Origin of the sequence: Kribbella sp. NPDC000426 (genome assembly GCF_040300265.1) — a bacterium.
Taxonomy (GTDB): Bacteria; Actinomycetota; Actinomycetes; order Propionibacteriales; family Kribbellaceae; genus Kribbella.
The window spans coordinates 496,219-553,889 of the sequence record NZ_JBEPDK010000004.1 but is presented as its reverse complement, the minus strand read 5'-3'; the positions used below and the strand labels follow the sequence as shown (position 1 = coordinate 553,889).

The 57,671-nt window shown below is 69.0% G+C and carries 50 protein-coding genes and 1 pseudogene (1 of these 51 running past the window's edge); 28 read left to right on the top strand and 23 right to left on the bottom strand.

Annotated elements, in window-relative coordinates:
• Window positions 1-6 precede the first annotated feature (6 nt).
• Window positions 7-480: a DUF456 domain-containing protein gene (locus ABT313_RS21855; protein ID WP_350856630.1), complete on the bottom strand. Its 474-nt coding sequence runs from the start codon at window positions 478-480 to the stop codon at window positions 7-9.
• Window positions 481-533: 53 nt separating this feature from the next.
• Between ABT313_RS21855 and ABT313_RS21850 the strand changes: the two genes are divergently transcribed.
• The gene (locus ABT313_RS21850; protein WP_350856627.1) at window positions 534-2,549 is read left to right on the top strand and encodes an amylo-alpha-1,6-glucosidase; all 2,016 of its coding nucleotides are present in this window, start codon (window positions 534-536) and stop codon (window positions 2,547-2,549) included.
• On the opposite strand, the gene ABT313_RS21845 is transcribed toward ABT313_RS21850, so the two are convergent.
• Window positions 2,507-3,130, bottom strand: a complete 624-nt coding sequence (locus tag ABT313_RS21845) for a LysE family translocator (RefSeq protein WP_350856625.1) — start codon at window positions 3,128-3,130, stop codon at window positions 2,507-2,509. The two genes, ABT313_RS21850 and ABT313_RS21845, sit on opposite strands and share 43 nt — an antisense overlap.
• Before the next feature lie 54 nt (window positions 3,131-3,184).
• Here ABT313_RS21845 and ABT313_RS21840 point away from each other — a divergent pair, with 54 nt between their 5' ends.
• A complete protein-coding gene (locus tag ABT313_RS21840) occupies window positions 3,185-4,660 on the top strand; it encodes an aminotransferase-like domain-containing protein (protein WP_350856622.1) in 1,476 nt (491 codons plus the stop codon).
• A gap of 93 nt (window positions 4,661-4,753) precedes the next feature.
• On the opposite strand, the gene ABT313_RS21835 is transcribed toward ABT313_RS21840, so the two are convergent.
• Entirely contained in the window at window positions 4,754-4,984 is a 231-nt protein-coding gene (locus ABT313_RS21835) for a DUF7455 domain-containing protein (RefSeq protein WP_350856619.1), read from the bottom strand.
• 382 nt (window positions 4,985-5,366) lie between these two features.
• Here ABT313_RS21835 and ABT313_RS21830 point away from each other — a divergent pair, with 382 nt between their 5' ends.
• Genes ABT313_RS21830 through ABT313_RS21810 form a run of 5 tightly spaced genes read left to right on the top strand, consistent with a single transcriptional unit; the run spans window position 5,367 to window position 10,787 of the window.
• Window positions 5,367-7,451: a DNA gyrase/topoisomerase IV subunit B gene (locus ABT313_RS21830; protein ID WP_350856617.1), complete on the top strand. Its 2,085-nt coding sequence runs from the start codon at window positions 5,367-5,369 to the stop codon at window positions 7,449-7,451.
• A 38-nt stretch (window positions 7,452-7,489) separates the two neighbouring features.
• Complete coding sequence (locus tag ABT313_RS21825; RefSeq protein ID WP_350857810.1) at window positions 7,490-8,416, top strand: RNA polymerase sigma factor; 927 nt, start codon at window positions 7,490-7,492, stop codon at window positions 8,414-8,416.
• 55 nt (window positions 8,417-8,471) lie between these two features.
• Window positions 8,472-9,329, top strand: a complete 858-nt coding sequence (locus ABT313_RS21820; RefSeq protein WP_350856614.1) for an alpha/beta fold hydrolase — start codon at window positions 8,472-8,474, stop codon at window positions 9,327-9,329.
• Complete coding sequence (locus tag ABT313_RS21815) at window positions 9,326-10,147, top strand: GNAT family N-acetyltransferase (RefSeq protein ID WP_350856611.1); 822 nt, start codon at window positions 9,326-9,328, stop codon at window positions 10,145-10,147. Before ABT313_RS21820 ends, ABT313_RS21815 begins: the two co-directional genes overlap by 4 nt.
• 10 nt (window positions 10,148-10,157) lie before the next feature.
• Window positions 10,158-10,787 (top strand): HAD family hydrolase, encoded by a 630-nt coding sequence (locus tag ABT313_RS21810; protein ID WP_350856608.1) that lies wholly within the window; start codon window positions 10,158-10,160, stop codon window positions 10,785-10,787.
• Here ABT313_RS21810 and ABT313_RS21805 read toward each other — a convergent pair.
• Together ABT313_RS21805 and ABT313_RS21800 are read right to left on the bottom strand one after the other, a co-directional pair.
• Window positions 10,780-12,891 (bottom strand): Xaa-Pro dipeptidyl-peptidase, encoded by a 2,112-nt coding sequence (locus ABT313_RS21805; protein WP_350856606.1) that lies wholly within the window; start codon window positions 12,889-12,891, stop codon window positions 10,780-10,782. The two genes, ABT313_RS21810 and ABT313_RS21805, sit on opposite strands and share 8 nt — an antisense overlap.
• A gap of 45 nt (window positions 12,892-12,936) precedes the next feature.
• The gene (locus ABT313_RS21800; protein ID WP_350856603.1) at window positions 12,937-14,913 is read right to left on the bottom strand and encodes an MGH1-like glycoside hydrolase domain-containing protein; all 1,977 of its coding nucleotides are present in this window, start codon (window positions 14,911-14,913) and stop codon (window positions 12,937-12,939) included.
• Window positions 14,914-15,190: 277 nt separating this feature from the next.
• Here ABT313_RS21800 and ABT313_RS21795 point away from each other — a divergent pair, with 277 nt between their 5' ends.
• From ABT313_RS21795 to ABT313_RS21770, 6 genes are all read left to right on the top strand, one after another.
• Window positions 15,191-16,303: a LacI family DNA-binding transcriptional regulator gene (locus tag ABT313_RS21795; protein WP_350856601.1), complete on the top strand. Its 1,113-nt coding sequence runs from the start codon at window positions 15,191-15,193 to the stop codon at window positions 16,301-16,303.
• A 106-nt stretch (window positions 16,304-16,409) separates the two neighbouring features.
• Complete coding sequence (locus ABT313_RS21790) at window positions 16,410-19,511, top strand: endo-1,4-beta-xylanase (protein ID WP_350856598.1); 3,102 nt, start codon at window positions 16,410-16,412, stop codon at window positions 19,509-19,511.
• An 18-nt stretch (window positions 19,512-19,529) separates the two neighbouring features.
• On the top strand, window positions 19,530-21,002 hold the full coding sequence (locus ABT313_RS21785) for an ABC transporter substrate-binding protein (protein ID WP_350856595.1): 1,473 nt from the start codon (window positions 19,530-19,532) through the stop codon (window positions 21,000-21,002).
• Complete coding sequence (locus ABT313_RS21780; RefSeq protein WP_350856592.1) at window positions 21,002-21,985, top strand: carbohydrate ABC transporter permease; 984 nt, start codon at window positions 21,002-21,004, stop codon at window positions 21,983-21,985. The genes ABT313_RS21785 and ABT313_RS21780 overlap by 1 nt, the downstream gene beginning before the upstream one ends.
• Window positions 21,982-22,812, top strand: coding sequence for a carbohydrate ABC transporter permease (locus ABT313_RS21775; protein ID WP_137255284.1), 831 nt, complete (start codon window positions 21,982-21,984; stop codon window positions 22,810-22,812). The genes ABT313_RS21780 and ABT313_RS21775 overlap by 4 nt, the downstream gene beginning before the upstream one ends.
• Window positions 22,813-22,822: 10 nt before the next feature.
• Entirely contained in the window at window positions 22,823-24,118 is a 1,296-nt protein-coding gene (locus ABT313_RS21770) for a Gfo/Idh/MocA family protein (RefSeq protein ID WP_350856589.1), read from the top strand.
• 49 nt (window positions 24,119-24,167) lie between these two features.
• Here ABT313_RS21770 and ABT313_RS44745 read toward each other — a convergent pair whose 3' ends face one another.
• Window positions 24,168-24,509, bottom strand: coding sequence for a PA0049 C-terminal domain-containing protein (locus tag ABT313_RS44745; protein WP_502884015.1), 342 nt, complete (start codon window positions 24,507-24,509; stop codon window positions 24,168-24,170).
• A gap of 159 nt (window positions 24,510-24,668) precedes the next feature.
• Window positions 24,669-25,405: pseudogene (locus tag ABT313_RS44740) on the bottom strand (PA0049 family protein); the annotation flags it as partial.
• A gap of 225 nt (window positions 25,406-25,630) precedes the next feature.
• On the opposite strand from ABT313_RS44740, the gene ABT313_RS21760 reads away from it, so the two are divergent.
• Window positions 25,631-26,431 carry a carbonic anhydrase gene (locus tag ABT313_RS21760; RefSeq protein WP_350856583.1) on the top strand — a complete coding sequence of 267 codons (801 nt, stop codon included), beginning with the start codon at window positions 25,631-25,633 and terminating at the stop codon, window positions 26,429-26,431.
• Here the strand turns inward: ABT313_RS21760 and ABT313_RS21755 are convergent.
• From ABT313_RS21755 to ABT313_RS21720, 8 genes are all read right to left on the bottom strand, one after another.
• Window positions 26,428-27,030 carry a hypothetical protein gene (locus ABT313_RS21755; protein WP_350856580.1) on the bottom strand — a complete coding sequence of 201 codons (603 nt, stop codon included), beginning with the start codon at window positions 27,028-27,030 and terminating at the stop codon, window positions 26,428-26,430. The two genes, ABT313_RS21760 and ABT313_RS21755, sit on opposite strands and share 4 nt — an antisense overlap.
• A 26-nt stretch (window positions 27,031-27,056) precedes the next feature.
• On the bottom strand, window positions 27,057-27,554 hold the full coding sequence (locus ABT313_RS21750; protein ID WP_350856578.1) for a beta-class carbonic anhydrase: 498 nt from the start codon (window positions 27,552-27,554) through the stop codon (window positions 27,057-27,059).
• Window positions 27,551-27,997, bottom strand: a complete 447-nt coding sequence (locus ABT313_RS21745) for a hypothetical protein (RefSeq protein WP_350856575.1) — start codon at window positions 27,995-27,997, stop codon at window positions 27,551-27,553. Before ABT313_RS21745 ends, ABT313_RS21750 begins: the two co-directional genes overlap by 4 nt.
• Window positions 27,998-28,546: 549 nt before the next feature.
• A complete protein-coding gene (locus tag ABT313_RS21740; RefSeq protein ID WP_350856572.1) occupies window positions 28,547-30,214 on the bottom strand; it encodes an MFS transporter in 1,668 nt (555 codons plus the stop codon).
• Window positions 30,211-30,915, bottom strand: a complete 705-nt coding sequence (locus ABT313_RS21735; RefSeq protein WP_350856569.1) for an LppX_LprAFG lipoprotein — start codon at window positions 30,913-30,915, stop codon at window positions 30,211-30,213. Before ABT313_RS21735 ends, ABT313_RS21740 begins: the two co-directional genes overlap by 4 nt.
• Window positions 30,916-30,919: 4 nt before the next feature.
• Window positions 30,920-33,367, bottom strand: coding sequence for a DNA gyrase/topoisomerase IV subunit A (locus ABT313_RS21730; RefSeq protein WP_350856565.1), 2,448 nt, complete (start codon window positions 33,365-33,367; stop codon window positions 30,920-30,922).
• Window positions 33,368-33,498: 131 nt separating this feature from the next.
• On the bottom strand, window positions 33,499-35,445 hold the full coding sequence (locus ABT313_RS21725; RefSeq protein ID WP_350856562.1) for an FtsX-like permease family protein: 1,947 nt from the start codon (window positions 35,443-35,445) through the stop codon (window positions 33,499-33,501).
• Window positions 35,445-36,215 carry an ABC transporter ATP-binding protein gene (locus tag ABT313_RS21720; protein ID WP_350856559.1) on the bottom strand — a complete coding sequence of 257 codons (771 nt, stop codon included), beginning with the start codon at window positions 36,213-36,215 and terminating at the stop codon, window positions 35,445-35,447. Before ABT313_RS21720 ends, ABT313_RS21725 begins: the two co-directional genes overlap by 1 nt.
• Window positions 36,216-36,324: 109 nt before the next feature.
• Between ABT313_RS21720 and ABT313_RS21715 the strand changes: the two genes are divergently transcribed.
• From ABT313_RS21715 to ABT313_RS21700, 4 genes are read left to right on the top strand one after another with little or no spacing between them, the layout of a single operon-like run.
• Complete coding sequence (locus ABT313_RS21715; RefSeq protein ID WP_350856556.1) at window positions 36,325-37,596, top strand: sensor histidine kinase; 1,272 nt, start codon at window positions 36,325-36,327, stop codon at window positions 37,594-37,596.
• Complete coding sequence (locus ABT313_RS21710; protein ID WP_350856553.1) at window positions 37,578-38,243, top strand: LuxR C-terminal-related transcriptional regulator; 666 nt, start codon at window positions 37,578-37,580, stop codon at window positions 38,241-38,243. The genes ABT313_RS21715 and ABT313_RS21710 overlap by 19 nt, the downstream gene beginning before the upstream one ends.
• 2 nt (window positions 38,244-38,245) lie before the next feature.
• Entirely contained in the window at window positions 38,246-38,650 is a 405-nt protein-coding gene (locus ABT313_RS21705; RefSeq protein ID WP_350856550.1) for a CoA-binding protein, read from the top strand.
• A 9-nt stretch (window positions 38,651-38,659) separates the two neighbouring features.
• The gene (locus ABT313_RS21700) at window positions 38,660-39,082 is read left to right on the top strand and encodes a TIGR03667 family PPOX class F420-dependent oxidoreductase (protein WP_350856547.1); all 423 of its coding nucleotides are present in this window, start codon (window positions 38,660-38,662) and stop codon (window positions 39,080-39,082) included.
• A gap of 9 nt (window positions 39,083-39,091) precedes the next feature.
• On the opposite strand, the gene ABT313_RS21695 is transcribed toward ABT313_RS21700, so the two are convergent.
• From ABT313_RS21695 to ABT313_RS21685, 3 genes are read right to left on the bottom strand one after another with little or no spacing between them, the layout of a single operon-like run.
• Window positions 39,092-39,340 carry a DUF2630 family protein gene (locus tag ABT313_RS21695; protein ID WP_350856544.1) on the bottom strand — a complete coding sequence of 83 codons (249 nt, stop codon included), beginning with the start codon at window positions 39,338-39,340 and terminating at the stop codon, window positions 39,092-39,094.
• Window positions 39,341-39,383: 43 nt separating this feature from the next.
• Window positions 39,384-41,081, bottom strand: a complete 1,698-nt coding sequence (locus tag ABT313_RS21690) for an AMP-binding protein (RefSeq protein WP_350856541.1) — start codon at window positions 41,079-41,081, stop codon at window positions 39,384-39,386.
• Between the two features lie 10 nt (window positions 41,082-41,091).
• Window positions 41,092-42,138 (bottom strand): ArsB/NhaD family transporter, encoded by a 1,047-nt coding sequence (locus ABT313_RS21685; protein WP_350856538.1) that lies wholly within the window; start codon window positions 42,136-42,138, stop codon window positions 41,092-41,094.
• 161 nt (window positions 42,139-42,299) lie between these two features.
• Here ABT313_RS21685 and ABT313_RS21680 point away from each other — a divergent pair, with 161 nt between their 5' ends.
• The gene (locus ABT313_RS21680; RefSeq protein ID WP_350856536.1) at window positions 42,300-44,999 is read left to right on the top strand and encodes a bifunctional acetate--CoA ligase family protein/GNAT family N-acetyltransferase; all 2,700 of its coding nucleotides are present in this window, start codon (window positions 42,300-42,302) and stop codon (window positions 44,997-44,999) included.
• A gap of 179 nt (window positions 45,000-45,178) precedes the next feature.
• Here ABT313_RS21680 and ABT313_RS21675 read toward each other — a convergent pair whose 3' ends face one another.
• A complete protein-coding gene (locus ABT313_RS21675; protein ID WP_350856533.1) occupies window positions 45,179-45,694 on the bottom strand; it encodes a DUF2087 domain-containing protein in 516 nt (171 codons plus the stop codon).
• Window positions 45,695-45,739: 45 nt separating this feature from the next.
• Between ABT313_RS21675 and ABT313_RS21670 the strand changes: the two genes are divergently transcribed.
• The 5 genes from ABT313_RS21670 (at window position 45,740) to ABT313_RS21650 (ending at window position 51,096) form a co-directional block, all read left to right on the top strand.
• Complete coding sequence (locus ABT313_RS21670) at window positions 45,740-46,795, top strand: P1 family peptidase (protein ID WP_350856530.1); 1,056 nt, start codon at window positions 45,740-45,742, stop codon at window positions 46,793-46,795.
• A gap of 108 nt (window positions 46,796-46,903) precedes the next feature.
• Window positions 46,904-47,641, top strand: a complete 738-nt coding sequence (locus ABT313_RS21665; RefSeq protein ID WP_350856527.1) for an ABC transporter ATP-binding protein — start codon at window positions 46,904-46,906, stop codon at window positions 47,639-47,641.
• A complete protein-coding gene (locus tag ABT313_RS21660; RefSeq protein ID WP_350856524.1) occupies window positions 47,638-49,287 on the top strand; it encodes an FtsX-like permease family protein in 1,650 nt (549 codons plus the stop codon). Before ABT313_RS21665 ends, ABT313_RS21660 begins: the two co-directional genes overlap by 4 nt.
• 57 nt (window positions 49,288-49,344) lie before the next feature.
• Window positions 49,345-49,956: a DUF5998 family protein gene (locus ABT313_RS21655; RefSeq protein WP_350856521.1), complete on the top strand. Its 612-nt coding sequence runs from the start codon at window positions 49,345-49,347 to the stop codon at window positions 49,954-49,956.
• A gap of 15 nt (window positions 49,957-49,971) precedes the next feature.
• Complete coding sequence (locus ABT313_RS21650; RefSeq protein ID WP_350856518.1) at window positions 49,972-51,096, top strand: alkaline phosphatase family protein; 1,125 nt, start codon at window positions 49,972-49,974, stop codon at window positions 51,094-51,096.
• On the opposite strand, the gene ABT313_RS21645 is transcribed toward ABT313_RS21650, so the two are convergent.
• Window positions 51,097-52,740: a S8 family peptidase gene (locus ABT313_RS21645; RefSeq protein WP_350856515.1), complete on the bottom strand. Its 1,644-nt coding sequence runs from the start codon at window positions 52,738-52,740 to the stop codon at window positions 51,097-51,099.
• Window positions 52,741-52,838: 98 nt separating this feature from the next.
• Between ABT313_RS21645 and ABT313_RS21640 the strand changes: the two genes are divergently transcribed.
• Together ABT313_RS21640 and ABT313_RS21635 are read left to right on the top strand one after the other, a co-directional pair.
• Window positions 52,839-53,492 (top strand): thymidine kinase, encoded by a 654-nt coding sequence (locus ABT313_RS21640; RefSeq protein ID WP_350856512.1) that lies wholly within the window; start codon window positions 52,839-52,841, stop codon window positions 53,490-53,492.
• The gene (locus tag ABT313_RS21635; protein WP_350856509.1) at window positions 53,489-54,307 is read left to right on the top strand and encodes a sulfurtransferase; all 819 of its coding nucleotides are present in this window, start codon (window positions 53,489-53,491) and stop codon (window positions 54,305-54,307) included. The genes ABT313_RS21640 and ABT313_RS21635 overlap by 4 nt, the downstream gene beginning before the upstream one ends.
• On the opposite strand, the gene ABT313_RS21630 is transcribed toward ABT313_RS21635, so the two are convergent.
• The gene (locus tag ABT313_RS21630) at window positions 54,296-55,219 is read right to left on the bottom strand and encodes a zinc-binding dehydrogenase (RefSeq protein ID WP_350856507.1); all 924 of its coding nucleotides are present in this window, start codon (window positions 55,217-55,219) and stop codon (window positions 54,296-54,298) included. The two genes, ABT313_RS21635 and ABT313_RS21630, sit on opposite strands and share 12 nt — an antisense overlap.
• An 85-nt stretch (window positions 55,220-55,304) precedes the next feature.
• Between ABT313_RS21630 and ABT313_RS21625 the strand changes: the two genes are divergently transcribed.
• Window positions 55,305-55,703: a MarR family winged helix-turn-helix transcriptional regulator gene (locus ABT313_RS21625; RefSeq protein WP_350856504.1), complete on the top strand. Its 399-nt coding sequence runs from the start codon at window positions 55,305-55,307 to the stop codon at window positions 55,701-55,703.
• Between the two features lie 70 nt (window positions 55,704-55,773).
• Window positions 55,774-56,829, top strand: coding sequence for a glycoside hydrolase family 183 protein (locus ABT313_RS21620; RefSeq protein ID WP_350856501.1), 1,056 nt, complete (start codon window positions 55,774-55,776; stop codon window positions 56,827-56,829).
• Here the strand turns inward: ABT313_RS21620 and ABT313_RS21615 are convergent.
• The gene (locus tag ABT313_RS21615; protein WP_350856498.1) at window positions 56,826-57,290 is read right to left on the bottom strand and encodes a GNAT family N-acetyltransferase; all 465 of its coding nucleotides are present in this window, start codon (window positions 57,288-57,290) and stop codon (window positions 56,826-56,828) included. The two genes, ABT313_RS21620 and ABT313_RS21615, sit on opposite strands and share 4 nt — an antisense overlap.
• Before the next feature lie 25 nt (window positions 57,291-57,315).
• Window positions 57,316-57,671, bottom strand: the 3' portion of a protein-coding gene (locus tag ABT313_RS21610; protein ID WP_350856496.1) for a VOC family protein. It continues 16 nt past the right edge of the window; 356 of the gene's 372 nt are visible here — the last part of the coding sequence; its start codon lies off the right edge, out of view; its stop codon occupies window positions 57,316-57,318.

The window sequence follows — 57,671 nt, the reverse complement described above, 5'->3', positions numbered from 1 at the left end:
TGGCAGTCAGATAACGAAGAGCACGGCGGCCAGCCAGACGGCCGCGGCCAGCGAGGTGCCGATCAGCTCGATCAGGATCGAGACGCCGGTCTCCCTCAGCGCGTGCTTGGTGGAGGTCCAGGCGGCGGCGTGGGTGCGCAGCCGCTGCAGCTCGGAGACGTAGACGCCGACCGGGAAGCCGATGAACATGCCGATCACCGGGATCACGAAGAACCCGACGATGCCGAGCAGGACCCCGACGATCATCGAGCGGCGCGGTACGCCGGCCTCCCGGAGCCGCCGCTCCGGTACGACGTACTTGACCACCTGACTGGCACCGATCAGGACCACGGTGATCGCGAACACGATCCACCCGGTCGCGCTGTGTTCGACGATCGCCCAGACCAGGATCGCCGCCAGGCTGAGGATGGCCCCGGGCAGGATCGGCACCACGATGCCCACGATCCCGACGAAGATCGCGATCCCGACCAGAACGGTCACACCTGTCTCCACACCCCCACTCTGCCGCAAAAGCAGGGCCTTAGGGTGGAGGCATGTCGTCTCCGCTGCACGAACTGGTCACCGCGCTCGCCGCCCCGTGGGTGGTGCTCTCGCCGCGATCCGGTCAGCTGACCGGCACCGGCGCCGAGGGGGTGTACGCGCGGGACCGGCGGATCCTGTCCCGGCTGAGCGTCACCGTCGACGGCCGGGAGCCGGTCCCGGTCCACGTCGACGAGCGCGACGCGGCCACCCATCAGTACGTCGCGATGGTCGAGGGCCTCGGCGACACCCGGCACGACCCGACCGTGATGCTGTACCGGACCCGGACGGTCGGCGACGACGGCCTGACCGAGCAGATCACGCTGGTGAACCGTTCCCGCGCGGCGATCGAGGGCCGGCTGGATGTTGCCCTAGGCACCGATCTGGCCGGTACGGCGGCGGTCCGCAGCGGCGCCGCGGCGAGCCTGCCGCAGCTCGCCCCGCTGCCGGACGGACCCGGCCGCACGCGCTGGGAGAGCGACGACACGCGCGTCGTCGTCACCGCCGACCCCGGCGTCACGGCGACACCCCGGCTCGAGCCGGGGGAGGAGTTCACGATCACCCTCCGCGTCACCGCCGACTTCCCGAAGTCGACCACCGGCTTCTCGATCGAGCCGCCCGCCGAGCGCACGCCGTACGACGTCACCGTCCACTGCGACGACAAGCGTGTCGAGCGCTGGTTCGACCGCTCACTCGAAGACGTCGCCGCACTCCAGCTGGCCGCCGGTGACGACCGGTACCTCGGTGCCGGCCCGCCCTGGTACCTCACGCTCTTCGGCCGCGACTCGCTGATCTCGTCCGGCATGCTCATCCCGGTCGACCCGGCCCTCGCCGCCGGCACTCTCCGCGCGCTGGCCGCCTGGCAAGGCACGAAGGTCGACGCCGAGTCGGCCGAGCAGCCCGGCAAGATCCCGCACGAGCTGCGCGCCGAGGTGGCCGATCACGGCGGCGGTCTGGTCCTCCCTGCGGCGTACTACGGCACGCACGACGCGACCCAGCTGTGGATCATGACACTGCACAAGGCCTGGCGCTGGGGCATGCCCGCCGACCAGGTTCGCGACCTACTGCCGAACCTGCACCGCGCCCTCACCTGGATGAAGGAGTACGCCGACCCGGACGGCGACGGCTTCCTCGAGTACGTCGACGAGTCCGGCCACGGCCTGGCCAACCAGGGCTGGAAGGACTCCGTCGACGCGGTGCAGTGGCCCGACGGCACGCTCGCCACTGCGCCGATCGCGTTGTGCGAAGTACAGGGCTACGCGTACGCCGCCGCCGTGAAGGGCGCCGAACTGCTCGAGGCGCACGGCGAGTCCGGTGACGAGTGGCGCGAATGGGCGGTCGCACTCCAGGAACGCTTCCGCAAGACGTTCTGGATCGACGGCTACCCGGCGATCGCGCTGGACGGTGCGAAGAACCCGGTCGCCGGCCGCGCTTCGAACATGGGCCACCTGCTCGGCACCGGCCTGCTCGACGCCGACGAGGAGCAGGTCGTGGCGGAGGTCCTCGCCGGCGACGATCTGAACAGCGGCTTCGGGCTGCGAACGTTGTCCACGGCAATGACCCGCTTCAACCCGCTCGGCTATCACACCGGCAGCGTCTGGCCGCACGACACCGCGATGACGGTCCAGGGCCTGTTCGCGACCGGCCAGTCCGACGTTGCGGCGTCGTACGTCGAGGGCCTGATCCGCGCGGCGGACGCGTTCGGCTACCGGCTCCCGGAGTTGTACGGCGGCCGCGGGACGAGCGAGGAGCACACGCCGACGCCGTACCCGCTGTCGTGCCGCCCGCAGGCCTGGGCGGCTGCGTCCGCGGTCGCCGTACTCGTGGCCGCGCTCGGCATCGAGCCGGACGTCCCCGGCGGGACGCTGGTCATCAATCCCGCGGAGTCGATGCCCTGGAATGCCCTTGAGATAAGGGGTTTGCGTGTCGGCACGGACACGTTGTCCGTGCGCCTCGACGGGGCCGAGCTCACGGTGCTCGAGGCGCCTCAGAGCGCGGTGATCAGCGCGAACGCCGACAGCCCGAGGTAGATCGTCGCGACGACCAGGTTTCGCGCGCGTCCCGTCGTACGAGCCGAGCGGAAGCGGCGGCCGATCGCGTCGGCGCCGACCGCGTACGAGAGGTCGAGGACGAGGCCGATCAGCATCGCGCCGACGCCGAGCAGCAGCATCTCGGTGCGGAGCTGATCCGGTCCCGCGCCGCGGGTCGTGAACTGCGGCAGGAACGCGAGGAAGAACAGGGCGGCCTTCGGGTTCAACAGGTTGACGACGACACCGTCGCGGAACACGCGTCCCAGCGACGCGGGCGCGACGCCGTTGAGCTCGGACGCCGAGGCCGTGAGCGTCTTGATGCCGAGGTAGGCGAGATACAGCGCGCCGGTGACGGTGATCGCGGTGAACAGCGTGGGGGAGGCCTGCACCAGTGCGGCCAGGCCGAGGGCTGTGACGATGATGTAGACCAGCGTCCCGGTCTCGACGGCGAGCGCCGACACGACGCCGGCGCGGCGTCCCTGCGTGAGGCTGCGGAGCGAGATGTAGAGGTTGTTCGGCCCCGGCATCCCGACCAGCACGACTGTCGCGCCGGTGAACCCCAGCACCTGACCGATTCCCATACGGACTAGCCTGGCGGCGCGCGAAGCAGTCCACCCGAGCCAATTGGGGGAGAAGTGGACCGTTCTGGAGACCCCTTGGCCCTGGCTCACCTGATCGGCCACCGACTGACGGGTCGCTCCGGCGGCCTGTACCGGCGACTGGCCGACGAGATCGCCGCGCTGATCGGCTCCGACGAGCTCCCGGTCGGCGCGCGGCTGCCGGCCGAACGCCGGTTGGCCGAGTCGCTCGCGATCAGCCGCTCGACGGTGGTCGCGGCGTACGACGAACTCCGCGCCCGCGGCCTGGTCGAAAGCCGCCGCGGCAGCGGTACGACGGTGGCCCGGACCGCCGGACGCGGTCGTTCACGAGCGGACAAGCACATCCCCACGGGGTACGGCGAGTCGCTGTTCCACCGCATCACCGTCGGCCCCGGCGAAGTCATCTCGCTCACGTACGCCGTCGACCCCGGCCTGCCCGAACTCTCGTCGGAGCTCATCGACCTGGCCTCCACCGAGCTGCCCGCGCTCCTCGGCGACGTCGGCTACCACCCGCGCGGTCTCCCGGTCCTGCGGGAACGCATCGCAGACCACTTCACCGACACTGGACTGCCCACCTCGGCCGACGAGATCGTGGTGACGACCGGAGCGCATCAAGCGATCGCACTGGTGACGCAGATGTACCTGCGCAACGGCGCCGCGGTCGCGATCGAGCAGCCCAGTTGGCCCGGCTGCTTCGACGTGTTCGGCGCGGCCGGCGGACGAGTGGTCGGCGTACCGCTGGACGATGCCGGGATCCGGCCGGACCTGCTGGAGGCGGCGTTCGCGGAGCACCAGCCGGCGATGTTGTTCGTGATGCCGACGTTCCACAATCCGACCGGCCGGCTGATGTCGGCGAACCGGCGCCTGCAGGTCGCCCAGCTCGCCGCGCGGTACGGCGTCGTGGTGGTCGAGGACAACGCGTACTCGGCGTGGGATCCGTCCGGGCCGTCGATCCCACCGCCGCTGGCGGCGTACGCGCCGGATGATGCCGAGGTGCTCACGATCGGGTCGGTGTCGAAGGCCGTGTGGGGCGGCCTGCGGATCGGCTGGATCCGGGCGTCGCGCCCGTTGGCCGAGCGGCTGGCCAGGCACAAGGCGCTGGCCGACCTCGGGAGTCCGCTCATCGATCAGGCGCTGACAGCGCGACTACTGCCGCGACTCGGCGAGCTCACGGCGACCAGGGCTCAGATGGCGACGGCGCGGAAGAAGCTGATGGGGGAGCTGCTGACCCGACGACTGCCCGAATGGGAATGGAGCACGCCGGTCGGCGGGTCCGCGCTGTGGATCCGGCTGCCGGACACGGACGCGCGAGTCTTCGCGCAGGTGGCGTTGCGGCACGGTGTCGAGGTGGTGGCGGGGCAGGCGATGGATCCGTCCGGTTCGCACGACGACTACTTACGGGTGCCGTTCGCCTACTCCGAGCAAGTGCTTGATGATGCGGTCACCCGGTTGGCGCGGGCCTGGCAAGAACTGCGGCGACACGGCCCTGCGCCCGGAGTACCTGTCGTGTAAAGGAAGGATGGCGGTCACCCTTCCGGGTGACCGCCATCGAAGCCTGTATGACTTTGGCGCCGCCGTTGGCGCGTTTGGAAAAGCCTTCGGGGTTTACCGCTCGTCTTCCGCAGCGATCGTCGGCGTGGCTTGGAGCCGGCCGGTCTCGTCGTGGATCGTGATAGCGATGTCGCGCAGCTTCTCCGAGTGCTCGCGGCCGTGGTGGGCGCAGAAGAGTAGCTCCCCACCGCTGGTCAGGGTGACTCGGACGTAGGCCTGCGCACCGCAGCGGTCACAACGATCCGCGGCCGACAGGGCCGAACTCGGGGCGAGTGCTGTAGTCATTGAGGCCTCATCTCATCTAGTTCCGTACTCACCAGATAGCAACATCCTGACATGCGGATCGCTTCCCGGTGGGGACAACGTGTCCGTATGTGAGACGAACCACCTGTCTCCGTATGACGCTTGCTGACGCGGAATCGTTTCGTGGGAGGGGAGATTTCCGGTGAGCCACGGCGGCGGAGTGCTTCTTCTCTCACTGTGCGCCATGGAACCGTCACCGTGTGCTGAGAATCGGAGTGTCGTACGCCACTTCGAATCGAGTCCGGATCGATACCTGTCGCATCACCTATCTCCGGTTCCCGCGCGCATGCCCCGCCTGCCGCGTTTTGGGGGTGCGGCCGCATAGGCTGTGGGCAGTAAGTGTGTGAACCAGTGAAGGAGCCCTGTGGCCGCCCCGACGCCTCGCAGTACCGAGATCGACCCGGCGTACAACGCCCGCCATCTGCTCGTCCTCGAGGGTCTCGAGGCGGTCCGGAAGCGGCCCGGTATGTACATCGGGTCGACCGACAGCCGCGGTCTGATGCACTGCCTGTGGGAGATCATCGACAACGCCGTCGACGAGGCCCTGGCCGGCTTCGGCGAGCAGATCGACGTCGTCCTGCACAAGGACGGCTCGGTCGAGGTGAAGGACCGCGCCCGCGGCATCCCGGTCGACATCGAGCCGAAGACCAAGCTCAGCGGTGTCGAGGTGGTGTTCACCAAGCTGCACGCCGGCGGCAAGTTCGGCGGCGGGTCGTACAACGCGTCCGGCGGTCTGCACGGTGTCGGCGCCTCGGTGGTGAACGCGCTGTCCGCGCGGCTGGACGTCGAGGTCGACCGCGGCGGGACGGTCTGGACGACCTCCTTCCGGCGCGGCGTGGCCGGCGAGTTCGACAGCGAGGGCGCGACCGCGGCGTTCACCCCGGCGAAGGGGCTGCGGAAGGCTGGCCGGGCGAAGAAGGGTGTCACCGGCACCCGGATCCGGTACTGGGCGGACCGGCAGATCTTCACCAAGGACGCGACCTTCAACTACGACGAGCTGGTCACCCGGGCGCGGCAGACGTCGTTCCTGGTGCCGGGCCTGTTGCTGGTGATCCGCGACGAGCGCGGCGACGAGGTCACCGAGGAGCACTTCAAGCACGACGGCGGCATCAGCGAGTTCACCGAGTTCCTGGCCACCGACCAGAAGGTCACCGACGTCGTCCGCCTGACCGGGACGGGTCACTTCACCGAGACCGTGCCGATGCTCGACGACGCCGGCCACATGACGCCGTCCGACGTCGAGCGCGATCTCGACGTCGACATCGCCGTCCGCTGGGGCGACGGGTACGAGACCGAGCTGCGGTCGTTCGTCAACATCGTGGCCACGCCGAAGGGCGGCACCCACGTCAACGGGTTCGAGCGCGCGCTGTCGAAGAGTTTCACGAACGCACTTGACGGCACCCGGCTGCTGAAGAGCGGCGAGGAGATCATCAAGGACGACGTGCTCGAGGGCATGACCGCGGTCGTCACGGTCCGGCTGGCCGAGCCGCAGTTCGACGGCCAGACCAAGGAAGTTCTCGGCACGCCGGCGGCGTCGCGGATCGTGGCGAAGGTCGTGCAGTCGGAGCTCGAGGCGTTCCTGACCTCGACGAAGCGCGAGCACAAGGCGCAGGCTCGGGCGGTGCTGGAGAAGGTTGTCGCCGCGTCGCGGACGCGGGTCGCGGCCCGTCAGCACCGCGAGCTGCAGCGGCGCAAGACCGCGCTGGAGTCGTCGGCGCTGCCGGCGAAGCTGGCCGACTGCCGCAGCAACGACGTCGACCGGTCCGAGCTGTTCATCGTCGAGGGCGATTCGGCCCTCGGTACGGCGAAGCTCGCGCGCAGCTCGGAGTTCCAGGCGCTGCTGCCGATCCGGGGCAAGATCCTCAACGTGCAGAAGGCGTCGGTCGGCGACATGCTGAAGAACGTCGAGTGCGCGTCGATCATCCAGGTCGTCGGCGCCGGCTCCGGCCGGACGTTCGACCTGGAGCAAGCGCGGTACGGGAAGATCATCTTCATGGCCGACGCCGACTCCGACGGCGCCCACATCCGCTGCCTGCTCGCGACGCTGTTCTTCCGGTACATGCGACCGCTGGTCGAGGCGGGCCGCGTCTACACCGCCGTGCCGCCGCTGCACCGGTTCGAGCTGACGAACCCGAAGAAGGGTCAGGACAAGTACCTGTACACCTACAGCGACGCGGAGTACCAGCGGAAGACGGCCGAGCTGATGAAGAAGGGCGTCCGCTGGAAGGAGCCGCCGCAGCGCTACAAGGGTCTCGGTGAGATGGACGCCGACCAGCTGGCGGAGACCACGATGGACCCGCGGCACCGCACGCTGCGCCGGATCACGGTCGACCACGCGGAGGAGGCGGCCAAGGTCTTCGACCTGCTGATGGGCAACGACGTTGCTCCGCGCAAGGAGTTCCTGGTCCAGGGCGCCTACGAGCTGGACGAGAACCGCATCGACGTCTGATCCTTTGCGGTTGCACTTAGGGTTTCTGCGTGATCGACATGGTGAGCGGCGCGCCGCAGGACTCCGAGCTGCTCCGCGCCGCCAACTCGGGCGACGCGGGCGCTCTCGGCCTGCTGCTCGCCAGGCACCGGGCGGCGATGCAGGCGGTCGCGGTGTCGGTCCTCGGTCACAGCCACGACGCCGAGGACGCCGTACAAGAGGCAGTGATGATTGCGCTGCGCCGGGTCGGCGACGTCCGCGACCCGGATGCTGTCGGCCCGTGGCTGAAGATGGTGGTGCGGAACGTCTGTCGTGCCCGCCTCCGCAAGATGTCAGCGGTTCCGATGGCCGAGCCGGCGACGGTCGCGCGGATGGACGTGGTGCCTGATCCCGCCGAGATCCTCGACCGGCACGCGATGCGTGACTGGGTCTGGACGGCGCTCGAGGACCTGACACCGGGGTTGCGGCTGGTGACGCTGTTGCGGTACTTCACCGACGTGGCGTCGTACGAAGAGATCGCGGCGCTCTGCGACCTGCCGGTCGGGACGGTCCGAAGCCGGCTCCATCAGGCCCGCGCGAAGCTGACGGACGCGCTGCTGAACTCGGCAGACGGGGTGTACGAGGACGTTGCCGCGGCGACGGCGCTGCACCGCGAGCTCGCCGAGGACTTCATGGAGTCCGGTCGACGAGGTCAGCTCGCATCCACTCTCGCGGACGGGTGGTCGTCGGAGGCGCAGGTGCTGTGGCCGACCGGCAAGCGTACGGACATCGACTACCTGCGGGAGGCGTTCGACCGGGACGTGTCGGACGGCGTACGCCAAGAGGTCGTGAACGTGGTGGCCAGCCGCGAGGTCGTCATCTGGGAGGCGGCCCTGATCAGCCCTCCTGAGGACCCGACACACTGCCCGCCGAGCGTCGTGTGGGTCCATCAACTGGACAAGAACCTCGTCGGCAAGGTGCGTCTCTACCACCCGCGTAAACGCTGAGAAGAAGTCCGCGTCGCGATCGAACTTTCCCGCACCCTCACCGCGTCCTGCGGGTATGAATGGAAAACACACCGTCGTCGTGGACGGCATCCGGCAGGTCTACGAAGTAGCGGGCACCGGACCGGTCTGCCTCGTGCACTCGGGTGGACCCGGCGTGGATCCGGCCTATCTCCGGATCCCGGAGCTGGAGACCTCGCTGACGATGGTCTACCTGCACCCGGTCGGTTCGGGCGAGAGCGACCTGCTTCCCGACGGCGACTACTCCCTGTCCCGCTACGGCGACTTCGCGGCGGCCGTGCTCGACGACCTCGGCGCGGAGACCGGCTACTTCCTGGGGCACTCGCACGGAGGGTTCGTCGGGCTCCAGTTCGGCCTCGACCACCCGGACCGGCTCCGCGGACTGATCCTGTACGACACCGCGGCCGTCTACGGACCCGAGTTGTTCGCGACGGCGACCGAGGAGATGGCGGCGTTCGTGAAGCGCTGGCCGGATCGCCCGGAAGCGGTCAAGGCCGGACAGGTCTGGGACGCGGCCACAGTGTCGAAGACGCTCGAGATCACCGACGACGAGTCGCATCGGCAGTACCTGAGCGACATCCTGCCCGCGTACTTCGCCGACTACCGGGCGACGATCGCACGGGTCGGTGAGCTGACGCTACGGACGAGGCACGACCCGAACCGGCTGCCGGTCGAGTGGGACGTCCGCGACCGGCTCGGTACGATCACCGTGCCCGCGCTGGTGATCGTCGGCAGCTACGACTTCATCTGTGCGCCGCGGTTCGCGTACGAGATCGACGCCGGGATGCCCGACGTACGGCTGTGTGAGCTGACGAACAGCGGCCACTTCGGGCACCTCGAGCAGACCGACGAGTTCGTCGCCGCCGTACTGGACTTCGTGAAGGAGTCGGCATGACGGTACCGGTCGGTCTGGCCGAGCAGACCGAGATCGCCGCGTACGTCGACTTCGTGGCCGGCGCGCCGTCGTCGGTGCGGGAAACGCTGGGGATCAGCTCGCGGCGCATCGGCGACGTACAGGCGCTGGTGCTTCGCGAGGACCCGAGCGGGTTCTTCAACCGGGCGGGCGGATTCGCCAGCACCGAGTCGGTCACCGTCGAGACGCTGACGGAGGTGTGCGAGTTCTTCCGCGCCGAGGGACTGTCTGCCGGTGGGTTCGCGATCGCGCCCTCGCTGCTGCCCTCGGACTGGTCGGCGACGGCCGCGAAGGTGAACCTGAGCGAGGGCACCCGCTACGTCAAACTGGGCTGCGAGATCGAGACCGCCCTCGCAGGGGCCGACTCCGACTCAGGGCTGCGCGTCGACCTCGTCGAGCCAGACCAGGCGCAGGAGTTCGCGACCGTGATGATGGACACCTTCGGCTTCACCACACCTGCGATGGTCGACCTGACCGCGTCCTGCGTCGGCCGGACGAACTGGCAGCAGTACGCCGCGTGGGACGGTGACGAGATCGTTGCCGTCGGCAGCATCTTCGTCAACGGGGACTGCGCCGATATGTTCGGCGGCGCCACCGTGCCGGGCGCTCGTGGCCGTGGCGCCCAGTCGGCGCTCCTCGCCGCGCGCCTCCGCGGCGCACAGGCAGCCGGCTGTCGCTGGATGGTCGCCGAGACCGGCGCGGAAGCACCGGGGGTGCACAACACGTCGCTGCACAACATGCAACGAGCTGGCTTCGAGCGCCTGTACGACCGGGTCACGTGGGTGTGGCGCGCTGTGTAAGGGTTGGGCCATGGCGCCACGACTGGTCTGTTTCGACCTCGACAACACGTTGATCGATCGGGACGGAGCGTTCGTGGCGTGGGCGCGCTGGTGGGTCGACCGCGCCGGACTCGGTCCGGACGCGGTCGACTGGTTGCTTGCCCACGACAACGGCGGCTTCACGCCACGCAGCGAGCTGTTCGACGGATTCGAGCGGCGCTTCGGCGTTGGCATCTCGGTCGACGACTACGACCGTGAGCATCCGCCGTTCACCTCGGTGGACGCCGAGGTGCTCGACGGGCTGGCGGCTCTGCGTACGGCGGGCTGGCGGGTCGCCGTGGTGACGAACGGGAACGTCGCCCAGCAGTCCGCCAAGCTCGCGCACACCGGCATCGACCGCGCCGTCGACTACTGCTGCATCTCCGGCGCGGTCGGCGTACGGAAGCCCGACGCCCGGATCTTCGAGATTGCCGCGGAGGGCGCCGGCGCGGGGCTCGAGGGCGGGTGGATGGTCGGCGATCATCCGGCGTACGACATCGCAGGGGGTATCAACGCCGGCCTGCGCACGATCCGGATCGGGAGCCACCATGCGGTGGACTCGCCGATCGCGGATCATCACTTCGAGTCGGTGCTCGAAGCCTTCGCTGTGCTGACTACTTGATGGCGTCGGCCAGTGCCTTGCGGCCGCCGACCACCGGGATGTCGATCGAGCTGTGGGACAGATCGAGGGTCAGTCGCGTGCCCGGAGCAGGGCGGACGGTGAAGTCGCGGTCGCTCGACACGATCATCAGGGCCAGCCGGTTCCCGGCCGGTACGACGGTGTCCTTCGGCTGCAGGTCGACGTCCATCCGGTACATCTTGCCGGGCTTGACCGGGGCGTCGATCCAATCGGACACCCGGTTGGCCGGGTCCATCCAGCCGCGGGTGAGGATCGTGCCGTTGCCGGTCGGCGGGTAGCTGACCAGCGCGGCGGTCACATTCGCCTTCGATGCGCTGAAGGCGAGTTGCAGCGGGGCGGACGGCATACCGCTGATACGGACGGGCTTGGTGAGCGGTGCTGTCTGGTACACCAGCCGCACTCCCGAGGACGGCGCGTTCGCCGAGGTGATCGCCGGGATCGACGAGTCGTCGGTGAGAGTCTCCGTGCCTGCCTTGGTCGGTGCGAAGGTCAGTCCACCGCGCTCCGGTGCTCCCGGCGTGAGGTGCAGCCCTGCGTCGCCAGCGGCCGGGTCGGGCCACTCGGCGTACGGCGTCGGGTTGGCGTTGCCGCACTGCAGGCTGACAGTCGCACCGTCAGCGACCTTCTGTCCGTCAGCCGTCGCCACGGCGGAGGCCAGGACCAGGTGGGTCGAGTCGGGGATCTTAGCGATCAGCCGGGTCGTATTGGTGATCGTGCCGTCAGCGTTGGTCTGCGGCACGGTCAACGAGAACCCGATCCGGAACGGCTTCGTATCCGCCACCGCGAGCGTCGCCGTGTTGGACTGCTCTCCGGCCACCGTCGTCAGACGCGGTGGGCATGACGCGGCCTCGCGGACGACCCACGATCGCGGCAGCTGCTCGACCCCGTTCTGTACGCCGTACAGGTAGCGGGTGAACCAGTAGTTGACGAGAACGTCGGGCGGGGCGCCGCCGTGGCCGCCCTGGTGGAAGTAGAACATGTGCGGCACATGCTGCTTCTTCAGAGCCGCATAGAACTGCGCCGCGTTCTTCGTCATCACGTTGAAGTCGTTATTGCCATGGGCAAGCAAGGTCGCGGCCCGGACGTTGCGGACGTCCTTCATGTAGTCGCGTTCCTGCCAGAACTTGTTGCGGTTGCCGGTGGCGCGGTCGATATTGCGCTCGATGTCGTCGATCACCGGCTGGCAGATCGTCCGCGCGCCGGTCTCGTCGAGCCGCGAGTAGACGACGTCGGCCAGTACGTCGAGGTCCTCGCCCTGGAACGCGTTGTTGTTGCCGGACGGGTTGGACGACGAGTGCGGCGCCCGGACCATGCCGTTCGCGCGGTAGTAGTCGTACCAGTCCGAGATCGCCGAGATCGGCACGATCGCCTTCAGCCCGGCCACCCCGGTCGTCGCAACCGCCTCCGGCAGGGTCCCGTTGTACGACGTGCCGATCATGCCGACGTTCCCGGTCGTCCAGCCGGCCACCGCCCGGGTGTTGCCGTCCTTGGTCGTGTACGCACGGGCTCGACCGTTGAGCCAGTCGATCACGGCCTTCGCGGCCAAGGTCTCGTTCGTGCCGCCCGAAGTCGGACAACCGTCCGAATGACCAGTGCCCGGCGATTCCGCGTGGACGACGGCGAAGCCGCGTGGCACCCAGGTCGATTCGTAGACCGTGCTGATCACCGGGCTGGTGTCGAATGCCGACCAGAACGGTGCGCGCGGACGCGACGCCGGCGGGGCGCCGAGCTCGTGGTCGACACCCCAGTTGCTGTAGTCGTCCGCCGTACCCGCGTAGTACGGACTGTCCTCGAAGATGACCGGCACCTTCAGTCCCTGGGTGAGGACCTCCGAGGGTGCGGTGAAGTCGGCGTGGATCCGGTCGGGCGCGCCGTCGTGGTCGCTGTCGAACGGCGCCTGGACCCACACCTCACCGCTGTACCAATCGGCCGGGTTGGTCGAGAAGACAGCCTGGGCGAGGCCGTCGACGAAGGTCGGAACCGCCGGCGCGGCGATCGCCTCCGGTGACGCCTGAGCCGGACTTGCCACTGCTGCTGCCACCAGAGCGGTCGCTGCGGCAGCACTCACCAGAAGTCGGATCCTCATGCGTGGGCCCCTCCCAGCATTCGACGGGCGGATCGAACCTCTGAATCATCCGGTGCTGGTGCCCGAACCGCAACCGCTGACCGCGGGGCGTACGGCGACCACGGTGCCGCCGCGGTCAGGGGATTGCGGCCGGCCGTCGACTGAGACCTCGAAGCCGTCGGGCCCGATCGTGATGTCGATCGTGTGCCCGCGGTAACCGAGACCACTCAGCGTGATGTTGCCAGCGGCAACCAGGTTCGGCGTGATGTGCAGCGAGCCGTCGGGGTTGGGGCGGATACCGGCGAGCCCGGTGAGGATCGCTTCGGCTCCGGTCAGGCCGGCGATGATGTTGATGCGGCGGCCGGAGGCGGGTGCGCCGGGTTTGTCGGAGTAGTGGTCCTGGGGGAAGTACGGGTAGTGCTCGCCCATCCAGAACAGCCGGCGCAGCACGTCCCAGGCGAGCTCGGGACGGCCTTGCTGCCACAGCGTCAGCGCGAGTTGCGGCGCTTCGCCGGTGTAGGCGCCGCCGCCCGACCAGTCGATGTCGGCGGTCTCGTAGTGCAGTTCGTCCTCGGCGCTGACGCTGCTCACGCCGTACTCGCCGAGGAACGCGCCGGGGCGGAGGTGGCTGATCAACGCGTTCGCGATCTCCGGCGGGCAGGAGCTCAGTGCGTCGAACGCCTGGACGGAGTACGCGAGCTCGGTGTGGCCGTCGGGGTAGCGGCTGCGGAACCATCCCGCATCCTCGTCCCACAGTTGCCTGACTACTTCCTCGCGGATCTGCCGTGCGGAGCGTCTGAGCTCGTCGGACGGGAGTGCTGCGCCGGTGAGATCGGAGAGTTCGGCGAGGGTCTCGAGGGTCCAGGCGCGTTCGGCGTTGGGGCTCGCGACGACATGCTCCCAGCCGGATCCGCGCATCTCGAGCAGATTGCTCTGGTCGCCGTAGTCCCGCAGTACGCCGGTCTGGTCGTCCGGCTGGAACCGCTTGTCGAGAGTCATGAGTACGTCGTACAGCCGGCCGATCATCGCCGGATCGAGCCGACGACCTGCCGCGGCCGCGCGAGTGAGAGCGACGAGTGACCAGCCGCTGTACGCGTAGGCGACGCCGAGGCCGGTGCCGTCGGGGGCGATGGCGTACCGGTCGGTGAGGTCGGCGTCGAGGAAGGACTGGATGACGTCGAGGACGCCGTCGCCGAGCATCAGACTCAGCAGGGTCGGCGCGTAGCCGCCGGTGTCCCAGGCGTAGGAACAGAGGGCGCCGCCGTCGAGACCGGAGGTTGCGATGAACGGTTGGGTGACGAAGTCGGGGTGCTCCCACCAGCAGACGAGCCCGCTGGCGAGCGAGCGGCGGTAGTACTGCTCGAGCCCCGGGATGTCGGAGGTGAGCGTCGGGACCTGGCCGAGCGTCCGGGCGATGCGGGACTCCCAGACTCGGGTCGTGTCCTCGGCGTTGGCGGCCTGGACGCGGATCCTGAAGGTCGCCTCGCCGTGGGCATCAAGGACTGCCGTCAGGCCGTCGTGCGACAGAGTGATCGGCTCGCCCCTGCCGGCGGCAGGTGGAACCCAGCCCCACTCGGACAGCGGGACCTCACGGGCGTGGGTCGCGGCCAGCTCCGGGCGGACGGTGAGTTCGTGGGTGTTGGCGGAGCGGTTGCGGATCCGCAGGGTGAGGACATAGCCGGGAGAGCCGTGGCCGGGCGTCAGAATGGACTCGACGCCGAGCGACGTGAGGTCACCGGCGTAGTGGTGGTAGGTGCCCCGGCGGACGATCCGGTCCGGACGCCAGGTGCCGCCGGCCGGGAGCAGACCGCGGTTGCCGGCGCCCGGGCGAGCCAGGTCGACGATCACCTGCCCGTCGACCTCCAGTGAGATCGTCAGCCGGCTGTCGGGCGCGGCCAGCGGGGGAGCGAACCAGCCGCCGACGCCGCACACGGTCCCGGTCAGCTGGCTGACCGTCCCGTTGCCGCTGCCGACCCAGAACTCGGCGGGAGGTGCGGCGCGGCGGAGGTCGAAGGCGAAGTCGTCGAGGGCGTACGGCGGCATGGGCGGCCTTCCTGGCGGCGGCTGGTGGGCGTTGTCAGGTCTTGCCGGGGCGGCTGAGCCTGCGGGCGTGCCGGACCGGTCCCGGCAGGTGATCCCGGCCTGCGTAGGACCGGTCCAACACGGTGCGACGATCGTGGCACGAAGACCGCGGCGGGCGCAATGCCTCGTCCTGAAACCGATTGCAGGCAGGGTGTTGACGGCGTACCGGCGCACTGTTACGTTCCGGTGCAACCAGCCGTTGGACCAGTCCAACGGACCGAACCCGAAGGATGGCCGGATGGCGAAGCTGACGATCCGCGACATCGCCGCGCTCTCCGGGCTGTCGAAGTCCACCGTCTCGCTGGTGCTCAACAACAGCCCGAAGGTGGATCCGGCGACCAGGCGGCACGTCCTCGCGGTGATGCGCCGGCACCGGTATGTGCCGAGTTTCGCCGCCACCGCGCTGGCCAAGGGGAGCACCCGGCTGATCGGCATGGTCGTGCCCGGCCTGTCCTGGCACATGGTTGCCTCGATCAACATCGGGGTGGCCGCGGTGACCGAGCGGAGCGGGTTCGACATCATCCTCTACACGGCGACCAACGACCGCGACTACGGTCCGCTGATCGACCGGATCCTGACCTCGAGCATGGCCTCCGGCCTGCTGGTCGTCAGCCATGAACAACCGCTCGACCCGCTGGTACAGCTGCACGAGGAAGGCCTGCCGGTCGTCCTGGTGAACACCATCGACGCCGACGTCGCACTGCCGTCGGTCACCGCCGACAACTACGACGGCGCGTTGACGGCGATGGATCATCTGCTGCAGCTCGGGCACGACCGGATCGCTTGTGTGCAAGGCCGGATGACGTACCGCTGCTGCCAGGACCGCTACCGCGGCTACCTGGACGCGCTCCGGTCGGCCGGCATCCAGCCGGATCCGGAGCTGACCAAGCCCGGCGACTTCCTGCCCGAACAGATCCGCGCCCGGTCGCACGAGCTGTTCGCGCTGCCGGCCGACGAGCGGCCGACGGCCGTGTTCGCGCACTCCGACGTGACGGCGTACGCCGTGATGACCGCGGCCGCCGAAGCCGGGCTGCGGGTGCCGGAGGACGTGTCGGTGATCGGCTTCGACGACATCGAGTCGGCGGCACAGATCCGGCCGCCGTTGACCACCATCCAGCAACCGTTCATCGACATGGGCAAGCGGGCGGCGGAGCTGCTGCTGTCCGAGATCGGCCCTCGCGACCCCGACGACGAGGAGCCGGGGGAGGCGGGTGCGACGGCCGACGTCGAGCCGCCGGCCGCCGAGCTGCCTCGTCTGGTGATGCCTACCAGCCTGATCGTCCGGGCGAGTTGCGGGCCGGTGCCCGTGACCCGGTCCCCGCGCGGACGCTCGCAGACCACCAAGGCCTGATCTCCGGATCGAGGTCCCGCCCGACCCCCTGACACGCACGGCACCGGCCCAGGCTCTCTCGCCGCCGGGCGATGCTGTTGTGCGCCCTCTGGAAGGAAATCCTCCAGTGTTCAGAAAACTGGCCACCGGTGCGACGCTTGCCCTCATCGGTGCCGTGACTGCCACCGTGGCGATCCAGCCCACCGCCCGAGCCGACGCGGCGCCGTACGAGGTCCTCCCGGCCGATGCCGTCGCCAACTTCACCGAGTTCAAGAGCCTGCCTGCCGATGCGACCCGGCAGGTCGACATCACCGGCAACCCCGACTTCACCAAGGCCCTCGAGATCGCCGTGCCCAACGCGCCGCAGAGCCCCGGCCTCGACGGCGAGTACGAGATCACTCTCGGGGTACCCGCTGCGGCCACGGTCACCGAAGGCGACGCGTTGGTCGCGACGGTCTGGGCCCGAGCGATCACGCCGACCGGCGGCAACGCCCACCTGGTCTTCGAGACCGACGGCTCGCCGTACAAGAAGTCTCTCAACGCTGCCCTGCGCTACGAGACCGCGTGGAAGAAGTTCGAGTTCCCGTTCCGCGCGGCGACGACGTACACCGCGGGGACGAGCACGGCCGCGCACCTGAACCTGTGGCTCGGGTACGGCGCGCAGACGTTCCAGATCGCCGGCGTCTCGGTGCAGGACCTCGGCCCGGGCAATCCGGCCGGCTACCCGCAGGTGACGTACGACGGCCGCGATGCGAACGCCGCCTGGCGTACGGCGGCCAACGCCCGCATCGACCAGTACCGCAAGGGGAACCTGTCGGTGTCGGTCGTCGACACCGACGGGAATCCGGTCAGCGGTGCGACCGTGTCCGCAGTACAGCAGACGAGTGCGTTCAAGTTCGGCGCGGCGTCCGACGGCGCGCGCCTGGTCGGCGATCCGTCCGGCGGAATCAGCGGGACCGACCTGGCGCAGTACCAGTCGAAGTACTCGACGCTCTTCAACCAAGGGGCCCTGGGCAACAATCTGAAGTGGAACCACTGGGAGAACCCGACCGAGCGCGAGACGATCACGCTACCCGCTCTGCAATGGATGCGTGAGCACGGGCTGCGGGTCCGCGGCCACAACCTGATCTGGCCGTCGTGGGGACTGATGCAACCCGACGTCGTGAACCTGCAGAACGACCCGGCCGCACTGCGCGCGCGGATCAACACCCATATCACCGACGAGGCGTCGTCGCTGGCGGGCATCGTCGACGAGTGGGACGTGGTGAACGAGCCGTACTCCGAACACAACGTCCAGGACATTCTCGGCCAGGACGAGATCGCGAACTGGTTCCGGCTCGCGCACGCTGCCGACCCGAACGCCACGCTGGCCCTGAACGACTACGGCCTGGTGGAGAACAACGGCTGGGAGACACGTCACCGCGACCACGTGTACAACCTGGTGCAGTCGCTGAAGTCGTCGGGTGCGCCGATCGACACGGTCGGGTTCGAGAGCCACTTCAACGGGCTCCAGCTCACCTCGCCGGACGACCTGATGACGATCGTCGACCAGTTCGCCGGGCTCGGCGTCAAGGTCGCGGTCACCGAGTTCGACGTCGACACCGACGACCAGCAACTGCAGGCCGACTACACCCGCGACTTCATGACCGCGATGTTCTCGAACCCGAACGTCAACCAGATCAGCAACTTCGGGATCTGGTCGAAGAACATCTACAACCCGCGCGTCGCGCTGTACAACGACGACTGGTCGCCCAAGCCGAACGCTCTGGTCTGGGAGGACCTGATCCAGCATCGGTGGCACACCAGCGTCTCCGGTCAGTCGAACACGGCCGGGACGTTCGGTACGCGGGGCTTCCTCGGGGACTACCTGGTGACAGTCACCGTGAACGGCATCTCCAAGCAGGTGAAGGTCGCCATGCCGACCACCGCCGGCGCTTCGGTCAAGGTGATCACGGACGGCATCGCCACCACGGTCCGTGCCAACCAGCCGAATCCGATCGGTGACGGCGGCTTCGAGAGCGGCACGCGCGGCTGGACGTCACTCGGCACCGGTCCGAGCACCGCCGCGAACGCGCACAGCGGCCACACCGCACTCTCATTGAGCCCTGGCTCCGGCGTCACGCAGAACGTCACCGGCCTGACCCCGGGCACGAGCTACCTCCTGTCTGGCTGGGGACGTCTGAACGGCGGTGGTACCCAGTGCTACGTCGGCGTCCGCGGCGGCGCCACACCCGGTACGCCGACGTTTGAGTACGAGCTGTCGTACGCCGACGAACGCGCATACACGCAGAAGCTGGCCGCCTTCACACCGCCGAGCGGGACGAAGTGGGTGCAAGCCTTCGCCTGGTCGAATCCCAGTGCGAGCTCTCCTGAATGCACTCTGGACGACCTGGCCATCACACCGACCGACGGCACGCCGCCGCCGGCGCAGGGGGCGCCCACAGTGACGCCGTACCTGCCGACGCCGTCTGTGCTGGCGAACGGGTCGCTGGAGAACCAGTCGAACACGACCGGCTGGTACTGCCTCGGGACCTGCACGCTGAAGAACGCGTCGACGACTCCGCACACCGGGTCCGGTGACCTGTCGGCAGCCGGACGAGAGGCCGCGTGGGCCGGTCCGGCGCAAGGAGTGTCAGTCGTGAACGGCGGGCTGTACGACTCCTCGGCGTGGGTGCGGCTGGCGTCCGGCTCGGACACGGCGATGGTCAGTCTGAAGCTGACCACGTCCACCGGCTCGACCACGCTGCGGCTCGGCTCGGCCCCGGTGAGCTCGACCGGGTGGACGCAGATATCGGCCTCGAACACACCGGTCTCCTGGACCGGGACGCTCACGAAGGCCGAGTGGTGGGTCAGTACGACGACCGGTGCCGGCGACCTGCTGGTCGACGATGCCTCGTTCGCCCCACTCGCCAAGGACGCTCCTCGCGGGACCGGTCCTGCGGAGACCGCGTTCAACCCGGTGCAGCCGACCGCGGTGTGCGTCGTACACAACGCCGACTCCTACACGGCGTACTTCGGTTACTCGAACGCCAACAACTACTACATCCCCGTCCCGGTTGGCAGCGACAACGCCTTCAGCCCGGGACCGTCGGATCGCGGCCAGACGGTCTCGTTCCTGCCCTTCCAACGTCCGCGTCGCGTCGCCGTGACCTGGGACGGCAGTCCGCTCACCTGGCGGCTCGGCTCCCTGTCCCAGACCGCGTCGTCGGCCTCGCCGGCCTGCAGCTAAGTCACTGGAGGAATTCCCATGTCATCACCCATCTCACGGCGGACACTGCTCCGGGGCGCGGTCGGCCTGGCCGGCGCGGGCGCACTCGCCGCCTGCTCCTCGGACAACTCGGGCAGCGGGGCCTCAGGTTCGAAGGCCAAGACCACCATCACCTACTGGGACTGGTACGCCAGCCAGGCCGGCTGGGTCGACAACGAGATCAAGCTGTTCCAGCAGACCCATCCGGACATCGCCGTCAAGAAGACAACGCAGGTCAGTGACAAGTACGCCGACCTCGTGTCGCTCGCGTACCGCAGCAACAACCCGCCGGACATCCTGATGGTTCCGAAGAGCCCGCAGCTCAGCCAGCAGGTGTCGCAGGACTGGCTGATGCCGGTCGACAAGTGGGCGACCAAGTCCTGGCAGGCCGGCTTCCCGGAGAACAGCTTCGTCGAGGGAGTAGACGTCTTCGGCGGCAAGGTCTACACCGCGCCGTTCGCGGCCCCGGCGCCGTCGCTGCAGCTCTACATCCACCACGGCGTCTTCAAGGACGCCGGCCTGACCAACGACGACGGCAGCGTGAACCTGCCGAAGACCTGGGACGACGTGACGCATGCGGCCGACGCGATCGCGTCGAAGAGCGGCGGGAAGGTCGCGCCGTTCGGTTTCGGCAACTCGACGAACACGACCCTGGCCTGGTGGCTCGATCTGTTCGTTCGCGGCGCGGGCTCGCCGGGCGGCGCGGCGGTCGGTGGGATCGACGGGATGGACTACCGGGTCGGGCACTGGACCTTCGGCAGCGATCGCAACTACCTCGACGTGATCAACCTGCTGATGGAGTGGAAGAACAAGAACTGGTTCTACCCGAACTCGATGAGCATCTCCGACGAGCAGGCGCGGGCATTCTTCGAGCGTGGGCGGTTCGGGATGACGGTCGGGGGAGTGTGGAACCAGCCGGAGTGGTCGCAGCACAAGTTCACCGACTACAGCCTGGTCACGCTGCCGAGCCCGAGCTCAGCTCCGAAAGCCTTGTTCTATGGGCCTCCCGGAGGACGGTTCGTTGCGGTTTCGTCGAAGACGACGCAGGCCGATGAGGCGTGGGCCTGGTTCGACTGGCTGTACAGCCCGGACGCGGGGAAGCGTTGGGTCGAGCAGGGCCAGGGGTTGTCCGTGTACGCGGAGAACAACGACCCGAAGAGCGTCACGTTCGCGCCGTTCTCGCAGTACGTCGCGATGTCGGGCGCCGCAGTGGTCGGCCCGCAACCGGCCATCCGGAACCCGAAGGTGTCCGCGGTCCAGCTGCCGGCGGTCAAGCCGGACATCAACGACGTGCTGGCCGGCATCTACACGGGGCAGCTGAAGGATCCGCAGGGTGCGCTGACCGAACTCGAGGGCAAGATGAACCAGGCGCTCGGCGACGCGATCAAGAAGGCGCCGGGAGTCAGCGCGAAGGACTTCGCCTTCGCGGACTGGGATCTCACCAAGGCCTACACGACCAAGCCGGGCGCCTGATGGCGATGACCGCCGTACGGCAGGACGTCACTGCCGCCGGGCCGCCGCCACCAGCGGCGGCCCGGCGGCGGGCGCGACGCCGTACCTACCTGTGGTCGTACGTGTATCTGGCACCGATGATGGTGCTCCTGCTGGCGTTCGTGGTGTATCCGATCATCGCGTCGCTCGGCTACACGTTCTACAAGTGGGACGGGATCGGCGACCCGTCGGACTTCGTCGGCGTGGCCAACTTCCGGCAGATCGTCCACGACAGCATCTTCTGGCGCTCCCTCGGCCACACCTTCGTGTACGCCGCGTTCGTCGTGCCGGTCCAGCTCGTACTGGCGTTGGCGCTCGCGCTCGTGCTGAACAACAAGCGGCTGCGGTTCGCGTCGTTCTACCGGACGCTGTTCTTCCTGCCGGTGGTGACATCGGCCGCGGTGATCGGTGTTGTGATCCAGCTGCTGGTGTCGAACTTCGGCGACTCGATCAATACGCTGCTGCTGAACCTGCATCTGATCCATCAGCACATCGACTGGCTGGGGGATCCGCACTTCGCAATGGCGATCATCATCCTGGTCGGCATCTGGCACACGTTCGGCTACAACCTGGTGTACTTCCTGGCCGGGTTGCAGACGATCCCGGACGAGCTCTACGAGGCCGCCCGGCTGGACGGCGCCGGCCGGATCGCGATGTTCCGCTACATCACGATCCCGATGCTGCGGGCCGTCGGCGTGGTGATCGTGATCCTGGCGGTGATCGGGACGTTCCAGATCTTCGACCTGGTCCAGGTGCTGACCAGCGGCGGCCCGTTCTTCGCGACCGAGGTCGTGAACACCTACATCTACCATCTGGCCTTCGGCGGCAGTAACGCCAACGCTGTCCAGCCTGACATCGGCCTGGCGTCGGCGGCGTCGTTCATCTACGGCCTGCTGCTGATCGGGTTCTCCGTCGTACAGGTCGTCGTACTGCGGTCTCTCGCGCGCCGTCGGAGTGCATCATGACGCGGCGGCGGATGGTGACGGTGATGACGCATGTGGCCTTGCTGGTCAGCGGACTTGCGTGGCTGTATCCGCTGTTCTGGGCGCTGGGCTCCTCGCTGAAGAGTGACGACGACTTCTTCACCGACGGGCTGAATCCGATGCCCTCGCATTTCCTCTGGGCGAACTACCTGAACGCCTGGCAGGAGGCCTCGTTCGGCCGGTATTTCATGAACACAATACTGATCACCGTAGGCACGGTAGTGATCACGTTAGTAGTCACTTCCTGCGCGGGATACGTACTTGCGCGTACACGGTTCCCGGGCCGCGGGTTCTGCCTCGGGCTGGTGTCGGCGACGCTGTTCCTGCCGCACGGGTACACGATCATCCCGGTGTTCGACCTGATGCAGCGGGTGCATCTGCTGAACAGCCTGTGGTCGGTGATCATCGTGCAGGCGTCCGGGGGAGTGGTGTTCGGGACGTTCCTGTTCATGGGCTACTTCATGGCCATCGACAAGGAGCTCGAGGACGCCGCGATGGTCGACGGCGCGAACTTCCACCAGACGTTCGCGCGAATCATGCTGCCGCTGTCCGGGCCGATGCTGGCAACGGTCGGCCTGTTCACCGCGATCACCGCCTGGAACAGCTTCTTCATCCCGCTGGTGTTCACGCTCGGCCGGCCCGAGCTGCGCACGCTCGCGATCGGCATGTACGCGTTCATCGGCGAGAACTCGACCGAATGGACGCTGCTGTGTGCCGGCACGGTCATCACGCTCGCCCCGATCATCCTGCTCTTCGTGCTCCTGCAGCGCTTCTTCGTCAACGGTCTGGCCGGTGCGGTCAAGCAATAGGAGGTCCTCCATGCCTGTGCGGACGGCAATCGTCGGAACCGGGAACCGCGCCCAACTCTTCACCGAAGGCCTGGCCAAACGCGACGGGTACGACGTCGTCGCCTTGTGTGACCCGAACTCGGTCCGGATGGCCTTCCACAACCGGATGCTGCTCGCGGCGGGCCGCCGTACTGCGCATCAATGGCCGCCGGGCCGGTTCGAGGAGATGTTGCGGGTCGAGCGGATCGAGCTGCTGATCGTCACCAGCGTCGACGCGACCCACAACCTGTACATCGAGGCGGCGCTGCGGGCCGGCGTACGGGTGATCAGCGAGAAGCCGATGACGACCGATGCGGCGAAGGCGACGAGCATCCTGGCCGCGGTTCGGGAGACCGGCGGGTCGTTGTCGGTGGCGTACAACTACCGGTTCAACCCGGTGCATCGGCGGGTGCGTTCGTTGCTGGCCGAGGGGGCGATCGGGGACATCCACTCGGTGCACTTCGAGTGGATGCTCGACGTGTCGCACGGCGCGGACTACTTCCGCCGCTGGCATCGTGACAAGGCGAACTCCGGTGGATTGATGGTGCACAAGGCCAGTCACCACTTCGACCTGGTGAACTGGTGGCTGGGCGCCGAGCCGCGGATCGTCTACGTACAAGGACAATTGGCGTTCTACGGGCCCGGGCATTCCCACGGGTACGGGCGCCCCTACGACCGTGTCGACGGATCCGCTGCCGCCCTTGACGATCCGTTCGCCCTGCACCTCGCGGACAACGCGACACTTCGCGAGCTCTACCTGGACGCGGAGGGCGAGGACGGCTACTACCGGGACCGAAACGTGTTCGCGCCGGGCGTGACGATCGAGGACGACATGGCCGTGCTGGTGTCGTACGACAGCGGCGCGACGATGACGTACCACCTGACGGCCTACTCACCGTTGGAGGGCTACCGCGTGATGTTCAACGGATCGCGGGGCCGGCTGGAGCTCAATGTCGAAGAGTCGACATTTACCGCCCCGAACCAACGGGTCGAATCCGCGAAGGGCTGGATCCACGGCGACCTGGCCGCACCGACCGCCGGACGTACGTCGATCACGCTGCGGCCGTTGTGGGAGCCGCCGATCGACCACACCGTCGACCACGATCACGCCGGTCACGGCGGCGCCGACGCCCGCGTGCTGGCGGCTCTCTTGGACGACGAACCGACCGAAGGAGCTGACATCGCCGACGCCCGTCAAGCTGCTCTGGCCCTCGTCACCGGCCTGGCAGCCAACCGCTCCTTCGAGACCGGCCTGCCGGTCCACACGTCCGACGTGCTCGCGATCTGATGCCCAGAATAGTGATCAGTCCGAGCATGGCGGTGATCAGTTTTCTGTACTAGCCGAGCGCGGCGCGCAGGATTGCGTGCGCTCCGTTGACGATCGCCTCGCGGTTCGCTTCGTACGTCGGGTCGGTGACCGCGGTCTTGTTGGCCGGGTCGAAGTAGAGAACCGGGACGTGCAGGTGGCCGGCCGGCATCGACGGGTCGAGGAGGTCGCGTTGGAGCGTGTTGCGGTAGGCGACCTCGTTGGAGAGGTAGCCGCCGCCGGTGCCCTCTGACGCGATCGAGCCGGGCGTAGGACCATCGGGTCGGCGTACGGGCTCTGTCTGGCCGGCCGGAATCTCCAATACAGAAGTGTTGACGCGGGTCCGGAACGGCGTGACGTCGGCGTGCGACATCCGGGCCAGCGGAAGGCTCGAGGTGATGAACTCCGGCCCGGGCGGCATGCTGGGGGAGACGACAGGTGCGTTGACCGTGCCGCCGCCCCAGAGGTTGTTGTTGTCGCCGATCGAGCTGACCGAGCGGCGCCGTCCGTTGAAGACCTCCAGGTCGAAGATGCCGACGCGGCCCTGACTCGCGGTCATGACGAGATCCGCGTGCTGCGGACCCGGGCGGTAGTGCGGCGCGAGAGCGTTCTCGACCATGCTCTCGTCAAAGTCGGTGTAGCGGACCGGGAACATCACGGTCTGGATCTCGTACGTCTTGCCGTTCACCGTCCACCGCTGACCGTCGAGGGTGAGTGCGTTGGCGCCTGACGGGTTGCCGATGCGGATGTCGGCGTCCAGCGTGAACGGGTCGAAGCCGGTGACGAGGATCTTCCGCACGCCCGGTGTGAAGCGGGTGCTCGTGATGCCGCGGGACGCGTACTCGAACGACTTGATCAGGCCGGCGCGCTCCGTCGTACCGAGGCCGAAGCGTGGTTGCCATTGGCGGAGGGCGAATGCCATCGAAATCCGCGCCCAGTACAGACCGCGGTCGTCGGTTGCCGGCAGCGCGTCGGCTCCGTGCACAGGATGCTGAGCCCGGTACGTCGCCGTACGCCAGAGGGTTTCGCCCTGGTGCGCACGAGAGCGGCAGCGGCCTGTCGACTGGGGACGTGGCACAGGAGCTCCGTGAACAGCTCGACCTGCCGGTCGAAGCCGGAGCGCCTGAGGATCTCCGCCGGAACAGACGGCCCACCAGCCACCCCTAGATCCAGGCGTTGCTCCTCGACCGTGCCGACGATGGAGTGATCGAGGCACCCGGTCGCGGGACCGCCGCGGAGTGCCGGGGCGGCGTCCGGAGTGGCCGGCATGGCGTGGGCGATCGGAGCGCCGGACAGGACAGCTGTCAGCGCGAGGGCGCCGACGAACAGGGAGCGGTGGAATGAGCTGGGGCGGAGTCTCATACGGGGTGTCTATCAGATTTCCCGGCTGGAGCCGAGAGATTCGAAGACATTGTGGGTACTGCAGACTGTATGCAATCTGCTACCTTCGAGCTGACGGCCTCGCCCCGCCGTCCGTGTGCGAGGAGGACGTCCTTGAACGAGCCGACCACTCCGGTGCCCGCGCATTCGCGCCGTCGCGTCCTCGCAGTCGCTCTGGCCGCCGCAGCCCAGGCCACCTTCGCCACCGCGGCCCTGGCGGGCTGCGCCGACAGCACCACCGGCACTGTCAGCACCAGCGGCGCTGTCGACACCGGTGAGGCAGAGGGCACCCGGCCTCCCGGCACCTCGTTCGGCTCACCTGTGGTTGCCAATGGCAACCAGGCGCTGGAACGGCTGATGGCAGGAAATGCGCGTTTCGTCGCCGCCCAGGATCAGGATCTCGACGAGGGCATCGCACGACGCGTGGCGGTGAGCAAGGGCCAGCACCCGTTCGCCACGATCCTCGGCTGCGTCGACTCCCGCGTGCCGATCGAGCTGGTCTTCGACCAGGGCCTCGGCGACCTCGTCGTCGTACGAAGTGCCGGTGGAGCGCTCGATCAGTCGGTGACCGGCAGCATCGAGTTCGGCATCGCCGAGCTCCACACGCCGCTCCTCGTAGTCCTGGGCCACCAGCGTTGCGGTGCGCTGGACGCCACTATGAAGGCCCTGGACGCCGAGCAACGCACCTCCCACACCAAGGGCCTCGATTACCTCGTCGACACGCTCGCCCCAGCTGTCCGCCAGGTAGTAGGCAAACCCGGCGACCGCCTCACCAACGCCGTACAGGCCAACGTCGCCCTCACCCTCACCAAGCTCCGCCAGTCGTCCGTCATCGGCCCCATGGAGAAGTCCGGCAAACTCAAACTCGCCGCCGCCTACTACGAACTCGACACCGGCAGAGTCGTCCTGCTCTAGCCAGGCGGCGCTTCGAAGATCGGAACGAGATAGGTGACCCAGAGCCAGTGATGGATCAGCACGGCGGCGACGCAGACGACCAACGGAACCCCAGTACGAATCACCCACGGGACCCGGTTCACCAGGAGCGCCATTGCGATCATCACCAGGCCGGTGAGCGTGCCCGCGAGGAAGCCGAGTTTCTCCTCGGCGTGGACCGGCCAGCAGTCGGGATAGGTGCAGGGGCCGCTGCTGCCGGTGTTGTAGCCGGAGGCGCCGAACGCGCTGCCCAGATAGGTCCAGAAGCCGACGGCGGCGCCGCACAGGCCCTGCAGCACGGCGCCGCCCACCGAACCGCGCGCCGACCAGCGGGCCGCCCGGGGCAGGCCGTTGGACAGCAGGATGACGAGCAGGGCGAACAGGAGGTAGTTGACCGAGTGGATGTCGGGAGGAACCGCACCTGCGCGGGCGCGCAGCGGATCGACGTGCGGCAGGCTGAACCACAACGCAAGGCCCGGGAAGACCAGTGGGAGGAGGCCGAGCGTGCCGAGGGCGATGAGCACGCCGTTGGACCAGCGCCACGCCCGGTGGGGTCTTGGGGCTTCGTCGGTCGCACTCACTGCAGCAGTACTACCCCGGCGACGGGTCAGTCGATCTGGGTCAGGCGGCCGTCGTCGACGTCGTACATGAAGCCGCCGACGAGGATGTCGTCGCCGATCAACGGGTGTTCGCGGACGGCGGCGACGTCGCGGCGGAGGGCCTCGAGCTGGTCGGGGATGACCGAGATCGGCAGGTAGCCGGCCGGCTTGCCCGCGGCCTGCTCGACCTTGGCGCGCAGGTCGTCCTCGGACATCGCGGCCATCGCGCAGCGGGTGTGCGGAATGATCATGATCCGGCGTACGCCGAGCAGTTGGACGCCGAGCACCAGCCCGGTCATCGTGATCTCGGTGACCCGCCCGCCGGCGGACCGCAGGACCTTCGCGTCGCCCGGCTTGAGGCCGAGCATCTCCAACGGCGGGATCCGCGAGTCCATACAGGTGACCACGCCGATGCCGGCGTGCGCGATCCCGTCGAATCCGCCGTAGTGGAAGTCGGCGACGTAGTCCGCGTTGGCGGCGAGCAGATCGTCGAACCCCCCGCTCATCCGACCGCGCCTGACACTGGAGTTCCGGTTTGCAGGATCGACATCGCGAACGGTTCCTTTCCACACGAGTCCGGACGGGGAGGGTCTGCGAGCGCGCTGGTGACCGGGACGATCCACGACCGCCCGTCGAGGTGCTGGACGGTCACGGTGGCGGGGCCTTCGGCCACGACCCGCAACGCGTCCAGGGAGAGCTCGCCGGTGAGCTCCCGGACGGCGACCTCGGCCGCTTGACCGCGCTTGCTCCAGGTAGACCGGCCGCGCAGGCCGGTCGTGACAGTCTCGCCGCGATCTGCCGCGGCCAATGCCTCGACCGCTGTCTCGACGGTGAGGTGCCCGTGCATCGTGCCGGCGGGCAGGTACGTCGCGGTCGGAGCGAAGCGGTGTCCGCCGAGATGGTTGGCTTCCCACACGCGGCCCGGTGCCCGTTCGGCGAGCCCTGACACCAGTGGCGACCGAGAATCGCGCAGCACTCGTCACGCTTGCCGTTTGTGCACACAAGCACGACCGGCTCCTCGACGGGCAGAAGCGCGGGCAGTGAAGCGATCACCGCGGCGCGATCACCGCGCGCGACCGCGGCGAGATCGAGGCCACCCAGCTCCGACGGGTCTGCGACGCGTCCACCGAGCAGCCAGCTCCGGCCCGGAATGGTCGAGGCGACGAACACCTGGTGCGACTGCTCGACCCCGTCCGCGTGCCGCCCCGGCGACCGGATCAGCGCGAACCGTAGATCGGCCTTCTTGCACTTGTCGTCGAACGGCCCGCCGAACTCCGCGTCGAGATGGCTCTGGGTCGGTGCCTTCGCACCCCACGGCCCCGGCTGCTCGAGGACGACCCATCCCTTGGCCACGACCGCGGTGCCGGCGAGCGGCTCGCGCAGTACCCGGCAGTACGTCGAACACAGGCCGGGCCGGGCCGGGTTCGGCGAAGCGTCGGGCGCAGGAGTCACACCCTCACGGTACGCGAGGTGAGACAGCTGTCCCTCATGATGATCATCATGTGTGCGTTAGGCCACGTCGACCGAGCAGCAGTACGGCGAGGGCGGCGGCCAGGAACGCGCACACGGCGGCCCCGGCGAAGATTGCGTGAACTTGTGAAACGGCGGCGTCGCGGAGCGCGTCGACGAACGGCCGGCAGTTGCCGGGGGAGGACGGGCACAGCTCGTTCGGCGATTTGATGCCGTCGGCAATGGCGTAGTACCTCCGCAGGCCGATCGCCGTCAGCGCGGAGACGCCGACAAGCATGCCGACCATCCGCGCGACGACCACGAGTGCGCTCACCAGGCCGTGCGTGTCTGCAGGCGTCGCGCCGAGCATGGCCGTGTTCAGCGGCGACAGTGCCAGGCCGAAGCCGAAACCGCAGACGAGCAGTACGACGGTCGCCGGCCAGTGATCGAGCGCCGTACGGCTCCAGAACGCCATGATCACGAACATTGCACCGGACAACCCCAGCCCCGCTCCGGCGATTAGTCCGAGCCCGTAGCGGCGCGTGAGCCACCCACCGGCGACTGCTCCGACCGGCAGGGCGATCAAGAACCGGACCAGCACCAGCGCGGCCGCGAGCTGCCCACCGCCCTGGGTGGTGCGGGCAAACACCGGTACGTCGACTAGTGCCGCGATCAGTGCGCAACCGATGAGGAAGCTGACCACCAGCGAGCCCCAGGCAGGACGTGCACCCAGCAGGCCACGAGGCACGATGGCTGCCGCCGTACGACGCTGCCACAGCGCGAACGCCACCGCGAAGACGGCGGCCGCGACCAGCAGCCACGGGCCGGCCGGCGACATCAGCTCACGCTCGGGGTCCGCCGTCGCGAAGGCCAGCACGACGCCGGCCAACGCGAGGGCAAGCAGCAGCGCCCCGACCAGGTCGACCTGCGCCAGTACGCCGGCAGCTCGACCGCGTCCGCGCCACAGCACCAGGCCGAGCCAGATCAGAGCCAGCACCAGCGTGGCGACACCGATCGGTGTCAGCAGCCGGGAGGTGCCGGTGAAGGGCACGAAAGGAAGGCCGAGCGTCACCCCGGACGCCAGCCGGTCAGGTGCCGTCAGCGTGAGTCCCAGAGCAACACAGGCGAGCAAGCCGACGGCACCGGCAAGCGATGGCCGTCGACGACCTCGGAGGAGCAGCGCGAGCACGACGGCGACGGTCAGGTTGAGCCAGAAGATGTACCGCCAGTCGGCCACCGCGAGTACGGCGGCACCGAGCAGCGGACCGAGCACCGACCCGAGTTCCTGCACCGCGCCGACCACGCCCAACGGCAGTCCACGACGATCAGCCGGCCAGAGATCCGCGACGAGCGCGAGGGTCGCCGGAACGAGGCCACCGCCACCGACCCCCTGAAGAAACCGACCGGTTACCACCAGTGGGAGGTCGTAGGCACCGGCCGTGATCAGCGACCCGACCGCGAACAGCAGCAGTGCGCCGACCAGCACCGGCGTCCGGCCGACCACATCCGCGATCCGCCCGATCAACGGCAGGACGGCGATGTACCCGAGCAGGAAGCCCGAGATGATCGGCGCCGCCCGCTGCAACTCGTCCGCGGACAGCCCAACACCGGCCATCATGTCCGGCAGCGCCAGCACGACGACGTACGTGTCCGCCGCCGCGAACGCGACCGCGATGGACGCCAGTGTGAGCCGCGTCCTCGCCGAGCTGTCGCTCACGGCTTCGTGATCTCTACCTTCTCGCCGTACTTGTCGAGGGTGACGTCGTAGCTGCTGGTGGCGCCGGCGTAGAACGGGCCGGTGATGGTGGCCGAGACGAGTTGCTTGGCGTCCTTGTCGATCTTGAACGTGCTCGGGAAGTCCTGGTCCGCGGGCGCCTTCGGGAAGATGCCTTGCAGGTCCTTGCCCTGGACGGAGCCGGTCACCTCGGTGAGCACCTTGGCGCCCTCGCGGGTCTCGCCCTTGACCTTCGGGTCCTTCAGCGTCGGCAGGACCGCGGTCAGGCCCTTCGCCGGGTCGAGCAGGATCGCCGGGTCAGGAGCGCCGAGCGAGGCCAGTTGCGACGGCGGAAGCTCGATGTAGCTGGGCGTGAACGACAGCTTGGCGTACACCTTGCTGCCGACCGCGACGACCTGGGCGTCGATCGGCGCACCGGCCGACCGCACCGTCAACTTGCCCTTGAACGCCGGCGCGTGTGTGGCGACACCGTCGCCACTGGCCAGCGTCTGCGCGTTGTCCGGCAGATCGCGGCCGGTCAGCACGATGTGCACGCTGGCCGCGTCGTCGATTGTCTTCTTCGCATCGGTGAGCAGCGCGACCGCGTCCCCGCCGGACTGCCCGCCCCCGCCGGTGTCCTTCTTGTCGCTGCACCCCGCGAGCGCAAGTACCACGACCGCGCCGAGCGCGAGCAGTCTCTTCACGGGATCAGCCTGCCAGATCAGCAGCGCACGCAGCGATCGGCTGCGCGACCGGCACGCCGGAGCCGTCCCGGCGCGGGTCGACCGGCGGCAGGTCCACCGGAGCGCCGCTGCTCGCACTGGCCTTCACCGGCGCCGCACCGACGAAGCCGAGCAGCAGCCCGTCCTCGCCCTTCAGCAGCCGCTGGCAGCGCACACCGCCCGTCCCGCGGCCCTTGCCCGGGTACTCGCTGAACGGCGTCACCTTGACCGCACCGACCTCGGTCCCCGGCAGGGCCGACGACGAGCCTGCGATCGTGACGACCTGCGCCTCCCGGCCCGTGTCGACCGCCCCGAAGAACACGACCTTCGCCTTCGCGGCCAACCGCACACCGGCCATACCGCCCGCCGTCCGTCCCTGCGGCCGTACTGCGGACGCCGGGAAGTGCAGCAGTTGCGCGTCGGACGTGATGAAGCACAGCTCCTCGTCGCCCGTGGTCAGCTCGACCGCGCCGATGACCTCGTCGCCTTCCTTCAGCCCGACGATCTCCCACGAGTCACGGTTGCTCAGGTGGTCCGGCACGACCCGCTTCACCACGCCGCCTGTCGTACCCAGAGCGACACCGACCGATTCCGGGTCCATCGTGGTCAGCGCGAGCGCCTTCTCACCCGGCTCCAGCGACACGAACTCCGCGATCGGCGCGCCCCCCTGCAAGTTGGGCGCGGCGGCAGTCGTCGGTACGGCGGGAAGGTCGAGCGACTCCAGCCGGATCAGCCGGCCGGCGCTGGTGACCAGGCCGTACTGTCCGCGGGCGGTGCTCTTGATCGCGGAGACGATCGCGTCGTGCTTCGCGCGCGCCTCACCGCCGCCGAACGGCTCGACCCCGTTCGTCCGGGCCAGCAGCCCGGTCGAGCTCATCAGGATCCAGCAGGGGTCGTCGCTGACCTCGAGTGGCACGGCGGCCGTCTTGGTCGCGCCGGAGGACTCCAGCAGCACCGTCCGGCGCGGGGTGCCGTAGGTCTTGGCGATCTCGGCGAGCTCGTCGGACACCGTCTTCTGCAGTAGCTTCGGGTCCTCGATGATCGCGGTCAGCGCCTCGATCTCGCGCTCCAGCTCGCCCTTCTCGGTCTCCAGCTCGAGCTTGGAGTACTTCGTCAGCCGGCGCAGCGGCATGTCCAGGATGTAGTTCGCCTGGATCTCGGACAGGTCGTAGATCTCGATCAGCCGGGACCGTGCCTCGGCCGAGTCCTCGCTGCTGCGGATGATCTGGATGACCTCGTCGATGTCGAGGATCGCGATCAGCATGCCCTCGACGATGTGCAGCCGGTCCTGCGCCTTCTTCCGGCGGAACTCGCTGCGCCGGCGGACCACGTCGTACCGGTGGTCGAGGTAGACCTCGAGGAGCTGCTTGAGGCCGAGCGTCCGCGGCTGGCCCTCGACCAGGCAGACGTTGTTGACGTGGAACGCGTCCTCGAGCGGGGTCAACTTGTAGAGCTGCTCGAGCAGCGCCTCGGGGACGAACCCGTTCTTGACCTCGATCACCAGCTGGGTGCCGTGGGTCCGGTCGGTCAGGTCCTTGACGTCGGCGATGCCCTGCAGCTTCTTCGCCTGGACCAGCGTCTTGATCTTCTCGATCACCTTCTCCGGGCCGACGGCGTACGGCAGCTCGGTGACCACGATGCCCTTGCGGCGCGGGGTGACGTTCTCGATCCGGGCGGTGGCGCGCATCTTGAAGCTGCCGCGGCCGGTCGCGTACGCGTCCTTGATGCCCTCGAGGCCGACGATCTTGCCGCCGGTGGGCAGGTCCGGGCCGGGCACGAACCGCATCAGGTCGTCGATGTCGGCGGTCGGCGTCTTGATCAGGTGCCGCAGCGCCTGGATCACCTCGACCAGGTTGTGCGGGGCCATGTTGGTCGCCATGCCGACTGCGATCCCGGTGGCGCCGTTGACCAGCAGGTTCGGGAAGGCGGCCGGGAGTACCCCCGGCTCCTGCTCCTGGCCGTCGTAGTTCGGCTTGAAGTCGACGACGTTCTCGTCCAGGCCGGCCGTCATCGCCATCGCCGGCGGCGCCATCCGGCACTCGGTGTACCGCATCGCGGCCGGGCCGTCGTCGAGCGAGCCGAAGTTGCCGTGCGGGTCGATCAGCGGCACCCGCATCGACCAGGACTGGCCGGTCCGGACCAGGGCGTCGTAGATCGCGCCGTCGCCGTGCGGGTGGTACTTACCCATGACCTCACCGACGACGCGGGCGCATTTCACGTGCGAGCGGTCGGGGCGGATGTTGTTCTCCGCCATCGAGAACAGGATCCGCCGCTGCACCGGTTTGAGCCCGTCCCGCGCGTCGGGCAGGGCCCGGGCGTAGATCACCGAGTAGGCGTACTCCAGATAGCTGGTACGCATCTCGTCGGAGACGTCGATGTCGAGGATGCGCTCCTCGAAGTCTTCGGGTTCGGCGGTGCTGGTACGGCGTGCCATGCGGGTCTACGAGCTCCTCGATCAAACCGGTACGACGCCGCGACGGTCCGGCGCCCCACCATTGTCCCTGGTCAACAGCCTTTTCTGTGCTCACGACCCACCCTTGCGCCAATCGTCTCCGCCGTACCGGACTAGTCCATGACTGCGGAGGGCTGTGACCGGCGCAGGATGTACGTGGTCGGGGCCAGAGCGGACCCTACCGCCAGGATCAGACAAAGTCCGCCGATGCCCAGCAGCACGCCCCACGGAACCGTGAACGGCACGTCGGCCAGCCCGGCGTTCATCGCGTGCCGGATCAGGATCCCGACCGTCACCGTGATCGCCGTACCGAGACTCAGCGCAACCGCCCCGACCAGCGACGACTCCCACAGCACCATCCGCCGGATCTGCGCCGGCGTCGCGCCGAGCAGCCGGGAGGTGATGAACTCGTGCCGCCGCTGCAGACTGCCCATCAGCAGCGTGTTGGCGATCGCGATCGCGCTGTACAGCCCGGCCGGACCGAGCAGCAGGACCAGGCCGAGCTGGTTGCCCTTCCGTACGCCGTCCGCCTGGCCGGCCTCCCAGTCCGCGGCCAGCTGCGCATTCGGCAACTGCTTCACGAGGGTCGCGGGATCGACACCCTCCGCGGGCAGCACGAACTGCCGCTCGGGCTCCGCCTTCGGCGCGTGCTGACGGGCGAGTTCGCGCGGGATGAGCAACGACGAGTTCACGCCGAACGCGTCCTTCACGATCGCCACCACCCGCAGCTTCACCGGCGTCCGATCGACGAACACCAGCGGGATCTCGTCGCCGACCTTGTACCCCTCGAACCCCGACATCTCCTTGCCGATAACCACGGTGTTCCCGGTCAGATCCCGGACGTCACCGGCCAGCGGCGTGAGATCCCGGGTCCTGACTGCGACGGCCGGGTCGATTCCTTCGGCATCCTCCAGCTCAGCGTCGTCACGGTCGATCCGCACCAGTTGGATCGGCACTGCGGCGTCAACGGCAGCGACGCCCGGCGGCAGGCCCCCGGGTGCCGACACCGGAGTGCCTCCCGTGACGACGATCGGGGCGCGGACGGCGTCCCGGATGGTGGCCGCGGCGCTGTCCGCCGCGAAACTCAGGCTCAGCACCATCGAGCCCGCGACGGCCGAGATCGCGAGGATCGGGGCCGCCAGCGAGGCGCTGCGGCGCGGCGCCGCCACCACATTGCTCCGCGCCAGCCGCCCGGACACCTCGGTCCACGCGACCAACGGCACCGACCACAGGCGCCCGACGAGCGGCACCACCAGCGGTGCGAGCAGCGTCAGCGCGATCACCATCACCATCGGCGTGAACATCGCCAGCGGTACGGCGCCGTCGCCGGTCGACGGCCGGATCAGCGTCAGCATCGTGATCGCGCCGCCCATGAACAACAGGCCGAAGACGATCCTGACCGGCCCGATCCGCGGCGGTTCGAGCGCAGCCTCCCGCAACGCATCGATCGGGCCGACCCGCCCAGCCCGTCGGGCGGCCGACCGCGCCCCGAGCATCGCCACCAACAGCCCGGCCGCGACAGCAATCGACAGCGGCACCCACGGCGACGCCGGCTCGAGTTTCACCGGCGCGAGCTCGGTGTACGACGCCTTGGCCAGCAGCAGCGGAGTCGCGAGCTGAGCCGCGAGCGCACCGGTGAGTGACGCGGCCAGTGCCACGACCAGTGCCTCGCCGAGCACCATTCGGCGGATCTGGCGCGGAGTCGCACCGATCAGCCGCAGCAGCCCGATCTCCCGCCGCCGCGACGCCACCGCGAACGCGAACGTGCTGGCGATCACGAAGATCGTGATGAACCCGCTGATCGCCCCGACCATGTTCAGCACGACCTGCAGCCCGGAGACGTCGTCGGAGAACGGCACCCGGACCTGTCGAGGCGCAGCGCCGTCGCCGCCCAGCGTGGTCACGGTGATAGCTGAAGCGGCCGGCCCGCGGTACGCGATCGTGGCTGCCGTCGCGGTGGCTGCCAGCCCGAGCAGGAACACTCCGACCGCGAGCGCAACGAACGAACCGGCGTACAACGACCGGTGGCGGCTGACGGTCTGACGGCTCAGGAAGAACATCACCGCTGCTCCAGATCGCTCATAGCCGCGGCAATCTGCGTCGGCGTGGCGCGGTCGAGGTGCCCCGCGAGCAGCCCGTCGGACAGGAACAGCACCCGCTCGGCGTACGCCGCGGCGACCGGGTCGTGGGTGACCATGACGACGGTCTGGCCGGCGCGGTCGGTCGCGTCTCGCAACAGCCCGAGGATCTGCCGGCTGGTGCCGCTGTCCAGAGCGCCGGTCGGCTCGTCGGCGAAGAACACCGACGGCTGAGTGATCAATGCTCGCGCGATCGCCACTCGTTGCTGCTGACCACCGGACAGCTCCGCGGGCCTCCGCTTCGCCTTGCCGTCCAGTCCGACCTGGTCCAGCACCCGGTGTACGTCGTTCCGCGACGGCCTGCGTCCGGTCAACCGGAGCGGCAGTGCGACGTTGTCGTAGACGGTCAGCGACGGCAGCAGGTTGTAGGCCTGGAACACGAACCCCATCTCCGCCCGGCGCAGCTTGGTCAACTCGACCTCGCTCAGCCCACTCAGCGTCACCCCGTTGAGTACGACGGTGCCCGTGGTCGGCTGGTCGAGTCCGGCGGCGCACTGCAGCAGCGTCGACTTGCCGGAGCCGGACGGGCCCATGACAGCGGTGAACGAGCCGCGGGCGAAGTGGTACGTCACTCCGCGCAGTGCGTCGACCGCACCGGCCTTGGAGCGGTACGTCTTGGTGATGCCGTCCAGCAGCAACGCGGGCGGCTCGATCGGCGCGACGGTCGGGTACGAGGGCGCGGTAGCGGTCATGGAACCAGGCAACCGTGGAAGCGGCCACGAAGCCCTGGCCCATGGTGGAGACCTGGAGTAGCGCGCACGCTACCGTCCCGCGGGCTTAGGCCCCTCTAGGGTTGAAACCGTGGAGAGTCCCAAGACGGCGTGGGCAGCGTTGGCGTCGCCGCGCTACCTGATCTCGTCGTGGCCCTGGCGTAGCTACGCCTACCTCTTCACGTCCGTGCCGGTCGGTGCGCTGGCGATCTGCGTACTGGTCGGCCTGGCTGCGCTCAGCGCGGTCCTCAGCCCGATCCTGATCGGCATCCTGATGCTGACGGCGTTCCCGCTGATCGGTGCGGCGATCGGCTGGATGGAGCGCTGGCGGGCCGGACTGATGCTGGTGGACGGCATCAGCACCCCGCACGCGAAGCTGCCGATGGCACTGTCGCTCAAACAGCGGCTGGCTTTCCGCCGGCGCGAGCAGGCATCGATGCGGGCGCTCGGGTACGGCTTCGTGCTCGGCGTCCTGATCTGGCCGCTCAGTGCATTGTTCGCCGGGGTCAGCGCGACGATCCTGCTGACCACCCTGGCCGCTCCGATCATCGCCGACACCGACGAGATGGGGATGGGGCCGTGGACGCTCGACTCGGCCGGGGAAGGGCTCGTCTTCCTGGTCCTGTTCGGGCCGGTGTTCTACGCGTTCAGCTCGTACCTGCTCGGCGTCATCGCCGGTGCCGAGGCCTCGCTCGCGAAGGCGATGCTCGGGCCGCGGCAGGAGGAGCTGCAGCGCAACCTCGCCGAGCTCCGGCGATCGAGGCTCGATCTGGTCGACGCGTTCGAGACCGAGCGGGCACGGATCGAGCGGCACCTGCACGACGGCGTACAACAGCGGCTGGTCGGGCTGACGATGACGCTCGGGCTGGCCGAGCTGGATCTGCCCGACGGCGAGGGGCGGCGGCTGGTGGTGAAGGCGCATTCCGAGGCGGAGGCGGCGCTGGCCGATCTGCGGGCCGCCGTACGTGGGATCCATCCCCGGGTGCTCGTCGATCATGGGCTGGAGGCCGCCGTCCGGGAGGTGGCCGACCGGATGCCACTGGCGGTGACGGTGCAGCTGTCCACGACGCGGTTGCCGCCGCCGATCGAGGCCGCGGCGTACTTCGTGGTGTCCGAGGCGCTCGCCAACGTCGCCAAGCACGCGCAGGCGACCAAGTGCGACGTGTCCGGCTGGGTGGATCGTGAGCGGCTGGTGATCACGATCCAGGACGACGGGATCGGCGGCGCACGTCTCGGTGCGGGGACCGGACTCACCGGGCTGGTGACGCGATTGGACGCCTTGGGCGGCACACTCGACGTCGACAGCCCACCCGGTGGGCCGACCCGACTGAGGATGGAGTGCCCGTGCCGACTCGGCGACTGAGCCGTCGACTGTCCATTGTGCTGGCCGAGGACTCGCTGCTGTTGCGGGAGGGGCTGGCCAGCATTCTGGATCGCGCCGGGCACGACGTACGGGACTCTGTAGGTGACGCGGACACGCTGCTGGCAGTCGTCCGCAAGGAGCCGCCGGACGTCGTGATCACCGACGTACGGATGCCGCCCGGCCACTCCGACGAGGGGCTGCGTGCGGCGGCGGCGATCCGGGCCGAGCTGCCGGCGATCGGGATCCTGGTGCTCTCGCAGTACGTCGCCGACGCGTACCTCTCGTCGTTGCTGGAGACAACGACCGGCGGGATCGGCTACCTGCTGAAGGACCGCGTCGGGCACGTCACGGAGTTCCTCGAGTCGCTGGACCGGGTCGCGGACGGCGGGACCGTGGTCGACCCGGAGGTTGTTCGTCAGCTGCTCGCACGGCGGCGCAACGACGGGCCGCTGGCCGCGCTCACGCCGCGTGAACTCGAGGTGCTCGCGCTGATGGCCGAGGGCCGGGTGAACTCGTCGATCGCGGAGCAACTGGTGGTGAGCGAGGCCGCGGTCCGCAAGCACGTGGGAAACATTTTCGCCAAGCTGCGGTTGGAAGAGGGGCTGGACCGGCGCGTATCCGCGGTGCTGACCTACCTGAGAGGCTGATGATGGACGAAGCGATCCGGAAGATCCTGGCCGACTGCGAGACCTGGGCCGTGGTCGGGCTGTCGAACAACACCAGCCGGGCGGCGTACGGCGTGGCGCGCTTCCTGCAGAGTCACGGCAAGCGGATCGTGCCCGTGCATCCGTCCGCGGAGACCGTGCACGGCGAGCAGGGGTACGCGAAGCTCGCGGACATCCCGTTCCCGGTCGACTGCGTGGACGTCTTCGTGAACTCCGACCTGGCCGGCGACATCGCGGACCAGGCGGTGGGAATCAACGCTAAGGCGGTGTGGTTCCAACTCGACGTAGTTGATCAGGACGCCTACGACCGGACGACCGCGGCGGGACTCACGATGGTGATGAACCACTGCCCGGCGATCGAGTGGGGGCGTCTCGGACCGGCGCTCTGAAAGGTTCTGATGTTCACGATCGACACCTCCACCGGCTTCGGTAAGCGGATCGCACGGCAACTCGACGACGAACGCGTCGTCTGGCTGACCACCGTCGCCCCCTCAGGCACCCCGGCCCCGACGCCGGTGTGGTTCCTCTGGCACGAGAACGAGCTGCTGATCGGCAGCGAGCCGGACAAGGCCAAGCTGCGCAACATCGCCGCCCACCCGCAGGTCAGCCTGAACTTCAACGCGACGCACACCGGGGGAGACGTCGGCGTCATCACCGGCACCGCGGTGATCGAGAGCGCACCGATCGGCGGTGCCGAGCTCGCGGCGTACAACGCGAAGTACGCCGAGGACATCGCCGGTCTCGGGATGACTCCGGATCAGTTCCATGCGTCGTACTCGGTCCTGATCCGGATCACCCCGCGGAAACTGCGCGGTTTCTAGCTGAGGTTTCTAGTTGAGGTAGCCCTCGACGGTGTCGGCCGAGCGGGCCTGCGCGTCGTCGGGGTTCTCACCGAACTCACGGCGGGCACGCCGCTGGCGGAGCAGGTCCCAGCACTGGTCCAGCTCGATCTCGACGGCCTTCAGCCGGGCGTGCTCGTCGGTGTCGCTGATCTCGCCGGCAGCGTGCTTGGACCGAAGATCCTTCTCCTCGGCAACCAGGTCGTTGATGCGGCTGCTGATGGTCTTGTCGTCGCTCATGAGCAAACCGTACGCCCGTCCGGCAGGCGGGACCGGAGCCTGGTTACTTGAAGTCGGCCTCGTCGTAGGTGTTGCCGGCGCCGCTGTCGACCTTTGCCGCCTCGTCGGCGCGGAGCTCGACGCGGCGGATCTTGCCGGAGATGGTCTTCGGCAGCTCGGCGAACTCGAGCCGGCGGATCCGCTTGTACGGCGCCAGGTGCTCGCGGCAGAACGCCAGGATCTCCCCGGCCAGCTCCCGCGACGGCTCGTGCCCCGCCGCGAGGACGACGTACGCCTTCGGCACCGCGAGCCGCACCGGGTCCGGCGACGGTACGACGGCGGCCTCGGCGACCGCCGGGTGCTCGATCAGCACCGACTCCAGCTCGAACGGCGAGATCCGGTAGTCGCTGGCCTTGAACACGTCGTCCGAGCGTCCGACGTACGTGATGTAGCCGTCCTCGTCCCGGCTCGCGACGTCGCCGGTGTGGTAGTACCCGTTCCGCATGACCTCTGCGGTCAGCTCGTCCGCGTCGCGGTAACCGCGCATCAACGGGACCGGCGCGGGCGCCAGCTCGATGCAGATCTCACCGTCGTCGCCGATCACATCGGTCGCCGGATCGATCAGCGCGATGCTGTACCCGGGCAGCGGGCGGCCCATCGAGCCGAGCTTCACCGGCTGACCGGGGGTGTTGCCGATCTGTGCGGTCGTCTCGGTCTGGCCGTACCCGTCCCGGATGGTGATGTCCCAGGCGTTGCGGACCTGCTCGATCACCTCGGGGTTGAGCGGCTCGCCGGCCGAGATGCATTCGCGGATCTGTACGTCGACCGCGGACAGGTCGGCCTGGATCAGCATCCGCCACACGGTCGGCGGGGCGCAGAACGTGGTCACGCCGTACTCCTGGAGCACCTGCAGCATCCGCTCGGCGTTGAAGCGCGTGTAGTTGTACAGGAAGACCGTCGCACCGGCGTTCCACGGCGCGAACACGTTGCTCCACGAGTGCTTCGCCCAGCCGGGTGACGACACGTTGAGGTGTACGTCGCCGGGCTGCAGACCGATCCAGTACATCGTCGACAGGTGGCCCAGCGGGTAGCTGACCTGCGTGTGCTCCACCAGCTTCGGCTGACTCGTCGTACCGGACGTGAAGTAGAGCAGGAGCGAGTCGTCCGCAGCGGTGTCGACCTCGGGGACCGGACCGTCGTAGCTCTCGGTGTCGGCGTAGGACAACCAGCCCTCGGCCGGAGCGCCGACCGCGACGCGGATGCAGTGGTCCGCGATCCCGGCGTACCGGCCGGCGTCGGCACCGCTGGTGACGACAGCGCGGACATTGCCGCGGGAGATGCGGTCGGCGAGGTCGGCGTCGGTGAGCAGGGTGGTCGCGGGGATCATCACCGCCCCGGCGCGGATGCAGCCGAGCATGGTCTCCCAGAGCTCGACCTGGTTGCCGAGCACGATCAGCACGCGATCGCCCGGTTTCAGGCCTGCCTCGGTGAGCCAGCCGGCCACCTGGCGGGACCGTCCGGCCATCTCCGAGTACGTCCGGGAGGTGACCTGGCCGTCCTCCTCGACGATCGTCAGTGCGGCCACCTCGGGCTGCTCGACCGCGAGCGCGTCGAACCAGTCGTGCGCCCAGTTGAACCGCTCCAGCGCGGGCCAACTGAAGTCCCGGTACGCCGTCTCGTAGTCGTCGCGATGCGCCACCAGGAAGTCCCGGGCCTCCCGGAACTCCCGCGTCACCGCCGAGGTGCTCTGCTCCGTCGCCATGTCGCGCACATTACCCATTCAGGGCGAGAACAGCTCCTGTCACAACGAGTGGCGTGAGGATGAGACCGCGCCACAGGAACGACCACCACGAGATGTCGACGCGGGCGGCGTCGCAGCGGGCCCGCCAGAGCAGGGTGGCGAGTGAGCCCCACAGGGTGAGCAGGCACCCGCAGTTGACGCCGATCAGCAGCGCCATCATCCGGTGCGGACTGTTCGAGGCGACCGGCTCCATGGCCAGGTACGCCGGCAGGTTGTCGAAGAGGTTCGCCCCGACCGCGGCGGTGGCGCTCAGGCGGAGGTTCGAGGTGGTGCCGGCGATGTGTCTGAGCAGGTTCTCGAGCCCGTGGTCACTGAGAAACCCGACCACCGTGAACAGCACGATGACGGTGATGACCAGCTTGTAGGGGAGCAGTGACCAACGCAGGACGCTCCGGCGGCGGATGGCGAACAGGACGACGAGGATGAGCGCACCGGCGGTGGCGGGGTAGGCGACCTCGACACCTGAGACGAACGCTGGCCCCATCAGCACGCACACGCCCGCCGAACCCCAGAACAGCACCTTGTCCTCGACCGGCGGCGTGGCCGGTACGGCGTACGTCCGCCGCAGGTCGCGATGGAAGAGGGCGGCGAGGACGACGACCGTGATCAGGATCGACGCGATCGCCGGGCGCCAGCTGACCGAGATGAACGACGTGTCCAACTGGCGGAACTGGTGGAGCGCCAGGAGGTTGGTGAGATTGGACACGGGCAGCAGCAACGACGCCGTACCGGCCAGCCAGACGGTGGTGAACGCGAACAGCTTCGGCGGGATCTGGAGCTGCCGGGCCATCGACAGCACGACCGGCGTCAGAAGCACCGCGCAGGTGTCCAGCGACAGCACGATTGTGAGGCCGGTGGCGAGTGCGACGACCAGCAGCCACAGCCGCCAGACCCGGCCGCGGGCGAGGTGCGCGGCCTCCCGCGCCGCGACGTCGAACACCTTGGCCTGGTCGGCCAGCTCGGCGATGACGGTCACCGCGATCAGGAAGACCAGCACCGGCGCGATCCGCTCGACCAATATTCACGACCTCTCAGGTGACTGTTTGAGTACGCTTGCCGGGTGACTCTATTGATGCCACGACTCCGTCGCGGCGGGTCATGGGGCTGTTGCTCCCGGTCTTCCCTCGTCGCTCCGGTCGCTGCGCTCCCTGCGCTCCTCAGTCCAGACCGGGAGGCCCCATGACCAAGGGCCAGTATGACCACGAGCTGCCGGACGGCTATCCGGCGGAGTACGAGGCCGATGTCGTCCTGCGGGACGGCGCGACCGCGCATCTGCGCCCGATCACGCCCTCGGACGCGGATCTACTGGTGTCGTTCTACGCCCGGGTGTCCGAGCAGTCGAAGTACTACCGGTTCTTCGCGCCGTACCCGCAACTGTCCGAGCGGGACGTGACGAGGTTCACCACGGTCGACTACCACGACCGGCTCGCACTGATCGTCACGGTCGGTGACGAGATGATCGGCGTCGGCCGGTACGAGCGGACCGGACGCCGTACGGCGGAGGTCGCGTTCCTGATCGAGGACGCGCACCAGGGCCGCGGCCTGGGGCAGTTGTTCCTCGAGCACCTGGCGCAGGCGGCCCGGGAGAACGGGATCCACCGGTTCGTCGCCGAGGTGCTGCCGGACAACCGCAAGATGATCACGGTCTTCGCCGAGGCCGGCTACAAGGTCGCCCGCGAGTTCGAGGACGGCGTGATCGTGGTGGAGTTCGACATCGCGCCGACCGACACCTCGTTCGGCGTGATGCAGGCCCGCGAGCAGCGGTCGGAGGCACTCTCGATCGCACGGCTGCTGACGCCCTCGTCGGTCGCTGTGATCGGCGCCAGCCGGCGCGAGGGCACGATCGGCAACGCGCTGCTCCGCAACCTCCGCGACGGCGGGTTCCCGGGCCGGTTGTACGCCGTCAACACCGACACCAAGGCCGACGAGATCGAGGGCGTCCCGGCGTACCCGACGATCCGCGAGGTCGGCGACACGGTCGACCTGGCCGTGGTCGCGGTCAAGGCGGAGATGGTCGCGGATGTGGTCCTGGACTGCGCGGCCAAGGGCGTGCGCGGGCTGGTCGTGGTGTCGAGCGGTTTCGCCGAGATCGGTGACGAAGGGCGGAAGCGGCAGCGGCACCTGGTCGGGCTCGCGCGCTCGTACGGCATGCGCGTCATCGGCCCGAACGCGCTCGGCCTGATCAACACCGCGGCCGGCGTCTCGCTGAACGCGACGCTCTCACCGCTGATGCCGAGCAAGGGCCGGGTCGCGTTCTTCTGCCAGTCCGGCGCGCTCGGAGTGCCGATCCTGGCCGATATGGTCGGTCGTGGCCTCGGCCTGTCGAGCTTCGTCTCGGCCGGCAACCGGGCCGATGTCTCGGGCAACGACCTGATGCAGTTCTGGTACTCCGACGAGGCCACCGAGGTCGTCCTGCTGTACCTCGAATCGCTCGGCAACCCGCGCAAGTTCAGCCGGGTCTCCCGCCGGCTGGCCGGGCGCAAGCCGGTGATCGCGCTGAAGTCCGGCCGGGCCACCCAAGGGGTTCCGGTCGGGCAGATGATCCGGCGCAGCAAGTTGCCGCCAGCAACGATCGAGTCGATGTTCCGGCAGAGCGGGCTGATCGGGGTGGACACCACCGGTGAGCTGTTCGACGTCGCCCAGTTGCTCGCCCACCAGCCGCTGCCGAGGGGCCGCCGGGTCGCGATCGTCTCGAACTCCGACGCGCTGACCCTGCTCGCTCTCGATACGATGGCCAGCTGCGGTCTCGAACAGGCCGGCGACCCGCGCAACCTGAGTGCCGACGCGACCGCTTCGGACTTCGGCGGCGCCCTGGCCGAGGTGTTCGCCGACGATCGCGTGCACTCGGTCGTGGTCATCTACACGCCGCCGGTGCAGGCCCACGGCGGAGAGGTCGCACAGGTCCTGGCGGCCGCCGCCGCCGGATCGGACAAGCCCGTGGTGTCGACGTTCCTCGCCTCGCGCAGCGTGCCCGCCGAGCTCCGCGTCCCCGACGAGGACGGCGGTGCGGCGCGCGGATCGATCCCGTCGTTCCTCAACCCGCAGTACGCCGTGGGTGCGCTCGCGAAGGCGACGCAGTACGCCGAGTGGCGCAAGCGCTCCGACAGCCGGATCCCGGACCTGCCGGAGGTGGACACCGACGGGGGAGAGGACTTCGTCGCGGAGTTCCTCCAGCGGCATCCCGGTGGCGCCGATCTGGACGAGGCGGACCGCCAGCGGTTGCTGAGCTTCTACGGGATCACGGTGCTGCCGGCGTTCCCGGTGCTGAGCGCTGACGAGGCGGTCGACCGGGCCGCGGATCTCGGGTTCGAGGTGATCCTGAAGGCGACCGCGGAGCAGTGGCGGATGCGGCCGGACCTGGCCGACATCTGGCGGCACATCCACGACGAGGAGGACATGCGGGCGGCCTGGGCGGAGATGACCCAGACGTTCGGCGTCGCGTCGGATCCGGGGCGGGCCCAGTTCGTCGTACAGAAGATGGCGCCGCCGGGGGTGCCGGTGGTGATCTCGACGATCGAGGACGTGTCGTTCGGGCCGGTTGTCACGTTCGGGTTGTCCGGGGTGGCGACGGACCTGCTCGGCGACCGGTCGTACCGGATGCCGCCGCTGACCACGCGGGACGCCGCGGAGATGGTGCGCGAGGTGAAGGCGTCGCCGCTGCTGTACGGGTACCGCGGCTCGGACCCGGTCGACATCTCCGCGATCGAGGACCTGCTGCACCGGGTCTCACGGCTCACGCTCGACCTCGAGGAGGTCGTCCGCCTCGACCTGCGCTCGGTCCTGGTCTCCGCCGAGGGCGCCTGCGTCCTCGACACCCGCGTCCGCATCGCTCCGAACGAGAAGCCCCGTCAGGACACCCCGGCCCGCCGCCTGACGTAACCCACCCCTCCCCGCTCTCCCGCGCCCCACCCACCCGCGCCCCGCCCGGCTCGCTCTCGCGCCGCCTCACCACCGCGGGATGGGTTAACCCACGGCGTGGTGGGTTACCGACCCCGGGAACCGGTGGGGAACCCGCAACGGGATGGGTTAACCCATCAAACGGGGCGCGGTTGGGAGGGCTATGGAAGGGGCCGGGTGTAGATGCTGTTCTGGCGGTCGAGCAGGCGCGCGTCGACCAGGCGTCGTCGGAGGGCGGCGTGGTCCGGGTGCCAGCGGTTCAGTAGTTCGTTGACCTCGGTCTCGGGGTAGGACCGCCCGACCTCGAACGTCTGGACGAGGTACTCGAGCACGATCCGGAACTTGTCCGGGAACGTCGGGAAGTGGGTGAGCCGACCGTCGCGGATGAACGACCTGAGCACGTTGTCGCGGGCCGGATCCGGGTCGAGCGGCACGCGCTCCGGGCGGCTCTCCCGAACCGCATCCTTGAACGCGGCCTCGTCCGCGGTGAACCCGTCGCGACTCGCCTCGATCAGCCCGCCCTTGGTCAGCCGCCGCAGTGCCTTCACCACGACCGGCGCGGGCAGTCCGGTGCTCCCGGCAACCTGCTCGGGAGTGGAGGCGCCGAGGACGATCGCGGAGTACGTCCGCAATCTCGACGGTTCGGCCAGCAGACCACAGAGCTGATCGGCGTTCATGCATTTCACGCTAACGATGACCGCAACCCGATTATGATCCGCAGCATGCAGCATGGCCCGCACAACGCGATCACCGATGTCCCCGGAGTCCTTGTCGGCCAGGTGGAGCGCGTGGACGCGCCGTACCTGACCGGTACGACGGTCGTCCACGTGCCGACGACCGCTGTCGCCGGTGTCGACGTCCGCGGCGGAGCGCCCGGCACCCGCGAGACCGATCTGCTTTCGCCGGTGAACTCGAACGGCGGCGTGAACGCGATCGTGCTGACCGGGGGGAGCGCGTTCGGTCTCGACACGGCCGGCAGCGTGATGCGCTGGCTGGAGGAGCGCGGCGAGGGCGTCCGCGTCGGCCAGGGCGAGTACGACGTGGTGCCGATCGTGCCGGCCGCGGTGATCTTCGACCTCGCCCGCGGCGGCGACTTCAAAGCCCGGCCGGAGCCGTCCTGGGGCGCGGACGCGATCGCCGCCGCCACCGACGGACCGGTTGCCCTGGGCAACCACGGCGCGGGGGCCGGAGCCCGGGCCCGCTCGTTGAAGGGCGGCGTCGGGTCGGCCAGCGTCCGGCTCGACGACGGTACGACGGTCGGCGCCCTGGTGATCGTCAACGCGGCCGGCTCCACGGTCGACGCCGACGGCAACCTGTACGGCGCCCGCTTCGGGATCGGCGACGAGTTCGGCCACCTGCGGACGCCGGTCGAGCCGCCGCCACCGGCCGCGCCCGGCCGCAACCTGATCCCGGGCCCGTCGATGAACACCGTCATTGCGGTGCTGGCCACCGACGTACCGCTGGACAAGGCGGCGACGAAGCGGATGGCGATGATCGCGCACGACGGGCTGGCACGGGCGATCGATCCGATCCACACGCTCGTCGACGGCGACAGCATCTTCGCCTTGTCGACCCGGGTCGCCGACGACGACCGGCCCCGGCTGAGCGTCACCGATCCGATGGCGCTCGGGCAGCTCGAGACGCTCTACGCGGCCGGTGCGCGCACGCTGTCGCGGGCCATCGTGCACGCGATGCTGAACGCCGAGTCGGTCGAGACGCCAGGCGGCACGATCCCGAGCTACCGCGACGCGTATCCGTCGGCGTTCCGGACCGACTGATGTACGACTGAGGTCGTACGCCGGCCCGCCGAAAGGCGTCGGAAGGTGACGCCAAGACCGGTCTGCGGGCCGACGATCTCGGGCGCCGTTCGCGGAAGGCTCTGGGCTATGAACTTCCAGAGTCCCCAGTCGCAGGTCGTGCTCTCCGGTCACGGCCTGGTCAAGTACTACGGCAGCGTGGTCGGCCTGGCCGGCGTCGACGTCGCCGTCCGGTCCGGCGAAGCGCTCGCGGTCATGGGCCCGAGCGGCAACGGCAAGACCACCCTGCTGCATGTGCTGGCCGGGATCCTCACCCCGGACCAGGGCGAGGTGTGGCTCGCCGGTGAACGAGTGGACCAGCTGAACGACGCCGCGCGGACGGTACTGCGGCGGCGTCGGCTCGGGTTCGTGTTCCAGGACAACCAGCTGCTGGCCGAGTTGCCCGCGGACGAGAACGTCGCGCTCCCGTTGATGGTGGACGGCCTCAGTCGACGGGACGCGATCGGCCGGGCACGGAACATGCTCGCCCAGGTCGGGCTGGCGGCTGAGGTCGGCCGTCGTCCGGGTGAGCTGTCCGGAGGCCAGGCCCAACGAGTTGCGATCGCCCGTGCTCTGGTCGGCGAACCACAGGTGGTGTTCGCCGACGAACCGACCGGCGCGCTGGACGCGGCCACCGGCTCCCAGGTCATCGACCTCTTGGTCGGAGCTGCCACCTACCGTGGCGCGGCGGTCGTGGTTGTCACACATGACAACGCCGTCGCCGCCCGCTGCCATCGAGCCCTGCACATCGTCGACGGCCGCGTCGGCGATGCACCGGGCGTCGGCCCGCTCCCCGGCGGCCCGCTCGGAAGCGGGGTTGTGCGATGAATCCGATGACGGATCTCGGGCTGCGGTTCGTCCGTCGACCGGGGCCTGGCGGACGGGCCGCCAACATGGCCGCGCTCGGTGCGACCGCGGTGGTCGCATTGCTGGTGACCTTCCTGATCGCAGGTTCACTCGGACTGTCGCACCGGTCGGAGCGCATCGGCTGGCGCAGCGGGGACAAGGCCGACCCGGCTACCGCGATCGGGGCGCTGAATCTTGACGACGACCAGCGCGTCGACGGCCATCGGATGACCGTGCTCGACCTGGCGACTCTCAAGCCCAACCAACTCCCGCCGCCACCCGGCCTCGACCACACTCCGAAGCCGGGCGAGGTCTTCGTCTCGCCCGAGGTCGCCAAACACTGGTCCAGCCTGAGCACGAAGTACGGCGTTGCGCAGCCGACGGGTGTGATCAGCGCGAGGGGCCTGTCCTCGCCGGAGGAGTTCATCGTCATCCACGGTGTCCAAACGATCCCGGCCGACGAGCACCCGCAGTACGTGAGTAGTTGGCACGAGAAGGTCTGGGACAGCCGCATGCTCGGTCTGCTGATCGCAGTGGCCTTCGGCATCACTCTCGTGTTGTTCCCGATCCTCAGCCTCGTCGGCCAGGCAGCCGGTGTCGCAGCCAAGCGCCGCGAACACAGACTGGCTGCGCTCCGCCTCGCTGGGGCCACACGAACGCAGGTCCTCTGGCTGAGCGCAGTGGAACAAGCTGTCCTCGCTCTGGCCGGTGCAGTCATCGGACTGGTCGGCTACACGGTCCTGAGCCCGCTCATCGCCCGCATCCCGCTCGGGGGCGGACGCTGGTACGTCGGTGACATCACCGTCAACTGGTGGACAGTCCTCGTCGTACTGGTCGCAGTACCCGTCCTGTCAGTGGTGAGCGCACTGATCGGCCTGGGCCGTGTCAGCATCACCCCGCTGGGCGTTGTCCGCGGTCAGACTCGCAAGGGCGTCAGCGTGCTGCGCATCGGCCTGCTGGTGATCGGTCCGCTGATCCTGGCCTACTACGGGATGCAGGCTGCCCTCCTGCCCTTGCTGATCGGAGTCGGGTTCGCTGCGCTCGCCGTACGCATCATCGGACCGTTCGCGGTGCAGGTGGTCGGCAAGACGATGGCCAACCTGGCAAACGGACCTGTGACGTTGCTGGCTGGCCGGCGGCTTGTCGACGACCCGAAGGGTGCTTTCCGACCGGTGGCGGCGCTGGTGCTGTCCGGCTTCGTCACTGGGTTCATCTCGGTCTTCATGCCGCCTGGTGACGATGACCCGAGCTTCCACGACATGCGGATCGGTGTGGCGCTCCTGCTCTCGCTGGTCTTCCTGACGGTGGCAGCTTCGACAGCAGCCGGCGCGGTTGGTACTGCGCTTGACCAGGCGGCTCCGGCGCGAGCGCTGCGGCGGTCCGGCGTACCGCTGAAGGTGATTGAGCGGTCTGCTCGGGTAGCGGCGGTCGTGCCGGTGATCGGGGTCGGGCTGCCGGTCGTCGGGTTCGGAGCCCTCTGCGGGCTCGCGCTGAGCGGCGGGAAAGTCATCACGGAGGGCAACTCCGGCGTCCTGCTGCTGATCGGGCAGGTTGTGGCCGGGCTGGTCCTCGTCGCGGTCGCGGGCGCCGCCGGTGCGCCGGTGCTGCGGAAGGCGAGTGCGAACTGAGCGTGGTTGTCCACAAGGGTGGAACGCCCGGACTCGCGATCGTGCAAGGATGAGGGCATGCGTGACCTGAATGCACCGGAGCTCGCGGACGCATCCGCGGACCTGCGCGAGTCGATCGATCGGTGCGGCTACTACCCCGACGTGGTGACGGATTCGCTCGAGGTGGCGATCGCCGGCGAGCCGATCCGGGCCTACGTGCTGCAGCACGAGCCGACGTTCGACCGCGACGAGGTCCGGCGGCACATCACGATCCTGGCGCTGACGCCGAGCCGGCTGATCGTCGGCCACACCGACGAGCACGCCGCCGACGAACTGATCCGCGCGCCGTATGCGTCCACCTCGACCGAGGCGATCCCGCTGCACCGCGTGAACGCCGTGGTCGTGAACCGCGTAGTTCCGAATCCGGCCGGCTACGCCTCCGGCAAGTCCGACCCGGCGGTGGCCGGTGCCGGTGAGGTCGTGCTGACGATCGGCTGGGGCATGGTCAACCGGATCGACCTCGAGCCGGCCGTCTGCGCCGACCCGAACTGCGAGGCCGACCACGGTTACACCGGTTCGGTCGCGGCCGACGACATCTCGCTGCGGATCAGCGCCGCGGCCGACGGCCCGGCCGGGATCCAGCAGGTGCTCGAGTTCGCCAAGGCGCTGTCCTTCGCGACCAGCAGATAGACCGGGGATCGACAAGTGATCGTCCCGGTGTCCCCGCAGTACGGCGGCGGATCGCTCGCCGACGTGCTGCCGTCGGTGGCCGGTGCGCTGTCGGTGCCGGGGGAGACGAATGTCCTCGGCCTGCCCGTCGCCTCGCGGTACGCCGTACTCCTGCTCGACGGCCTGGGGTGGAGGCTGCTCCAGCGGTACGCCGAGGCCGCGCCGTACCTGTCGTCGCTGATCCCGGCCGGCCGGAGCCTGACCGCGGGCGTGCCGTCGACGACCGCGGTGAGCCTGACGAGCCTCGGCACAGGGCTGCCGCCCGGCGCGCACGGCATCGTCGGCTACACGTCGATCGTCCCGGAGACCGGCGACCTGCTGAACGCGCTGGCCTGGGATGCCCCGGTCGACCCGCGACGCTGGCAGCCGCACGGCACGGTGTTCGATCGGGCGGCTGCCGCCGGCGTCGCGACTCGCAACGTGAGCAAGGCGCGGTTCGATTCCTCCGGTCTGACGGCCGCAGCGTTCCGGGGGAGTGCCCACCGCGGAGCTGACACCGTCGAGGACCGGCTGGACGCGACCCGGTTCGCGAGTCGAGAAGGGAAGTCGTCGCTGGTCTACGTGTACGACTCGCAGCTCGACTACATCGGCCATCAGCAGGGCTGCGACTCCTGGCAGTGGCAGAAGGAGCTGTCTGCGGCGGACGACTTCGCCTTACAGGTTCGCTCTGCCCTCCCGCGCGACGCGGTCCTGCTTGTCGTCGCTGACCACGGCATGATCGACGTCGCGCCGGAAAATCGCGTGGACGTCGACCTCGAGCCGGCCCTCACCGACGGCGTCCGCGTCGTCGGCGGCGAGTCCCGCTTCCGCCACTTGTACTGCGTGCCCGGCGCCGAGATCGATGTCATCGCGACCTACACCGAACGGCTCGGTGACAAGGCGCTGGTCCTGTCGCGGGCAGACGCGATAGCCCGCGGCTGGTTCGGCCCGGTCGAGGACCGCGTGTCCCCGCGCCTCGGTGACGTCATCGTCGCGTCGTTGGGTCCAGTGGCGCTCGTCGCATCACGCCGGCACGCTCAAGAGGCGAACCTGATCGGATTGCACGGCTCGCTGACCGCCGACGAGATGGAGATCCCGCTGCTCGTCGACGCCGGCCAGTAGCTAGAAGCTCCAGACGTCCCAGTAGAAGCTGGTCTGCGCGGTCTTCGCTTCGCCGTCGCGGGCGATCACGGTGACCTTGTAGCGCCCCGAGCCGGGCGTCAGGACCCCGGTGATCCAGCCGCGTTCGGGGTCGATCGACAGGCCGGGCGGGAGGCCTGCCGCGGAGTAGCTGATGTCGCCCGAGCCGCCGGTGCCCTTCATCAGCAGCGGGACCGCGGGGACGCCGCCGACACCGAGCTGCTCGCCCGGCTCGGTGATCGCGATCGCGCCCTGCGGCTGCGCCGGCGCGGCGCCGACCGCCTCGGCAGCGTCGACGAGACCCTCGCCGTAGAACGAGTTGTTGGCTGTCGGGCCGACGCATTCGCCGGTCGCACCGGGCGGGCAGGCGAGGTCGTTGGCCTGCTGGGCGAGCCGGGCCCGCACCTGGGCGGTCGTGAGTTTGGGGTCGATGCTCCGGAGCAGGGCCGCGACTCCGGCGACGTGCGGCGACGCCATCGACGTACCCTCGAGGATCTTGTAGCCGCCGCCGGGCACCGTCGAGTAGACGTCCTCGCCCGGCGCGGCGAGGTTGATCTTGTTCACGCCGAAGTTCGAGAACTGCGACTTGAGGCTGGTCGGGTCGACGGAGGCGACGACGATCACGTCAGGCAGCTCGGTCGGCAGGCTGATGCAGTCGTTGGTGACGGTCCGCGGCGCGGCGGTCGAATCGTCCGGGCTGGAGTCGTCGCCGGTCTTGTTCGCGAGGTCGTAGTCCTCGTTGCCCGCGGCGGCCACGTTCACGACGCCCTTGCTGTCGGAGTACGCGACGGCGCGGCGGACGGCCTCGGCGATCGCGTCCTGGTCCTTGTCGCTCGGGCACAGGAACAGCCACGGGTCGACGTAGTAGCTGTTGTTGGTCACCGAGACGCCCTTGTCGGCGGCGAACATGAACGCGCAGACCGTGTTCTCGGGGAAGAACAGCTGGTTGCCGGCCTCGGCGATCCGGATCGACGACACCTTCACGCCGGGCGCGACGCCGATCATGCCGACGCCGTTCTTCGCGCCCGCGATCGTGCCGGCGACGTGGGTGCCGTGCTCGCCGACCGGACGCCACGCGCCTGGCCGGGTGTCGACCTTGCCGTACGCGCAGGACGCCGACTTCGACGCGTCGAAGTTCGCCTTCAGATCCGGGTGCTGGTCGTCCACGCCGGTGTCGAGCACGCCGACCGTGACGCTCTTCGAGCCCAGGTTCTTCTGCCAGGCCCGGTCGGCCCCGATCTGCGTCATGTCGGCGCGATCCGTCTCCGGCGCGGTCGTCGCGGTCTCCGGGACCGCGGACGGGATCGCCGGGTTGTCGACATCGGCCGGGAGGTCCGTCGTACGCGTCGCTCCGGCCTTCTGCACACCGTCGACGTCGCGCATCTTCGTGACGAAGTCGGGCGCGGTCGAGTGCGCCACGATCACCCCGATCGTGTCGTACGTCGCGTAGACCGTGCCGCCGTTCTGCGTGACGGCGCCGGTGACCTTTCCGGTCTGGTTCGGTGCGGTGATCACGAAGTACGCACGCAGCCCCGCCTCGGCCCGGACCGGCGTCGCACTGGCCGGCAGAGCGGCGGTTGCGACCGTGAGGAAGGCCGCGAGGATGACAAGCAGAGCTTTGCGCACGATCCATTCAAACCGCACTGGGGCTCAGAACCAAAGCCGCACCCGACGACACACCCCGACGTGCGGTGCGGACCATTGACTTGGCAGGATGATCGCCCGTGGCTGAGCTCCTCTATTTCACCGGGACCATGGACTGTGGCAAGTCGACACTGGCCCTCCAGATGGATCACAACCACAAGGCGCGAGGACGGCTCGGCCGGATCTTCACCAGCCACGACCGCGCCGGGGACTCGGTGCTCTCGTCCCGGCTCGGCCTGTCCGCGGAGGCGGTCGAGGTGCGGCCCGAGTTCGACTTCTGGGAGTACGTCGTCAGCGAGCTCACCCAGGGCGGACGGATCGACTACGCGGTGTGCGACGAGGCGCAGTTCTACAGCGCGCTGCAGATCGAGCAGCTGGCGCGGCTGGTCGACGAGCTGCAGATCGACGTGTTCTGCTTCGGGATCCTGACCGACTTCCGGGCGACCTTGTTCCCGGGCTCGGCCCGGCTGGTCGAGCTCGCCGACCGGATGGAACTGCTCCAGGTCGAGGCGTTGTGCTGGTGCGGTGAACGGGCCACGCACAACGCCCGTACGATCGGTGGGGAGATGGTGACCGAGGGCGAGCAGCTGGTGGTGGGTGACATGGTGACCCGCGACCTCGAGCCGGCCTACGAGGTGCTGTGCCGCCGGCACCACCGCCGCCGACTCACCCAGGCCCGCGCCCGCGCCACCTTGTCCCCAGAGGTCCTGCCGTTCGGAGGAGCTGCTTCATGAGCCCGTTGATCACCGTCGACGACTTGCGCGCGCTGTCGCCCGTGCTGGTGGACGTGACGTGGAACCTCGCCGGTCCGCCCGGCAAGGAGGCGTACGACGCCGGCCACCTGCCCGGCGCGTACTTCGTCGACCTCGACACCGAGCTCGCCGGACCGCCCGGCCCCGGCCGCCACCCGTTGCCCGACGCAACCACCGTCACCGCGACGTTCCGGCGCCTCGGCATCACCTCGGCCGACACCCCGGTCGTCGTGTACGACGCCGCCAACTCCATGTCGGCCGCCCGCGCGTGGTGGATCTTCCGCTACTTCGGGCTGACCGACGTACGCGTCCTCGACGGCGGACTCGCCGCCTGGCGGGCCGCCGGGGGAGAGGTGGCGGTGGAAGCGCCCGCCGACGGCGCCGGCACGTTCACCGCAACTCCCGGCCACCTGCCCGTCCTCGACGCCGACGGTGCCGCCGAGGTCGCCGCGAAGGGCGTACTGCTGGACGCCCGCGCTCCGGAACGCTTCGCCGGTGAGGTCGAGCCCATGGACCCGGTCGCCGGTCACATCCCCGGCGCCACGAACGCTCCGACGACCGCGAACGTCGACGAGACCGGCCGCTTCCTCCCTGCCGCCGACCTCCGCGCCCGCTTCGAGAAGCTCGGCGTCACCACCGACGGCGACACCGCCGTCTACTGCGGCTCCGGCGTTACCGCCGCCCACGAAGCCCTGGCTCTTGAAACCGCCGGTCTAGCGTCGAAGGTCTACATCGGCTCCTGGTCCGAGTGGATCACCGACCCGACCCGCCCGGTGGCCACCGGCTCAGGGGACTAGTACGACGCGTTCGCCGGGCGCAGCCTGCGCGGTCCACGCCTGCTGTACGTCGGCGAGCGGGACCGCACGCGGGTTGATCGCCAGCCTGCCGGACGTGATGAGGGCCGCCAGCTCCGGCAGCTCGCCGAGGATGTCGCGGCCGGAGACCGAGCCCTGGCCGCTGCCGATGATGGTGAGGGCTGCCGCCCGGAGCAGGTACGACGGGAGCGTCAGCTCGCGCGCGGCCATCGAGCCGATCTGGATCCAGGTCAGCGGCTGGGCCCGGTCGGAGCGCGCGTGGAGGATGGCCGACATCGCCTGCTCGGTCGGCTCTCCCCAGAGGTAGTCGAGAACTACGTCGACGTCTGCGGCTGTCTCGGCGACAGCGTCGAGCGTGACCGCTTCATCGGCGCCCAGCGTCGTGAGCAGCTTCAACCGTTCGGAATCCCGGCCGGCGCCGATCACCTTGGCCGCACCCAGGTGTTCGGCGATCTGTACGGCGAGTTGTCCCGCGTTGCCGGTCGCGCCGAGGACGAGCACGGACCCGCCGTGGAAGTTCGCGCGTCGCCGGAGTGCGATCCATGACGACATCGCCGGATTCATCCCGGCCGCGACCGCCACCGGGTCGGTGCCCGCAGGCAGGACGACGGCGCGCCGGCGATCCACGGCCGCCCGCTCCGCCATCGTGCCGACCGCGTTGTCATCGGCAACGAAGTACAGGAGCTCGCCGTCGGCCGTCCGGGCGACGCCGTCGATCCCGGGGACCATCGGCAGCCCGCCCTCCGACGTGTAGTGCGTCCCGTTGGCGGCCGATCGCACGCGCGGATGGAGGCCGGCGGCAACGACGGTCTCGACCGCATCGGGCCCGGCGGGTTCGGGGAACACGTCGTACGTCGGCGGCTGGTCGAACGACCGCACCACGGCTGCGTACATCAAGCACCTCACAAAGTAGTTTGTCTCGCGTACTACTTGGCGACGATAGTTTGCGCCACGTACTACGTCAACTAGACTCCGGCGCATGAACACCGTGGACGCCCTCGTGCAGCTGTCGTTCCAGGTCCAGCGGATCCTCGCCGCGGTGGGCGCCGAGCACGACCTGTCGATCATCCAGATCCGGCTGCTCGGCATCCTCCGCGACCGGGAGCCCGGCATGCTCGAGCTGGGCCGGCACCTCGGGCTCGACAAGTCTTCGATCACCGGGCTGGTCTCACGCGCGGAGAAGCGCGGCCTGGTCCGGCGCACCCCGTCGCCGCACGACGGTCGCGGCGTACTCGTGGCCCTGACGCCGGCCGGTCGCCGCCTGGCCGAACAGGGCGAAATGCAGATCACCCGCCGGATCACGGAGCTGACCAAGGCGCTGAATGCGACCCAGCGCAAGCAGTTCACCCAGCTGGCGTCCGTGCTGGTCAACCCTTGACAGAGAAGCGCTGCTGCTGGAGAGTCAGAAATCGATTTCCCGTCCTTCCAACCGCCCCTGGGAGATAGCGATGATGAAGCGATCGACGTTCCTCCGTGCTGCACTCGGCGCCGGCGTGCTGGCCGCCGTACCGTCCAGAGCGTTCTCCGGCAGCCAGGCCGTGCTGACGAACAAGGTGGCCGATCTGACCGGGCCGGGTCTGACCGACCGGTTCCGGATGGCGGCCACCGATCTCGGCATTCCGGCGCGGACGCCGGACGGGCGGTTGCTGTTCATGTTCGGCGACACGTTCGAGCAGCCGACGGTCGGCGGGGGATGGTGGCGGTCGCCGGTCGCGTTGTGGTCCACGACGACGGACCTGAACGGCGGGGTGCAGTGGTCGGGCGCGGTCGGGGGAGATGCGGCACAGCAGTTGTGGGACTACCCGCACGACAACCCGACGTTCTCGACCGTGCTGCCGTCGGATGTGATCACGATCGGCGGGTCGATGTACCTGCACGCGATGGTGAACAAAGGGCTGGGCAACGTGGTGTGGACCGAGATCTGGCGGTCGGACAACTCGGGTGCGAGCTGGTACCACACCGGCGCGAAGTTCGACCCGAACATCGACGGCGGACTGTTCCAGCTGCTCACCTGGGGGCTCGGGAACGACGGGTACGTGTACGTCTACTCGACCGGTTTCCAGCGTGACAAGCCGATCATCCTGAAGCGTGTCCGCGCCGAGCAGATCGCGAACCCGGCGGCGTACGAGCCCTGGGGGTACCGCGACGGGGTGTGGGCGTGGGGCAACCCGGCGACGCCGATCCTGACCGGGAGCTTCGGCGAGATGAGCCTGCGTCCGCTCGGCGGCAAGTGGGTGCTGACCTGGTTCAACGCCGGCGACTACCGCATCGACGGCATGATCATGGACACACCGACGTCGAACCTCTACACGGCGTACCGCCAGACCCTCATCTACGGCGGCAACTGGGGCTCCGAGGACGACAACCACGTGGCGCAGTTGTACGGCGGGTACGTCATCCCCGGATCCACGTTGTCGGACCTGCATCTGTCGGTGAGCCAGTGGAACACCGCCAACGGCTGGCCGTACCGCGTGATGCAGTTCCGCGTCCGCGGTTTCGGCTAGAGGTCGAGCACCATGGTGTCCGACGTCCCGACCACGCCGACCTTCAGGAACCCGAGCGACTCGTAGAGCGTGCGCGCCGGGTTGTCCGGATCAACACTCAACGACAGCCGCTTGTACGACGCCGCGCGGGCCTGCGCGATCAGCTCCGACAGCACGGCCCGCGCCACGCCCTGCCGCCGATGCGCGGGGGAGACCCCCAGGGTGAGCTCGGGTACGTCGTCCGCGACGTACCCGTACCCCCGCACCAACCGGGCCCAAGCAGCCCCGGCCGGCACGCCGTCCGCCTCGGCGACCACACCGAAGTCCGTCGCGCGTGGCCAGTCGGCGAGATACCGCCAGGCGTTCTCGTCCGCCCGCACCTTCACCTCGTCGTACCAAGGCGTCCCGTCCCAGTTGCACGCCTCGAGCAACATCTCGATCAGAAACGGGAGGTCAGCGGCAGTCGCCGGTCGCAGTTCCATGCCCCCATCCTCGCCTGCGCCGGTTTCACTGCGGGCCGGCTACGCCGATCAGATTGCCCTCGGGGTCGGTGAACTGCCCGACAACGAGCTTCCCCGGCACGCCGTCGGGTCCCAGCACCCGGCGGCCGCCGAGCTGCTCTGCTCGGTCGAGCGCGGCGCCGACGTCGTCCACGCCGACATAGAACAGGACCTTCGCCCGCAGCGACGCGCCGCCGCCGACACCTCCGTTCATCCCGGCGACGGACGCCTCGACGAACCCGTACTCGCCCGCCTCGGACACCTCCGCGGACACGGTGTCGCCGACGGCGTAGGTCCAGCCGAAGAGGTTCCCGTAGTACTCCCGGAGCCGCTGCGGCGAGGTGCCGATGATCTCGAAGTGAA

Bases quoted from the DNA above. Each gene is read 5' to 3' on its own strand.
- ABT313_RS21675 (WP_350856533.1), bottom strand. From the start codon at position 45,694: ATGAACGCCGATCAGCTCTGTGGTCTGCTGGCCGAACCGTCGAGATTG.
- ABT313_RS21625 (WP_350856504.1), top strand. From the start codon at position 55,305: ATGAACACCGTGGACGCCCTCGTGCAGCTGTCGTTCCAGGTCCAGCGG.
- ABT313_RS21845 (WP_350856625.1), bottom strand. From the start codon at position 3,130: ATGGGAATCGGTCAGGTGCTGGGGTTCACCGGCGCGACAGTCGTGCTG.
- ABT313_RS21815 (WP_350856611.1), top strand. From the start codon at position 9,326: ATGACGGTACCGGTCGGTCTGGCCGAGCAGACCGAGATCGCCGCGTAC.
- ABT313_RS21825 (WP_350857810.1), top strand. From the start codon at position 7,490: ATGGTGAGCGGCGCGCCGCAGGACTCCGAGCTGCTCCGCGCCGCCAAC.
- ABT313_RS21670 (WP_350856530.1), top strand. From the start codon at position 45,740: ATGCAGCATGGCCCGCACAACGCGATCACCGATGTCCCCGGAGTCCTT.
- ABT313_RS21730 (WP_350856565.1), bottom strand. From the start codon at position 33,367: ATGGCACGCCGTACCAGCACCGCCGAACCCGAAGACTTCGAGGAGCGC.
- ABT313_RS21700 (WP_350856547.1), top strand. From the start codon at position 38,660: ATGTTCACGATCGACACCTCCACCGGCTTCGGTAAGCGGATCGCACGG.
- ABT313_RS21615 (WP_350856498.1), bottom strand. From the start codon at position 57,290: ATGGAACTGCGACCGGCGACTGCCGCTGACCTCCCGTTTCTGATCGAG.
- ABT313_RS21820 (WP_350856614.1), top strand. From the start codon at position 8,472: ATGAATGGAAAACACACCGTCGTCGTGGACGGCATCCGGCAGGTCTAC.
- ABT313_RS21690 (WP_350856541.1), bottom strand. From the start codon at position 41,081: ATGGCGACGGAGCAGAGCACCTCGGCGGTGACGCGGGAGTTCCGGGAG.
- ABT313_RS21655 (WP_350856521.1), top strand. From the start codon at position 49,345: ATGCGTGACCTGAATGCACCGGAGCTCGCGGACGCATCCGCGGACCTG.
- ABT313_RS21770 (WP_350856589.1), top strand. From the start codon at position 22,823: ATGCCTGTGCGGACGGCAATCGTCGGAACCGGGAACCGCGCCCAACTC.
- ABT313_RS21795 (WP_350856601.1), top strand. From the start codon at position 15,191: ATGGCGAAGCTGACGATCCGCGACATCGCCGCGCTCTCCGGGCTGTCG.
- ABT313_RS21725 (WP_350856562.1), bottom strand. From the start codon at position 35,445: ATGTTCTTCCTGAGCCGTCAGACCGTCAGCCGCCACCGGTCGTTGTAC.
- ABT313_RS21695 (WP_350856544.1), bottom strand. From the start codon at position 39,340: ATGAGCGACGACAAGACCATCAGCAGCCGCATCAACGACCTGGTTGCC.
- ABT313_RS21720 (WP_350856559.1), bottom strand. From the start codon at position 36,215: ATGACCGCTACCGCGCCCTCGTACCCGACCGTCGCGCCGATCGAGCCG.
- ABT313_RS21785 (WP_350856595.1), top strand. From the start codon at position 19,530: ATGTCATCACCCATCTCACGGCGGACACTGCTCCGGGGCGCGGTCGGC.
- ABT313_RS21620 (WP_350856501.1), top strand. From the start codon at position 55,774: ATGATGAAGCGATCGACGTTCCTCCGTGCTGCACTCGGCGCCGGCGTG.
- ABT313_RS21635 (WP_350856509.1), top strand. From the start codon at position 53,489: ATGAGCCCGTTGATCACCGTCGACGACTTGCGCGCGCTGTCGCCCGTG.
- ABT313_RS21775 (WP_137255284.1), top strand. From the start codon at position 21,982: ATGACGCGGCGGCGGATGGTGACGGTGATGACGCATGTGGCCTTGCTG.
- ABT313_RS44745 (WP_502884015.1), bottom strand. From the start codon at position 24,509: ATGTCGCACGCCGACGTCACGCCGTTCCGGACCCGCGTCAACACTTCT.
- ABT313_RS21810 (WP_350856608.1), top strand. From the start codon at position 10,158: ATGGCGCCACGACTGGTCTGTTTCGACCTCGACAACACGTTGATCGAT.
- ABT313_RS21750 (WP_350856578.1), bottom strand. From the start codon at position 27,554: ATGAGCGGGGGGTTCGACGATCTGCTCGCCGCCAACGCGGACTACGTC.
- ABT313_RS21850 (WP_350856627.1), top strand. From the start codon at position 534: ATGTCGTCTCCGCTGCACGAACTGGTCACCGCGCTCGCCGCCCCGTGG.
- ABT313_RS21835 (WP_350856619.1), bottom strand. From the start codon at position 4,984: ATGACTACAGCACTCGCCCCGAGTTCGGCCCTGTCGGCCGCGGATCGT.
- ABT313_RS21660 (WP_350856524.1), top strand. From the start codon at position 47,638: ATGAATCCGATGACGGATCTCGGGCTGCGGTTCGTCCGTCGACCGGGG.
- ABT313_RS21630 (WP_350856507.1), bottom strand. From the start codon at position 55,219: ATGTACGCAGCCGTGGTGCGGTCGTTCGACCAGCCGCCGACGTACGAC.
- ABT313_RS21800 (WP_350856603.1), bottom strand. From the start codon at position 14,913: ATGCCGCCGTACGCCCTCGACGACTTCGCCTTCGACCTCCGCCGCGCC.
- ABT313_RS21780 (WP_350856592.1), top strand. From the start codon at position 21,002: ATGGCGATGACCGCCGTACGGCAGGACGTCACTGCCGCCGGGCCGCCG.
- ABT313_RS21805 (WP_350856606.1), bottom strand. From the start codon at position 12,891: ATGAGGATCCGACTTCTGGTGAGTGCTGCCGCAGCGACCGCTCTGGTG.
- ABT313_RS21665 (WP_350856527.1), top strand. From the start codon at position 46,904: ATGAACTTCCAGAGTCCCCAGTCGCAGGTCGTGCTCTCCGGTCACGGC.
- ABT313_RS21705 (WP_350856550.1), top strand. From the start codon at position 38,246: ATGGACGAAGCGATCCGGAAGATCCTGGCCGACTGCGAGACCTGGGCC.
- ABT313_RS21680 (WP_350856536.1), top strand. From the start codon at position 42,300: ATGACCAAGGGCCAGTATGACCACGAGCTGCCGGACGGCTATCCGGCG.